Genomic DNA, 57,388 nt, shown 5'->3' with positions numbered 1-57,388 from the left:
CGCGGCCACGCCCGAGGAGGCCTCCGGGCTGCTCGACTCCGCGTTGAGGTTATGGCGCGGGCCCGCCCTGGCCGGGCTGGACGACTCGCCGCTGGCGGGGGAGGCCGTACGGCTGGAACAACTGCGGCTGACCGCCACCGAGGAACGTATCGCCGCCGGCCTGGCGCTGGGCCGGCACGGCCGGCTGGTGGCGGAACTGGCCGCGCTGGTCGGGCGCCATCCGCTCAACGAGCGGCTGCGCGGCCAGTACATGACCGTGCTGTACCGGCTCGGCCGGCAGTCCGACGCGCTGGCCGCGTTCCGGGAGGGCCGCCGGATCCTGGCCGAGGACCTCGGGGTTGACCCGGGGCCAGAACTGACCGCCCTCCACCACGCCATCCTGCGCGGCGACCCCTCACTGCTGGCGCCGCCGTCCGGGGAGACGGTCCGCCTCGCCGTACCCGCCCAGTTGCCGTTGGCGCCGGCGGACTTCACCGGCCGTTCCGCGCAGAGCGCGGCCCTGGTGACGGCGCTGACCTCGGGAGAAGCCCCGATGATCCAGGTCGTCGCGGGTCGTGCCGGCAGCGGCAAGTCGGCCCTGGCGATCCACGTCGCCCATCAGGTCGCGGACGCCTTCCCCGACGGCAGGCTGTACGCCGAGCTGCGCGGGATGAGCGATGCTCCCGCCGATCCGGGCGAGGTGCTGGGGAGGTTCCTCAAGGCGCTCGGGGTGCGTCAGGACGCTCTTCCCTCCGCAACCGCCGAGCGGGCCGAGCTCTATCGGAGCCTGCTGGCCGGACGCCGGGTGCTGGTGGTGCTCGACGACGCCGCCGGGGAGCCGCAGGTACGCCCGCTGCTGCCGGGTGGCGCTGGCGGCGTACTGATCACCTCACGCAACCGGCTCGGAGCACTCAGCGGTGCGCGCCGTACGGACCTGGACGTCCTCGAACCGGTTGAGGCCGTCGAGTTGCTCGCCCGGATCGTGGGACCCGAGCGGGTGGCCGCCGAGGAGGCGGTGGCCCACGACATCGTCGACCTGTGCGGCCGGCTGCCGCTGGCGATCCGCATCGCCGGGGCCCGGCTGGCCACCAGGCAGCGATGGCCGCTGCGGCTGCTCGCCGACCGGCTGACCGACGAGCGGCGCAGGCTGGACGAGCTGGCGATCGCCGACCTGGAGGTGCGGGCCGGCTTCGAGCTGAGCTACCGGGGGCTGGACGACGACGAACGCCGGGCGCTGCGGCGGCTCGGTCACCTGGGGGTTCCGGAGTTCTCCCCGTGGATCGCCGCCTGGCTGTGCGACATCGACGACAAACTCGCGGAAGACATCGTGGAACGCCTGGTCGACGCCCAGATGGTGGACTTCAGCCGAGTCGACGACCTGGGCGCGCTCCGCTACCGGATCCACGACCTGGTGCGCATCTACGGACGCGAGCGTGCCGAGGCGGAGGAGCCGTCCGAACGGCTCACGGCGGCCGCGGGCCGGGTGCTCGGGGGCTGGCTCGCCCTGGCCGACCAGGTGGCGGCCGACGCCCCGCCTGATGAGATCGACTGGATGCACCCCGCCGCGACCGCCCCGGCGATCCCGGACGAGCTGACCGCGCGGGTGCTGGCGGCCCCGCACGACTGGTTCGAGATCGAACAGCCCGCGCTGGTCGTCGGTCTGGAGCGCGCCGCCGTGCTGGGCCTGCACGACATGGTCTGCCAATTCGCCTCCGCGCGACTCGGTCCGTCGTTCCTCGGCGTCAACAGGTTCGAGTCACGGGAGCGGATCAACGATGCGGCGCTGGCCGCGGCCCGCCGGGCGGGCGACCGGAACGGCGAGGCGACCATGCTGGCCGAGCTGGGCCACCTGCGCTATCTCCAGGACCGGTTCCCGGAGGCGCGCCGGCTTCTGGGCCACGCGCTCGCCGCCTTCCGGGAGATGGGTGACGCGCGCGGCCAGGCCGTGGCGCTGTCCGGGCTCGGCGTGACCTGCCGGGAGGCGAGCCGCCTGGTCGAGGCGCTGCACTTTCTGGACCAGGCCGACGTCCTCCTCACCGGCCTCGGCGACGATCTCGGTGTCACGTACCTGCGGCGGCTGGCCGCCTCGGTGCGACTGGAGCTTGGGGACTATCCGGCGGCCTGGTCCGGTCTGGAGGAGTCACTGGCCGGCTACCGCCGCCTCGGCAGCCGCCGCGGCGAGGCGGTGACCCTGCGCACCATGAGCCTGTTCCACCGGGCGGTCGGCGACTACGACGCGGCCATCCGGACCGCCGAAGCCGCGACGGAGATCTTCGTCCAGCTCGGCGATCGGTTGCTGGAGGCGTATTCCGTCCGTGCGTGCGCGAAGGCCCGGTTCCGCCTGGGCCAGACGCGGCAGGTCCTGGCCCCACTCGAAGGCGCGCTGTCCACCTGCCAGGCGATGGGAGACCGGTGGGGGCTCGGCATCGCCCTGCGGACCCTGGGCGAGCTGCACCTCGCCGACGGCAACCTGACGGACTCGGCCGCGTGCCTGACCTCCGCCATCGGGGTGTGGGAGGGCATGGAGGCTCCGCTCTGGCAGGCACGTACGGAGCACACGCTGGCCCTCCTGCACGAGGCGAGGGGTGACGTCGAGACGGCGGCGGCGATCCGGGCGCGGGTGCTGACGGTCTTCCGCGACCACGGCGCCCGCGAGTACGGCGAGCTCACCGGCGCCTCCGCTCCCTGAAACGCCCGCTGCTAACCGCTGAAAACCATCCTCCACGGAGTTTCACCGTATTTTCAGCGCCTTGCTCGAGTCTTCCGGTGCAAGAGGACGAACACCACCTCTCCACCGGAAGGCCCCATGAAACTCAACCGCCTTATCGCGGGCACGCTCAGCATGGTGGCGGCGGCTTCCCTCGGCTTCGCGGGAGCCGCGGTGACCAGCCTCACCACCGCCACGCCGGCCGCGGCCGCCTCCGTCGCCGACGGCCAGATCACCCGCTCCGAGGTGCTCGCCCGCGCCCAGAACTGGGTCGACCGCGAGGTCAAGTACAACCAGAGCCGCAGCCCGAGCAGCCTCTACACCGACGTGGACGGAGGGCACAAGTACGGCCCCGACTGTTCCGGCCTGGTCTCCATGGCGTGGCACATCACCGCGAACTCCGGCAAGGGCGGCAACAGCACCTACGACTTCGCGTCCTGGAGCGGAAAGGAGTATCTGGGCAGCCTGCACGATCTGAAGCCCGGAGACGCGATCCTCAAATCGAGCCACATGGAACTGTTCGCCCGGTGGAAGGACTCCGCCGACCACACCAAGGGCGCGTGGACCTACTCCCTCAACGGCACGGGCAGTCCCGACGGCAACGGCTGGGAGCAGGACTGGGCCAAGGGGCCGACGGCGAACTCCCACGGCCAGGTGGGCGACGAGTCGTGGTCGAGCATGCAGAACTTCCGCCCGATCCGTTACAAGAACATCGTCGACGACACGCAGTCGCCGCCTCCGGCACCCCAGTACCAGACGCTCGGTGACTTCGACGGTGACGGGAGGAAGGACATCGCGGGGGTCGCGGGCAGTGATCTGTGGATTCACCGGAACACGAGTTCGCCGGGTGACGTCTCCACCGCCGGTGTGTTCGTGTCGTCCGGGTGGCGTACGGTGTCGAAGTTCATGGCGGGGGACTTCGACGGTGACGGCAAGGACGACATCATCGGTTTCAACGGTGGTGACGAGTTGTTGATCTGGCGGAGTACGAGTACCGCGACCGCGTTCGGTTTCGCCCCGTACAAGAGCCTGGGTACGGGCTGGGGGATTTTCACGCAGCTTCTTCCGCTGGCCGACTACGACGGTGACGGGAAGAAGGACATCGCGGGGATCGCGGGCAGCGATCTGTGGATTCACCGCAACACGAGCACGCCGGGCGACTTCTCCACCGCGGGCGTGTTCATCTCCACCGGGTGGCGTACGGTGTCGAAGTTCATGGCGGGGGACTTCGACGGTGACGGCAAGGACGACATCATCGGGTTCAACGGTGGTGACGAGTTGTTGATCTGGCGGAGTACGAGTACCGCGACCGCGTTCGGTTTCGCCCCGTACAAGAGCCTGGGTACGGGCTGGGGGATTTTCACGCAGCTTCTTCCGCTGGCTGATTATGACGGTGACGGGAAGAAGGACATCGCGGGGGTCGCGGGCAGTGATCTGTGGATTCACCGCAACACGAGCACGCCGGGCGACTTCTCCACCGCTGGTGTGTTCGTGTCGTCCGGGTGGCGCACGGTGAGCAAGTTCCTCGGCGCCGATTTCGACAAGGACGGCAAGAGCGACATCATCGGTTTCAACGGTGGTGACGAGCTGATGGTCTGGCGGAGTACGAGCACCGCGACCGCGTTCGGTTTCGCGCCGTACAAGAGCCTGGGCACCGGCTGGGGCATCTTCGGCAACAAGCTCCTCACCTCCGCCCCCACCGACTGACCACCGGCACCATCAGCGCCGGTGACCGGCGGCACACGCCGGCCACCGGCGCCCACTTCACACCGCATCAGGGCGAACGCCGGCGGTTCCACGAAGTTCACGACTTCGGATCGGTCATGACTCGACTTCTCTCATCAGGTGGAGCAGATATGTCTGCGACAGCAGCACGGCCCGGGCGAGGATCGAGGTGGGTGCGCCGCCTTGTCACCGCGGCCATCGCCATCGGACTCGCCGGGGCACTGGCACAGCCGGCCGGCGCGAACGCCAGCCCGCCCGCGGGGACGTACCCCGTCAGGGGCGTGGACGTCACCGAGTACCAGCATCCCAACGGGGCGGCGGTGAACTGGTCCCAGATCCGCCAGTCGGGCATCACGTTCGCGACGCTGAAGGTGACCCGGGGGACCAACAAGACCAACTCCTACTTCAGGGGCGACCTGGCCGCCTCCCTGGCCCAGGGCATCGCCACCGCCCCCTACCACTACCTGACCGGCACCAGCTCCAACGCCGCCGCCCAGGCGGACTTCTTCATCGACACCGCCCGCGCGGCGGGCTACACCGGGCACCGGACCGGGGAGCTGCCGCCGATCCTGGACCTGGAGTGGACCGACGACGGCACCAGTTCCTGCCCGCCCTACACCACTGTCTCGTTCGCGAAGACCTGGCTGGACAAGGTGGAGGCGGCGTTCGGCGTCAGGCCGTGGATCTACACGGCCAGGGGCTTCATGACCGGTTGCATGGGCAGCACCACCGCCCTCTCGTCGTACGGGCTCCAGGTCGCCGACTACACCAGCGGTCACACCACTCCGGCGGTTCCCCCCGGCTGGAGCACCTGGATCATGTGGCAGTACGCCGACACCGGCAACGTCCCCGGCGTCCCCACGACGAACGTGACGCTGAACGTCTTCAACGGCACGCAGGCGCAGCTCGACGCCCTCGCCAAGCGCGGCTCCCCCGCGTCGCCCCTCTTACAGACGCTCGGTGACTTCGACGGTGACGGGAGGAAGGACATCGCGGGGGTCGCGGGCAGTGATCTGTGGATCCACCGGAACACGAGTTCGCCGGGTGACGTCTCCACCGCCGGTGTGTTCGTGTCGTCCGGGTGGCGTACGGTGTCGAAGTTCATGGCGGGGGACTTCGACGGTGACGGCAAGGACGACATCATCGGGTTCAACGGTGGTGACGAGTTGTTGATCTGGCGGAGTACGAGTACCGCGACTGCTTTCAGTTTCGCTCCGTACAAGAGCCTGGGTACGGGCTGGGGGATTTTCACGCAGCTTCTTCCGCTGGCCGACTTCGACGGTGACGGGAAGAAGGACATCGCGGGGATCGCGGGCAGCGATCTGTGGATTCACCGCAACACGAGCACGCCGGGCGACTTCTCCACCGCGGGCGTGTTCATCTCCACCGGGTGGCGCACGGTCTCGAAGTTCATGGCGGGGGACTTCGACGGTGACGGCAAGGACGACATCATCGGGTTCAACGGTGGTGACGAGTTGTTGATCTGGCGGAGTACGAGTACCGCGACCGCGTTCGGTTTCGCCCCGTACAAGAGCCTGGGTACGGGCTGGGGGATTTTCACGCAGCTTCTTCCGCTGGCTGATTATGACGGTGACGGGAAGAAGGACATCGCGGGGGTCGCGGGCAGTGATCTGTGGATTCACCGCAACACGAGCACGCCGGGCGACTTCTCCACCGCTGGTGTGTTCGTGTCGTCCGGGTGGCGCACGGTGAGCAAGTTCCTCGGCGCCGATTTCGACAAGGACGGCAAGAGCGACATCATCGGTTTCAACGGTGGTGACGAGCTGATGGTCTGGCGGAGCACGAGTACCGCGACCGCTTTCAGTTTCGCGCCGTACAAGAGTCTGGGCACCGGCTGGGGCATCTTCGGCAACAAGCTCCTCACCTCCGCCCCCACCGACTGACCGTCGCCCGCGGACGTCGCACAGGTTCCACGGGCCGCCCGATCCGTTGATCGGGCGGCCTCGGGGCCTTCTCCATCCATCGGAAGGACGACGAGATGATCCTGCTCTCCGATCCCGCGATCGGCCGGATACCCGTGGACGAGTGCGGAGAGGCACTGCTCGACCTGCGTACCGTTCAGGCGCTTCGCCTCGACGAACGCCTGGCCGACCCGGAAGGCGCCTACGCCCACCTTCGCCTCGGTGTGGTGGACCGCCTCGTCACCGCCCAGACCCTGCTGCGGCCCGGGCTGCGCTTCCTGATCGTCGAGGGCTTCCGGCCGGTCGCACTGCAGACCCGGTACTTCAACCGGCACGTCGACCGTCTCCGGGCGGCCCACCCCGGTCACGACGAGGACTGGTACCACCGGCGGGCCGGCCGCTACATCTCCCCGCCGGAGGTGGCGCCCCACGTGGCCGGAGCCGCCGTCGACCTGACCCTGTGCGAGACGGACGGGCGCGAACTGTGGCTGGGGACGGAGGTGAACGACACCGACACCGGCGCCTGCCACACCGCCAGCACGGCGATCTCCGCGGAGGCCCGGGGACGGCGCCGCATTCTCGGTGAGGTGCTGGCAACGGTCGGTATGGTCAACTACCCCAGCGAGTGGTGGCACTGGTCCTACGGCGACCGTTACTGGGCCTACACGACCAAGGCCCCGGCCGCACGCTACGGACCCGTGACCCCGGCCGGCCTCTGACCCGCCCCGGCCGTGACCCCACCCGGCGGAGAGCGGAGACAGCACGCCGATAGGCTCCCCAGGCATGAGAGTCGGGATCATCGGCCTGGGAGACATCGCGCGGAAGGCCTACCTGCCGGTGCTGGCGGCCACGCCGGGGATCGAGCCGCTGCTCTGCACCCGCGACCGGGCGGTCCTCGACCGGCTCGGCGACGCGTACCGGATCGCGGCCCGCTTCGCCTCGCTGGACGGCCTGATCGAGGCGGGGATCGACGCGGCGTTCGTGCACGCGGCGACCGAGGCGCACGTCCCCGTCGTGACGGCCCTGCTGGAGGCCGGCGTGCACGTCTACGTGGACAAGCCGCTGGCGTACGACGCCGCGGCGAGCGCCGGGCTCGTACGGCTGGCACGAGAGCGGGGCAGGTCGCTGATGGTGGGGTTCAACCGCAGGCACGCCCCCGGGTACGCCGCCCTGCGCGACCTGCCGCGCGACGTGATCGTGATGCAGAAGAACCGCCGCGGCCTGCCCGGCGACCCCCGTACGGTGATCTTCGACGACTTCGTCCACGTGGCCGACACGCTGCGCTTCCTGGCGCCGGGGGAGATCACCGACACCGCGGTCAGGACCCGGGTGCGGGACGGCCTGCTGGAACACGTGGTGCTGACGCTCGGCGGCGACGGCTTCACCGCGATCGGCGTGATGAGCCGCACCAGCGGCGCGGCCGAGGAGACCTGTGAGGTGATGGGCGGCGGCGGGAAGCGGCGGGTGGTGAACCTCGGCGACGTGGTGGACCTCGACGGCGGCGAGACCCTCGCGAGGCGGGCGGACTGGGTCCCGGTGGCCCGGCAGCGGGGGATCGAGCAGGCCGTCGCCGAGTTCCTCGGCGCGGTCGGCGAGGGGCGGGTCCTCACGGCCGAGGACGCGCAGGTCACACACGAGTTGTGCGAGGAGATCGTGCGACGGACGAACGAGCACGAGTCGCGCATTACCACCCTTTTGCAGTAGGAAGGTACTCGTGTCAGAACTTGTGCTGGGCCCGCTGCTGCGCCACGTGGACGGGTCCGCCGCGACCGTGTGGGTGGAGACGTCCGAGCCCTGCACGGTCCGCGTGCGGGCCGGGGACGCCTCCTCTGAGGAGCACACCTTCACCGTGCACGGCCACCACTACGCCCTGGTGGACGTCGGCATCGACGGGCCGGTGGCCTACGAGGTGGACCTCGACGACCGGCGGGTGTGGCCGGGGGACGACGGCCTGCCGCCGAGTGTGATCCACCCCGTCACCGCCCTCAACCGGTTGATCTTCGGCTCCTGCCGGACGAGCGTGCCGCACGAGGAGCCGTACGTGCGGACCCACGGCCCGGACGTCCTGCGGGCGTACGGCCTGCGCCTGATGGAGTCGCCGGACGACCGGCCCGACCTCATCCTGCTCCTCGGCGACCAGGTGTACGCCGACGAGCTCACCCCGGACATGAAGGACTTCATCGCCGGGCGCAGGGCCGAGGGCCCGCAGGAGGTCGTCGACTTCGAGGAGTACGCCGAGCTGTACCGCCAGGCGTGGTCCGATCCGGCGGTCCGCTGGCTGCTGTCCACGGTCCCGACCCTGATGATCTTCGATGACCACGACGTCAGGGACGACTGGAACACCTCGTCGGCGTGGCGCGAGCAGATGGCGCAGGTGCCGTGGTGGCACCGGCGCATCGTCTCCGCTCTGGGGTCCTACTACGTCTACCAGCACCTGGGCAACATCCCGCCGGCCGAGCGGGAGTCCGATCCCGTGCTCGCCGCGCTGCGGGCGGGCGCCGGCGAGGAGACGCTCGACGAGTTCGCCCGGCGGGCCGACGCGGAGCCCGACTCGGTCCGCTGGAGCTATCACCGGGACCTCGGCGACACCCGTCTCGTCATCCTGGACAGCCGCAGCGCCCGGACGCTCGAACCGGGACGCCGCCGGATGATCGACGCGGAGGAGTGGAGCTGGTTCGAGAAGCAGGCGACCGGCGACTTCGGCCACCTCGTCGTCGGGTCGTCGCTGCCGGTCCTGCTGCCGTCCGGGATCCACCACGTCGAGGGCTGGAACGAGGCGGTCTGCGACGGCATCTGGGGCCGCCGGGCGGCGCGGTGGGGCGAACGGGTGCGGCAGTTCCTCGACCTGGAGCACTGGGGGGCCTTCCGCCGCTCGTTCGAGGACCTCGCGCGGGTGCTGGTCGAGGTCGCCTCGGGTCAGCGGGGACGGACGCCCGCGACCGTCCTGCTGCTCTCGGGCGACGTCCACTACTCCTACATGGCCTCCGTACGGCGGAAGGGCGGAGGACGCATCCACCAGATCGTCTGCTCGCCGATCCGCAACCCACTGAGCCGCTCGCTGCGCTTCGCCAACATCGTGGCGTCGTTCGGGCTGGCGGGCCTGCTCGGCGGGCTGCTGGCCCGGGCCGGCGGCCTGCCCCGGCCGTCGCTGCGCTGGCGCATCAGCAAGGGACCCTGGTTCCCCAACATGATGACCGCCGTCGACTTCGCGCCCGGGGAGGCCGTGGTCACGTGGTTCACCGACACGGGCGACCACGACACGGTGACGATCAGGCCCGAGCCTCCCGCAGCACCGCGCTGAGCCGGTCCGTCGCCCAGGCCAGGTCGTCCCGCGAGACGACGAGGGGCGGCGCGAGGCGGATCGTCGAGCCGTGGGTGTCCTTGACGAGCACGCCGCGGCGCATGAGCGCCTCGCTGATCTCCCGTCCGGTGCCGAGCGACGGATCGATGTCGACGCCCGCCCACAGCCCGCGCCCGCGTACGGCGACCACCCCGGGGCCGAGGTCCGCGAGGCGCTCGTGCAGGAACGCGCCGAGGTCGCGCGCCCTGGCCTGGTACTCGCCGGTGCGCAGCAGCCCGACGACCGCGTCGCCGACGGCGCAGGCCAGCGGGTTGCCGCCGAACGTGGAGCCGTGCTGGCCCGGACGGATCACGCCCAGCACGTCCTCGTTCGCGACGACCGCGCTCACCGGGACCACCCCGCCGCCGAGGGCCTTGCCCAGGACGTACAGGTCGGGCACGATGCCCTCGTGGTCGCAGGCGAACGTCTCGCCGGTGCGGCCGAGGCCCGACTGGATCTCGTCGGCGATGAACAGCACGTTCGCGTCGTCGCAGATCTCCCTGACGGCGGCCAGATAGCCGTCTGGCGGGACCAGCACGCCGGCCTCGCCCTGGATCGGCTCCAGCAGCACCGCCACAGTGTTCTCGTCGATCGCCTCCCTGACCGCCTCCGCCGAGCCGTACTTCACGATCCGGAAGCCGGGGGCGAACGGGCCGAAGCCGCCGCGCGCGTCGGGGTCGGTGGAGAAGCCCACGATGGTCGTGGTGCGGCCGTGGAAGTTGTCCTCCATCACGACGATGTTGGCCTGGCCGGGGGCGACGCCCTTGACCTCGTAGCCCCACTTGCGGGCCACCTTGATCGCGGTCTCGACGGCCTCGGCGCCGGTGTTCATCGGCAGGACCATGTCCTTGCCGCACAGCTCGGCCAGACCGGTCACGAAACCGGCGAACCGGTCGTGGAAGAACGCGCGGCTGGTCAGCGTCAGCCGGTCCAGCTGCTCGCGGGCGGCCGCGAGGACGACCGGGTTGCCGTGGCCGAAGTTCAGCGAGGAGTAGCCCGCCAGGCAGTCGAGATACCGCCTGCCCTCGACGTCGGTGACCCACGCGCCCTCCGCCGACCGGACGACGACCGGCAGCGGGTGGTAGTTGTGCGCGCCGTGGCTCTCGCCGAGCCTGATGTGGTCCTCGCTTCTCATCGAATCTCCCCGCTCACCCTGATCTCCCCGCTCACCCTGATCTCCCCACCTGTCCTGATCTCCCCACCTGTCCTGATCTCTCCCGTCCTGATTTCCAATGTGCAGCACTTGGGGCCGCCGCCGGCCTTGCGAAGCTCGCTCAGGTCGACCGGGACGACCTCGAAACCGCGGCGTTTGAGCTCCAGGACCAGCCCGGTCGCCTCCGCGTTGACGACGACGTTGCGGCCGTCGCTCACCGCGTTGAGGCCCAGCACCTCCGCGTCCGCGGACGTCGCGATCACGGCGTCGGGGAACAGCCGCCGCAGCACCCTCCTGCTGCCCTCGCTGAACGCCTCCGGATAGTACGCCACGTTGCGGCCGTCCAGCGGGAACAGGGCGGTGTCGAGGTGGTAGTACCTCGGGTCGACCAGGCGCAGCGTGACGACCGGGCGGCCGAGGAACTCCTGGGCCTCCATGTGCGCCGCCACGTCGGTGCGGAAGCCCGTCCCGGCCAGGATCATCTCGTCGAGCGTCAGGTAGTCGCCCTCGCCCTCGTTGGTGAAGGACGCCTCCAGTGTCTCGTATCCCTGTTCGACGAACCACCGCAGGTACGCGGGCCCTTCGGCCGCCCGCTCCGGGTGGGCGAACCTCGCGCCGTAGACCCGCCCGTCCACGACGAGGGCGCCGTTGGCGGCGAACACCATGTCCGGCAGGCCCTCCACCGGGTCGATGAGGCTGACGCGGTGGCCCAGGCTCTCGTACGCCTGCCGCAGGCTCTCCCACTGCCGCAGCGCCGTGGCCGTGTCGGCGCCCTTCTCGGGCCGCATCCAGGGGTTGATGGAGTACGAGACCGTGAAGAACTCGGGCCGGCACATCAGGAAGTGCCTGACCGTGCCCGTACGACCACTTTCCGTGGCCGCGGACTCTGGCGCGATTGTCATCGTCGACTCCAAGCGGGAAACCGGTGAACGGGACTTCAGCGTAGGAATCGGCGGACGGCAATCCAATGCGCCCACGTTGCGATCACCTGGGGATCGGTTGCGTCCTTCACCCCGATTGCGGCGATCCGTTAATCAGCCGGGAGAGCACGATGGAGCTCTTGGTCCGCACCACGAACGGCTCGGCCGCCAGGCGCTCGATCACCCGCTCGACGTGCCGCACGTCGGTCGCGCGGATGTGCAGCAGGGCGTCGGCCTCACCGGTGACCGTGCAGGCCGAGACGACCTCCGGATGCCGGGAGACGGCCAGCCCGATCTCGGCGGGGGAGGTCTTGCCCCGGCAGTAGAGCTCGACGTACGCCTCGGTCGTCCAGCCCAGGGCCGACGGCTCGACCCGGGCGCTGAAACCGGTGATCGCGCCGGTGGCGACCAGCCGGTCGACCCGCCGCTTCACGGCCGGAGCCGACAACCCCACTTGAGTGCCTATTTCGGCGTATGTCGCACGGGCATCCTCGACGAGGGCCCGGATGATGGCGCGATCGAGCTCGTCCAACCTCACGTGGACCTGTATACAGCCGCCGCCTCACCCGCGCGGCTTCGCGGACGCGGACGCCCCCGCAGGGTCCGCGCCCCTCCGCGTTCTCCCGCCGATCGGACGGCGCCGCGCCCGTTCTCTCCTGCTGCCCGTGCTCTCCTGCGGCCCGTCCGCTCAGGCGAGCTGGACGAGCACGGAACCGGCGATGAGCAGGGCGAGGCCGGCCAGGCGCGCCGCGGTGAGCGGGCGCCGGGGCAACCGCAGCAGGCCGTGGTGGTCGATCACGGCGGAGGCGAGCTGCTGGCCGGTCACGGTGAGCGCGACGGTGGCCGCGGCGCCGATCTCGGGGATCAGCGTGAAGGTCGCGGTGACGTACACCGCTGCGCAGCCGCCGCCGAGCCATCCCCACCAGGGCATCGTGCGCAGCCCGCCGAGCCGCGGCCGGGGGGTGCGGCCCAGTGCGAGCAGCGCGGCCAGGACGACGGCGATGGTGATCGTGGCCACGACGAAGCTGATCACGGCGGTGGCCACCGGCTGGTGGATCTCCCTGCGCAGCAGGGCGTTGACCGCGCCCTGCACGGGCAGGACCGCGCCGGCGACGACGCCGAGCAGGATCCAGCCGCTCCGGCCGAGACCGCCCGGCCGAGGGGCCGTCCCGGCGGTCGCCGCCGGGGCGCCGGCGCCGGTGCTCCCACCGTGCCCGGAGACACCGCCGCCGAGGGTGCCGGAGGCCGCCCGAGCCGGTGTTGGGGCCGGGGCCGGTGTCTGGGCCGGTGTCCGCATCAGGCTCTGGCCGCGGATGACGACGGTGATGCCGGCCAGGACGGCGAGCGCGCCCAGCGCGATGCCGGCGCTGAGCGGCTTGGGCGCGACGCCGAGCAGGCCGAACAGGTCCAGTCCCAGCGAGGCGAACATCTGCCCGGTCACGAACAGCCCCGCCGCGGCCAGGGCGCCGAGGCGGGGGAAGAGCAGGATTCCGCTGGTGATGTAGAGCGGACTGGCCAGGCCGCCGAGCAGGTGCCAGAACGGGATGCCGGGCGGCAGGTGGAGCGCGCCGATCGCGCCCACGGTGACCGCGAGCAGCGCCAGCACGGCCGTGGCCACGCCCAGCTGCAGGGTCGAGGCGCCGTACGGGGTGCCGACGGCCTTGTTGAGCTGGAGGTTCACCGACGCCTGCACGGCCAGCAGACAGCCGGCCAGCAGCGCCGCGGCGAGGAACAGGGAGTGCATCGCCATCCTCTCGGCAGGGGAACTCAGATAAGTGGACACTGTGTCCACATGAGCCTAGGCGACAACCGGACGCGATGTCCACATGGTTGGGCCGTCGGTCTACGATGAGGCCATGAGCGACGGGGTGAGGGAACCCGGGGTGAACCGGTCGAACGGCGGCGTGCCATCGCCGGACGCGTCCGGGACCGGCCGCGAACCGCTCGTGCTCGATCTCCAGCCGGTCCGGCCGGCCCCGGTGCGGGAACGGGCGGACGCCGCGCGCAACCGCGTGCGCGTGCTCGCGGCGGCCGAGCGGCTCTTCGCCGCCGGGGACGCCCGGAACGTCACCATGGACGAGATCGCCAAGGAGGCGGGCGTGGGGCGGGCGACGCTGTACCGCCGTTACCCGGACGTCGCGGCGATCGCCACGGCGCTGCTGGACGAGCACGAGCGGCGGCTGCAGGAGCACATCCTGAGCGGGCCGCCGCCGCTCGGCCCGGGGGCCTCACCGGCCGAGCGGCTCGCCGCGTTCTGCGTCGCCATGGTCGACCTGCTGGAGCGTCACCTGCACCTCGTCCTGGGGGCCGAGACCGGCAGCGCCAGATTCGGCACCGGCGCGTACGGCTTCTGGCGCGCGCACGTCCGGATGCTGCTGACCGAGTCGGGGGCGCCGGATCCGGACGGCATGGCCGACGGCGTGCTGGCGCCGTTCGCGCCCGAGGTGTACCTGTTCCAGCGGCGGACCCTGGGCCTCTCGCAGCACCGCGTCACCGAGGCGCTGGTGTGGTCCGCTCACCGGCTGGCGGGAGGGGGCCCGGGCCGCAGGCAGTAGTCGCCGACCCCGCGCTCCAGCAGGTCGAAGGCGCGCTCGGCGTGCGCGCGGAGGTCCGCGACGATGCCCGAGCCCTCCTCGCCGGCGAGCCGCCGCATCGCGAAATGCCGGGTGAGCGCCTCGACCGCCGCGCGGATCTGGGCCGCAACCAGGGACGGGGTCATGTCGTCGGGATCGGCCTCGGTCTCGTCGGCGAGCACGGCGGCGAGCCGCTCCTCGCGGTGCCGGCTCATCATCTCGATCCGGGCCTGCAGCGCCGGGCTCTCCCGGATCCGCTGGACGAAGACGTCCGCGCCCTCGTTGATCCCGTAGCGCCAGTCGCCGGAGTCCAGGGCCGCGAGGAAGTCGCGCCGCACCGCCTCGACCGCCGTCTCGCCGGGCCGGCGCTCGCGGACCACTCGCGCCAGCACGTCCATGCTCTCCTCGCCGCGGTCGAGGAACAGGTCCTCCTTCGTGCGGAAGTAGTTGAACACGGTGTTGACCGACACGTCGGCCGCCCGCGCGACCTCGGCCACGGTGACGTTGTCGAACCCCCGCACCAGGAACAGCCCCGTCGCGATGTCGGAGATCCGCTGCCGGGTCTCCCGCTTCTTCCGCTCCCGCAGGCCCTCTTCCATGTCCCGATTCTAAGGACGAACACAAACTTTAAGTGACTCCAAATTTGGTGTTACTCTACCGAGCATGATTCACGTCAGAGGGCTCACCAAGACGTTCGGGACGGCCGAGGCCGTCCGGGGGATCGACGTCGACGTCTCCGCGGGAGAGATCGTCGGCTTCCTCGGCCCGAACGGCGCGGGCAAGACCACCACCCTGCGCATGCTGACCACGCTGCTGCGTCCGACGTCCGGCACCGCCACGGTCGCGGGCGCCGACCTCTTCGCCGACCCGGTGGCCGTACGCCGGCGCATCGGCTACGTCGCCCAGGGCGGCGCGTTCGGGCCGTTCACCCCGGTCGGGGACGAACTCGTGCTCCAGGCCCGCCTGCACGGCCTGAGCCGGGCCGAGGCCCGCGCCCGGGTGACCTCCCTGCTCGCCGCCCTGGACCTCGCCGGGGTCGAGGAGCGGACGACGGTCATGCTGTCGGGCGGCCAGAAGCGCAGGCTCGACATCGCGATGGGCCTGCTCCACCGGCCCGGGCTGCTCTTCCTCGACGAGCCCACCACCGGGCTCGACCCGCAGAGCCGAGCCAACCTGTGGGACCACATCCGGCGGCTGCGCGAGCACGACGGCGTGACGGTCTTCCTCACCACCCACTACCTGGAGGAGGCCGACGCGCTCTGCGACCGGATCCTGATCATCGACCACGGCCGGATCGTCGCCGAGGGCACCCCGGACCGGCTGAAGGCCGAGCACGGCGCGCGCACGCTCGACGAGGTCTTCCTCGCGGTCACCGGCCGCGAGCTGCGCGAGGGAGCCGCCGCGTGACCGCTCTCGCCGTCCTGACCGGCCACTACCTGCGCGCCTCCTTCGGCAGCAAGGTCAGCCTCGCCTTCGGCGCCGTGCAGCCGTTCCTCTTCCTCGTGCTGTTCGGCCCGCTGTTCGCCCGCAGCGGCGTCGGGTCGTGGGCCGTCCTCGTGCCCGGCCTGCTGGTGCAGCTCGCGCTGACCAGCGCGGGGATGGCGGGCTTCGGCATCGTCTTCGACCAGCGGTTCGGCGTGCTCGAACGGCTCCGTGTCGCCCCGGTGAGCCCGGTCACGCTGCTGCTCGGCCGGGTGCTCAGGGACAGCCTGGTGCTGCTGGTGCAGGCCGTCGCGATCATCGTGGCGGGCTACGCGCTCGGGCTGCGGGCCCCGCTCCCGGGGGTGCTGGCGGCCCTGCTCCTGATGACCGTGCTGTCCGTCGGCATGGCGTCGCTGTCGTACGCGGCGGCGCTCACGATGCGGCAGGAACTGTTCGCGCCCGTGATGTCCACCGTGGTGGTCCCGCTGATGCTGCTGTCGGGCGCGCTGCTGCCGATGTCGCTCGCCCCCGCCTGGCTCGACGTGGCGTCGCGGCTCACGCCGTTCCGGTACGCGGTCGAGGGACTGCGGGCGTTGTTCTCCGGTTCCTACGGCGCGTCGGCCGTTTTGTGGGGGGTGGTCGTGTCCCTGGCCCTCGCGATCGGGGGGCTCGCGCTGGGCGCGAATCGTTTCCGTTGGGAAAAGGCCTGATCAGGGGCCGGAAAAGGCATTCGAAGTTGATACCGGATCGCGGGCGCCAGCGGGCCCGGAGACGGTCACAATGGGTGGCGTGGCGGACGCCAACTTCACTCTCGTCCAGCTGCGTTACTTCGTAACCGCGGCCGAGCTCGGCAGTATGACCGCGGCCAGCAGAGAGCTCATGGTCGCGCAGTCGGCTATCTCGGCCGCGATCGCCCAGGTCGAGCGGGAGCTCGGGGTTCAGCTCCTGATCCGCCACCACGCCCGCGGCCTGTCGCTGACCCGCGCGGGCGAGCGCTTCCTCGTCGAGGCGCGGGAGTTCCTCGCCCACGCGGCGGCCCTCGCCCAGTCGGCGCGCGGCCTCGCGGGCTCGCTCACCGGCGAGCTCGCGGTCGGCTGCCTGACGACCCTCGCGCCGTTCTACCTCTCGCGCCTGCTGCGCGAGTTCGCCGGGCGTTATCCGGGGGTAAGGGTCAGCGTCGCCGAGGGCGAGCTGTCCGCGATGGAGGCGGCGCTGCTGGACGGCAGGTGCGAGGTCGCCCTGGTCTACGCCATCGACCTCGCCCTCGATCTCGACATCCGGCCGCTCACCCAGGCCAGGCCGTACGCGCTGCTTCCCCTGGGGCATCCGCTGGCGGAGGCGGAGGCGGTGTCGCTGGCGGACCTGGCCACCGAGCCGATGATCCTGCTCGACCTGCCGCGCAGCCGCGACTACTTCCGGGCGATCTATCCGACGGAGCCGCGCGTGCGCTTCCGGACGTCGAGCTACGAGACCGCCCGCGCGCTCGTGGCCGGCGGGCACGGCTACTCGATACTGAACCAGCGGGCCGACAGCGACCACACCTACGACGGCGGGCGGGTGGCGTGCGTGCCGATCAGCGACGACGTCCCGGCGCTCGACGTCGTGCTCGCCTCGGTGCGCGGTGTGCGGCCCACCGCCCGGGCGGTCGCCTTCGCCGAGACCTGCCAGGCGTTCTTCTCCGGCCGGCGGCCCGGCCAGGCGTCCGGCGGGTGAGCGCGGCCGTCCCGGACGCCGTCCCGCGGGTCACCGGTAGGCGGCCAGCAGCTCCTCCAGCAGGGCGGTCGTCCGCTCGGCCGAGTGGGCCTCCACGCAGATCGCGTTCAGCACCTGCGTGTACGCCTCGGTGTCCTCCGGCTTGTCCAGGTAGAGGGCGCTGGTGAGCTGCTCCAGATAGACGACGTCGGGCAGTTCGGGCGCGTCGAAGCGCAGGACCGAGAACGGCCCGCCCACGGTGAACTGCCCGCCGCGGTCGAAGGGCACGACCTGCAGCGTGACGTTCGACCGCCTGGTCACCTCGATCAGATGCTCCAGCTGGGCCCGCATCACCTCCGGGCCGCCGACCGGGCGGCGCAGCACCCCCTCGTCCACCACGGCCCACAGCGTCGCGGCGTCCGGCCCGGTCAGCCGCTTCTGGCGGCGCAGCCGCAGGTCCACGTGCCGGTCGATCTCGTCGGCGGACCGTCCCGAGTTGGCCACCCGTACGGTGGCCCGCGCGTACTCGGGGGTCTGCAGCAGGCTGGGGACGAACTGCAGCTCGTAGCAGCGGATCAGGCACGCCGCCTCTTCCAGCCCGACGTAGAACTCGAACCAGCCCGGCAGCACGTCGCTGTACTTGTGCCACCAGCCGGGGAGGTTGGCCTGCCGGGCCAGGTCCAGCAGCACCGCCCGTTCGTCCGGGTCGGTCAGGCCGTACAACGTGAGCAGGTCGGCGACGTCCCGCTCCTTGAAGCCGACCCGGCCGAGCTCCAACCGGCTGATCTTGGCGTGGGACGCGCGGATGGTGTGCGCGGCCGTCTCCGGAGTGATGCCGCTCTCCCGGCGGAGCCGCCTGAGCTGCGCGCCGAGCACCAGCCGCAGGGCGGTCGGGCCGCTTCGGGCGAGCCCGAACGGTAACGAGGGGGCGTTTTCCGCCTGCGCGTTCACGTGGTCTCCATTGGCGACGCTCCGGGTGATTGCCTCGTGAAACCGGGTGTCCGAGGGGCGAAACAGGTCGGACGTAGGAGTATTCGGTTGATCATCCTACCGGATGGGGTCCGAGGCGGGGTTTTCTGGGGACTTCCACGAAAAGTCGATGGCATCCGACATTTGCACGTGCACGCGCGCTTGCACCCGCAAGGCGCAGGGCAAGATACACGACGGCAGGGAAATTCACATCATGTAATGGTGAGACCTGAGGGACCCGCGATGACAGCAGACCTGGCAGGCCCGGGAGCCGCGACCGCGCCTTCGTGGCTGACCGCGATGTTCGAAGGGGACGACGTCGCCGGGCTGTCCCTGCCCGCGTCGGCGATGTGTGACATCCACGGGCGCACCACCTCGCCCGCAGCCGCCAGGGACTTCACCGCCCGGACGCTGAGCGGCTGGGACGCCGGCGACCTGGTGCCCGACGCGCAGATCGTCGTGTCGGAACTGGTGACCAACGCGCTCCGGCACGCGCCCGCCGAGCCCGCCGGCGCCCCGCCGATCCGACTGAGGCTGGTGAGGCACCGTTTTCATATCGGCTGTGGCGTGAGCGACGCCAGTGCGCGGGTGCCCGCGCTGTCTCCCTGGAACGATCTGTCGGAGTCCGGCCGCGGGCTGCACCTGGTCGACGCGCTGTGCGCGGCCTGGGGGTGGATCCTCACCCGGGGCGGCGGGAAGGTGGTCTGGGCGCTGTTCGACGCGCGATCCTCCTACTGACCGCCCGCCGCCCGACGAGCCGCGTCCCGCCCGCCGCCGGGCCGTCCCTCTTCCCGCCGTCTTCCCGCACGCCGTTCCCGGGCCGCGCCGGCTCCGGGTCGAGCCCTGGTCAGGCCTGCTTCAGCCCTGGTCGGCGTCGCCGGTGGCCTGCTCGGCGGCGTCCTCGGGCGACTGCTCCAGGTCCTGGTCGGCCTGGGCCTGCGCGGACGCCTTGTCCAGGCGCACCCAGCTGATGATGCTCTCGACCGAGAACAGCACGAGCAGGTACGCCGTGAGGACGGCGGCGACGGGGGTCAGCCACCCGGCCGCAGCGCCCGCCCCCAGGATCAGCAGGCGGACCTCCCAGCCGAGCCCCGCCCGGTAGAGCCACGCCGGGGGCCAGATGCCCTGCCGGGTGCGGTAGACCGTGTCGTACGTGTGGTAGCCGATCACGTAGATGAGCACGAACAGCAGCCACTTGGGCGTGCTCTCGGCCAGCCCGAGCAGGATGATCGTCAGGAACTCGGCGGCCCGCAGCAGCGGGGGAGTGAGCCAGTCGAAGCGGCCCAGGTGGTCGCGGCCGGCGGTCGGCAGCACCAGCACGAGCAGCACGGCCACCGGGAGGAGCAGGACCGGGCCGTCGGTGAGGATCCCGGCGACGGCCGCCGCCACGATCGCGAGCAGCGCCACCGCCGTCGCGGGCACCGGCGGCAGCAGCCGGCCCAGGGTGCCCTTCAGCGCGGTCGCGAGCGGGCCGTCGTCGCGGTAGGCGAGCAGGCGCGCGGTCTGGACGCGGCGGCGCTCCTCGTCCGGGTCGGGGAGCGGGGTGATGGCCTGCGGCTGGGTGATCATGCGAGTGACCTCAGGAGACGTCCGGTGAGGGTGTAGGTGGCCGCGACGCCGCCCCAGATGATCAGCGTGAGGAACGTGACCCGGGGGTCGAAGAACGCGGCGGTGATCGCGATGGCGGCGAAGCGCTCGCCGATGGGGAACACGATCATCTTGCGGGCCCAGTGGACCGGGCGGAACTTCCCGGCCTTCGTCCAGAGCCGCAGCAGACCGCGCACTCCGGTGCTCCGGCTCGCCCTGCGCTCCTCCAGCGCCTCCCGCAGCGGGCGGTCGTCGGCGACCGTGAGGTCCAGCGTGGGCAGCGGCACCGGCGCCTTGCGCCGGTTGGCCGCGCCGAACGAGAAGTCGAGCAGGTGCTTGACCGACTGGAGGGCCAGCGCGACCAGCGCCAGCGTCCAGACGCCCTCGCCGTCGCCGAACTGCCCGGACACCGTCGCACCGACCGCCAGGCCGACGAAGACGGCGTACTCCTTGAACCGGTCGAACGTGGCGTCCAGCCAGGCGCCGAGCACGCCGAACTTGCGGGCGTACCGCGCGACCTGCCCGTCGACGCAGTCGAAGACGAACGCGAAGTAGATGAGCACCCCTCCGGCGATCGCCCCCCAGCGGGTGCCGGTGGCGAACGCGCCGGCCGACAGCAGGCCGAGGGCGATCGAGATCAGCGTCACCTGGTTGGGGGTGAGCCCCCGGCGGGCCGCCCAGCGGGCGATGAAGCGCGAGTAGGTGCTGACGAAGAACGTGGTGAAGAAGCCGTCGGCGCCCTTCACCGCGTTGTCGAGCCGGGCCCGGTCCTCGTCGTAGCCGGCCATCTCCGCCTGCGCCTCGTCGGCCTCGGCCTGGCTCCGGACGCGGCGGAAGAACAGGTCGCGGCGGCCCCGCCGGCCGACCGAGACGCCGCGCCGGACCAGCCCGAGCACGAGAAGCTCGGTCAGGTCGTCCTCGGGGCCGAACAGGTGGGCCATCTCCGCGAGGTCGCGGGCGGCCTCGGCGAGGGTCGGCAGGTGCCGCTGGTGCAGGTGGAGCGGTCCGAGCAGTGCCGCGTTCGGCCGGGTCACCGCGTGGTAGGCGGTGCCGACCGAGATGATCCGGCCGCGGCCCGCGCGGGTGCGCTGGGGCAGTCCCTCGATGAACTGCGAGCCGATCTCGGGCACGGCCTCCTCGATCGGCACCATTTCCTCGATCGGCGCGTTCTCGTCCCGCTCCGGGCGGACGATCAGCGCGAGGGCGCCCCGCTTGGCCTTGGTGATCTGGTAGATCAGCTCGTCGTGCACCAGCGAGTCGGCCGGCAGGATCAGCAGGTTGTCCTCGGCGGCCTCGGCCACGTCGGCCAGCGCGCGCAGGTCTCCGGCGACGTCCCGGCTCTCCGCCACGCGGCCGTACGGCCGGGCGTAGGCCGCCGCGTCGCCGGGCCGGGCGATCGTCGTCGGCTCGGGGTCCAGCGCGGCGGCCTGCGCGAGCAGCCTGTCGTACGCGGAGGGCGCCCCGGGAAGCGAGGTCAGCGTGATGGCCGCGGGCAGGGCGGGCCGGCCGCCGGGCGGCGGGAAAGCGATCGGGCCGGGCGGCGCGCCCAGCAGGACCACGCGGGTCATGGCAACCTTTCACGCAACGGGGGAGTCAGGCCCTTGGGGCTTGACCGGCGCGGGGAAGTCCGCCGGAGGCCAAAGCTTAGTGACCTTTCCGCTCGGACGTGGCACCCCAGGTTTACCGTACGGCCGATAGATGTACAGCTTCGTCCGGGTTTGCCACTCGCCATCGTCGCCGGATCATTACCGAATTTTCACCATTCATGCGCTGGAGTGGGGTGAAAAGCCTCGTATGGGGCCCGAGGGGGCGCCCGCCACCGGGCGGACCCTACGATGACGGAGTGAGCCTCTACCGCGACGAGGGCGTCGTGCTGCGCACCCAGAAGCTGGGCGAGGCCGACCGCATCATCACCCTCCTCACCCGGCGCACCGGCAAGGTCCGGGGCGTGGCCAAGGGCGTACGCAGGACCATGTCGCGGTTCGGCGCGCGGCTGGAGCCGTTCTCACACGTGGACCTGCAGCTTCACGGCGGCAGGTCGCTCGACGTGATCACGCAGGTCGAGACCCTGCACCCGTACGGCGAGGCGATCGTCGCCGACTACCCGAGATACACGGCGGGCACGGCGATGCTGGAGACGGCCGACCGGCTGACCGTGGGGGAGAAGGAGCCGGCGCTGCGCCAGTTCCTGCTGCTGGTCGGCGGCCTCCGCACGCTCGCCCAGGGCGGCCACGAGGCCCGGCTGGTGCTCGACGCGTTCTTCCTGCGCTCGCTGGCGGTGGCGGGCTACGCCCCCGCGCTGTCGGAGTGCGCGCGGTGCGGCGCCGAGGCGGCGCGCGCCTTCGCGATCGTGGCGGGCGGGGTGGTCTGCGGCGCGTGCCGCCCGCCCGGCGCGGCCGTTCCCGCGGCCGAGACGATCGCGCTGATGATCGCTCTGCTGCGGGGCGACTGGGCCGCCGCGGACTCCTCCGAGCCGCGGCACCGCACCGAGTGCAGCGGCCTGGTGGCGGCCTACCTGCAGTGGCACCTGGAGCACGGCATCCGTTCGCTGCGCCACGTCGAGCGGGAGTGGCCGGGCGCCGGAGATGCCGAACCTGCACCGGATCCGCACGTCTTCCGCACCTGAGGACCGCTCCGGACGCAATACGCTCGCTACATGGTTCGTCCTCCCACTCCACACCCGTCCGGGGCCACTCCACCCGACATCCCGCGCGCCCTGCTGCCGCGTCACGTGGCGATCGTCATGGACGGCAACGGCCGCTGGGCCAAGGCCCGCGGGCTGCCGAGGACCGAAGGGCACAAGATGGGCGAGGCGTCGCTGTTCGACGTCATCGAGGGCGCCATCGAGATCGGCATCCCCTACCTGTCCGCGTACGCCTTCTCGACCGAGAACTGGAAGCGCTCGCCCGACGAGGTGCGCTTCCTCATGGGCTTCAACCGCGACGTCATCCGGCGCAGGCGCGACGAGCTCGACGCCATGGGCGTACGGGTCCGCTGGGCCGGGCGGCCCGGCCGGCTCTGGCGAAGTGTGATCAAGGAGCTGGAGGACGCCGAGCGCAGGACGGTCGGCAACAGCACGCTGACCCTGCAGTTCTGCGTGAACTACGGCGGCCGCGCGGAGATCGTGGACGCGGCCGTGCGGCTCGCCCGCGACATCGCCGACGGCCGGGTCAAGCCCGACAAGGTCTCGGAGAAGGTCTTCGCCCGCTACCTCGACGAGCCGGAGATCCCGGACGTCGACCTGTTCCTGCGGTCCTCGGGCGAGCAGCGCACCTCGAACTTCCTGCTCTGGCAGTCCGCCTACGCCGAGATGGTGTTCCTCAACCAGCTCTGGCCCGACTTCGACCGCCGTGACCTGTGGCAGGCGTGCGAGATCTACGCCAAGCGCGACCGCAGGTACGGCGGCGCGCTGCCGAACGAGGCCGCCCCCGCCTCCGCGCGGTAGCCGGACCCGCGACGGGAGATGTCAGGAGGCGTCGCGGCGGCGGGCGCGTGCGCGGTAGGCGGCCACGTGCATGCGGTTGCCGCAGGTGCGGCTGTCGCAGTAGACCCGGGACCGGTTCCGCGACTCGTCCACGAAGACGTGTGAGCAGTCGGGCGCGGCGCACGTGCGCAGACGCTCCCGCTCGTTCTCCACGAGCACGTGGGCGAGCGCGACGCCGCAGTCGGCGGCCAGATGCTCGGCGACCGACGCGTCCGGCGCGAAGTAGTGGACGTGGAGCGGGTGGCCGTCGTGCTCGGTCAGGCTGGGCGTGATGCGGGTGCGGCCCAGCAGCGTGTTGAGCACCCTGACCGCCGTCGTCTGGTCGGGCGCGGTGAACACGGCGTGGAACGCCTCGCGCAGGGCCCGCACCTCGGCGAGGTCCCGCCGGGTCAGCGTCCGCACCCCGCTGACCTCCCGCCTGCCGACGAACTCCGCCAGGTCGGCGACCTCGGCCAGCCCGTCGCGCTCGCCGGCGCCGGTGTTGACGAGGTCCACCACCGTCGCCAGCGAGTACACCATGTCATGGCTGAACGGCACGCCATCTCCTTCTGTCGCGGCGGGCTTGGCGCGGCGCAGGAAGCGTACTCCCCGCGAGGCCCGCGCGGGGCGGGGTCAGCCCTTCCCGGCGGCCTTTCCCACCGTCTTCGCGGGCGTCGCCGAAGGGGTGGCCGCGCCGCGTGACGCGGCGCACGAGGAGCAGGTGCCGAAGACCTCGACGGTGTGGGTGACGTCGATGAAGCCGTGCTCGGCCCCGACGACCTCGGCCCACCGCTCCACGTCCGGCCCGGCCACCTCGACCGTGCGCCCGCACAGCCGGCACACGAGGTGGTGGTGGTGCGTGTCGCTCTGGCAGGCCCGGTAGACCGACTCGCCCTCGTCGGTGCGCAGCACGTCGACCCGGCCCGCGTCGGACAGCGACTGGAGCGCCCGGTAGACGGTCGTGAGGCCGATCTTAGAGCCGTCCGCGCGCATCTCGGCGAACACGTCCTGCGCGCTGCGGAACCCGCCGCTCTGGCGGAGGATCTCGTGGACGGCGTCGCGGCTCTTGGTCATCAAGGACTCCCGGGTACGGCGGCGCCCTACGCACTGCGCCCTACGAAGTACAGACTAGGTCGTGTCCGGCAGGTCGAGCGGCGCCGTCCAACCGGCGGCACCCGCGAGGACCTGGGGACGGCTCGCGTCAGAAGAGCCCGAAGCGGGTCGCGACGAGGAGAATCAGGAAGGTCCCGACCGCCACGCGGAGCAACCGGCCCATCGGCCGCAGCGACGGCCACGACAGGTAGGCCAGCCAGGCGATGAACGCCAGCACCGGGAGCACGGCCACGCCGCCGCGCCAGTCCGGCACGACCAGCCCGGCGATGAGCAGCGCCACCAGGACCACCGGGGCAAGCCACCGGGGCATCTGGAACAGGAAGACCAGCAGCGGGGCGCTCTTCGTCTCGACCGTCCGGCGCGCCCCGGTGGCGCCCGGCGTGAAGAAGTGCTCGCCGGCGGGCAGCGGACGCACCGGGCGCGGCGATCGCCCCTGGGCTCCTCCCGCCCGTGCTCCCCGCGCCTGCGTCTCCCCGGCGGGCCTGCGCGCCAGGGGGTGCGCGGGGACCTGGCGGGCCGGCGGTTCCGTTTCGCTTCCCACGCCTGAGAGCCTAGCCCCGCCCGCGCCTCCCGCGCCCCTTCGCCCGCCCCTCGCGGCGGGCCGTACGGGAGAGGGTGGCATGCTGGGCGGCATGCTCGCCGTGATCCGCTACTCGGTGCCGGGCGCCCGCACCGAGGAGTTCGCCACCCAGGCCCGCGCCATCCTGGACCTGCTGGCCGCGCAGCCGGGCTACCTCCGCGGACGGCTCGGCAGGGCGGTGGACGAGCCCGCGCTGTGGGCGCTGGTCAGCGAGTGGGAGGGGGCGGGCCACTACCGGCGCGCCCTGTCGGCGGCGCGGATGGAGATGTATCCGCTGATGACCCTCATGATCAACGAGCCGGGGGCCTTCGAGGACGTCTACGCGCCTCCGGGCGCCGGTGTGAACGCGGGGACCACGGGCAAGCCGTGAGCGCGGGGCCGCCGGATTCCCCTAAGCTTGGGCACGGATCCGGGCAGGTGGCCGGACGTCGCCGCCGCCGCGGGCAGGCGGCCGGGCCGAGCCCGGCCGCTTGAGCGGGCCGCCGGCGCACCGCCGACCTCGATCTGAACCTGATCTCGATCCGCACCGACCCGATCTCAACGCCGACACCCAGCCGGATGGAGTCCCACTGATGGCACGTCGCACCGACGTCCTGGAAACGATCGTCAGCCTCGCCAAGCGCCGCGGGCTCGTCTTCCCGTCGAGCGAGATCTACGGAGGCCTGCGGGCGTCCTGGGACTACGGACCCCTGGGTGTCGAGCTCAAGAACAACGTCAAGCGCGAGTGGTGGAAGGCCATGGTGCAGGGCCGCGACGACGTCGTCGGCCTCGACTCGTGCGTCATCCTCGCCCGCGAGGTCTGGCAGGCCAGCGGTCACGTCGAGACGTTCACCGACCCGCTCACCGAGTGCCAGTCGTGCCACAAGCGGTACCGCGCCGACCATCTGCTCGAGGCGTACGAGGCCAAGCACGGCAGCGAGCCCGCGGGCGGCCTGGCCGACATCACCTGCCCCAACTGCGGCAACAAGGGCGCCTTCACCCAGCCCAGGCAGTTCAGCGGCCTGCTGAAGACGTTCCTCGGCCCGGTCGAGGACGAGTCGGGCCTGGCGTACCTGCGGCCGGAGACCGCCCAGGGCATCTTCATCAACTACCTGAACGTGCAGCAGTCGGCCCGCCGGAAGATCCCGTTCGGCATCGGGCAGGTCGGCAAGTCGTTCCGCAACGAGATCACCCCGGGCAACTTCATCTTCCGCACCCGCGAGTTCGAGCAGATGGAGATGGAGTTCTTCGTCAAGCCCGGCACCGACGAGGAGTGGCACCAGTACTGGATCGACGAGCGCCTGCGCTGGTACGTCGACCTCGGCATCAACAAGGACAACCTGCGGCTCTACGAGCACCCGAAGGAGAAGCTGTCCCACTACTCCAAGCGGACGGTGGACATCGAGTACCGCTTCAACTTCGCCGGCGGCGAGTGGGGTGAGCTGGAGGGCATCGCCAACCGCACCGACTTCGACCTCACCGCGCACGGGAAGGCGTCGGGGACCGACCTGTCGTTCTTCGAGCAGGAGTCGGGCGAGCGTTACGTGCCGTACGTCATCGAGCCGGCGGCCGGTGTGGACCGCGCGACGCTGACCTTCCTCCTCGACGCCTACACGGTCGACGAGGCGCCCAACGCCAAGGGCGTGATGGAGGAGCGGACCGTGATGCGCCTCGACCACCGCCTGGCCCCGGTCAAGGTCGCGGTGCTGCCGCTGTCGCGCAACGCCGACCTGTCGCCGAAGGCCCGCGACCTGGCCGCGCGGCTGCGCCGCCGGTGGAACGTGGACTTCGACGACGCGGGCGCGATCGGCCGCCGCTACCGCCGCCAGGACGAGATCGGCACGCCGTTCGCGATCACGGTCGACTTCGACACCCTGGAGGACCAGGCCGTGACGATCCGCGAGCGCGACACGATGGCCCAGCAGCGGGTCGCGCTCGACCAGGTCGAGTCCTACCTGCGTCAGCACCTGAACGACTGATCGGCGCACCGAAGGCCCCGCCCGGGAGATCTCCCGGGCGGGGCCTTCCGCGTCACCGATGGGCCGGGGACGGGCCGCGCGGATCGTGGGGGCGCTGCGGATCAGGTGCAGCGCGTGTTCTTCGCCGGCACCCGCCCCTCCAGCAGGTAGGCGTTGACGCGGTCGTCGATGCAGCCGCTCTGGCCGTACGCGCCGTGGCCCTCGCCGTCCAGGGTCAGCAGCACCCCGGTGCGCAGCTGACCGGCGAGCCGCGGCGCCCACTGGAACGGCGTGGCCGGGTCGTTGGTCACGCCGACCACCAGGATGGGCCCCGAGCCGCTCGCGTCGACCCGCCGGGCGCCGTCGTCTCCCGGCACCGGCCACACGCTGCAGGACCCGGCGCTGGCCGCGGTCGGCGCGAAGACCGGCGTCCGCGCTCGGAGTCGCCGGGCCAGCTTCTCGGCCTCCTCGACCGACGGCCGGTCGGTGGTGTCGGCGCACAGGATCGCGGGCAGCGAGAACTGCAGGGTCGAGTAGCTGCCGTCGGGCCGCCGCCCGGCGTACTGGTCGGCGAGCGTGAGCAGGCCGCTGTAGTCGCCCTTCCCGCCCTCCTTCAGCGCCTCGGTGAGCAGCGGCCAGGTGAGCCTGCTGTAGAGGGCCTGCGTGATGCCGGCCCTGGCGATGTTCTGGGTGATCTCGCGGTTGCCCTGCTTCTGCGGCCTGCGGTTCAGGTAGTCGAGCAGCTTCAGCACGTCGGCCTTCACGGCGGCGGGGTCGGCGCCGAGCGGGCAGCTCGTCCGCGTCCTGGCGCAGTCGGCCACGTAGTCCTCGTAGGCCTTCTGGAAGCCGAGGGCCTGGGTCTTGGACATGTCGAGCAGGGTGACCGAGGGGTCGACGGCCGAGTCGAGCACCATCCTGCCGACCTTGCCGGGGAACTGGGTGGCGTAGACCGCGCCGAGGTGGGTGCCGTAGGAGAACCCGAGGTAGTTGAGGCGGGAGTCGCCGAGCGCCGCCCGCAGCGCCTCCATGTCGCGCGCCGCGTTGACCGTGCCGACGTACGGCAGGATCCAGCCCGCTTCGCGTTCGCACCCCTGGGTGAACTCGGCGACGAGGCTCTTCTCCGACCGGGCGTCGCCACTGGGCTCGTGGGCGAGGAAGTAGTCCATCCGCGGGCCGCTGAGGCACCGGATGCCGCTGCTGCGCTCGACTCCGCGCGGGTCGAAGCTGACGAGGTCGTAACGGCCGCCCAGGGTGGAGAACGCGTGCGCCGCCTGCATGAGCGTCGTGACGCCGGAACCGCCTGGGCCGCCGAAGTTGAAGACGAGCGAGCCGAGCCGCCGGCCGGGCTCGGTGGCGCGCAGCCGGACCAGGGCGATGCCGATCTTCCTGCCGGACGGCGCGGCGTAGTCGAGCGGCACCCGGAGCGTCGCGCACTCGAAGCCGGACGACGACGCCGTCTCCTCGCACGGCTTCCAGGCCAGGCCCGGCGCGCCCGACACGCTCTGCTCCGGGGTGACCCGCGCGCCCTCGCACCCGGTGGCCGCCACCAGCGCGGCCAGTCCGGCGGCCACAGCGGCCGTCACCGGCCAGAGCCTCCGCGCCGGCACCCCCCGCGCCGATGCCTTCGGTGCCGACGCCTGCCGCGCCGGCGTCCCGCGTGCCGGCACCATTCGCGACACCGCTCGCGACACAGGAAACCCTCCCCTTGGCTGTGGTCGGAGGGTGGCTCGTTTATATCGCACCCGAGCGGCTCCGTACGGCCGACTCACCGGTACGCGGCCTTACCGGTCACGTGGTCTAAACCATTTCGGCGCTTTCGAACACCCGCCCGCCTCGACCCGGCGGCGAATTGGTATGAACCATTGCCACGGTCCCGTAAAAATCAATTGGATTAGACCTCTGCGGACTCGTCTACCTGGGTAAACGGTATGTGAGGCAGAGGGTGACGGTTGAGGATGATTTTCCCCGGTACAGTCCAGTTGCAGGCCGCTTCGATGGCTTTTGCGGCAGTTCGGAAGGGAGCGTCGGATGCCGAAGTATGTTTACGGATTCACCGAGGGCAACAAGGACCTCAAGGACCTGCTCGGCGGCAAGGGCGCCAATCTGGCGGAAATGACCAACATCGGCCTGCCCGTGCCTCCCGGCTTCACCATCACCACCGAGGCGTGCCGCCACTACCTGCGGCACGGCGACATGCCCGGCGGGCTGGAGGAGGAGGTCGGCGAGTACCTCGCCGCCCTGGAGGCGCGCATGGGCAAGCGTCTCGGCCAGGCGGACGACCCCCTGCTCGTCAGCGTCAGGTCGGGGGCCAGGTTCTCGATGCCCGGCATGATGGAGACGGTCCTCAACATCGGCCTGAACGACGACTCGGTCCTCGGGCTGGCCAAGCAGTCGGGCAACGACCGCTTCGCCTGGGACTCCTACCGCCGGCTGATCCAGATGTTCGGCAGGACCGTGCTGGGCATCGACGGCGAGTCGTTCGAGGACGCGATGGACGACCTCAAGGGCGACCGGGACGACACCGAACTCGAGGCGGCCGACCTGCAACGGCTGGTCGAGACCTTCAAGGGGATCGTCCGCGCCCGGGCCGGCCGGGAGTTCCCCGCCGACCCCCGTGAGCAGATGGACCTCGCCGTACGGGCGGTCTTCGAATCGTGGAACGCGCCCCGCGCGGTCCTCTACCGCCGTCAGGAGCGCATCCCCGCCGGCCTCGGCACCGCCGTCAACGTCGTCGCCATGGTGTTCGGCAACATGGGCCCCGACTCGGGCACCGGGGTCGCCTTCACCCGCGACCCGGGTTCGGGACGCCGGGGGGTCTACGGCGACTACCTGCGCGACGCCCAGGGCGAGGACGTCGTCGCCGGCATCCGCAACACCGTTCCCCTGCAGGAGCTGGAGACGATCAACCCGGAGGCGTACCACGAGCTTCTCGGCATCATGGCGACGCTGGAGCGGCACTACCGCGACCTGTGCGACATCGAGTTCACGATCGAGCGCGGCAGGCTGTGGATGCTGCAGACGCGGGTCGGCAAGCGCACGGCCGAGGCCGCCTTCCGCATCGCCACCCAGCTCGTCGACGAGGGCCTCATCGACATGGACGAGGCGGTCACCCGGGTCACCGGAGACCAGCTCGCCCACCTCATGTTCCCCCGGTTCGCCGCCACGGGCGGCGGTCACCGGCTGACCACCGGAATGAACGCCTCGCCCGGGGCCGCCGCGGGCCGGGCCGTCTTCAGCTCCGAGCGGGCCGTCGAGGTGGCCGGGCGGGGCGAGGCGGTCATCCTCGTGCGGCGCGAGACCAACCCCGACGACCTGGCCGGGATGATCGCGGCGCACGGCGTGCTCACCTCCCGGGGCGGCAAGACCTCGCACGCCGCCGTGGTCGCCCGCGGCATGGGCAAGACCTGCGTGTGCGGGGCCGAGGAGCTGGAGGTCGACCCGCACGCCCGCCGTTTCACCGCGCCCGGCGGGGTCGTCGTGAACGAGGGCGACCTGATCTCGATCGACGGGAGCACCGGCGCCGTCTACCTCGGGGAGGTGCCGGTGACCGCCTCGCCAGTGGCCCGCTACTTCGAGGGCGGGCGGGTCGAGGACGAACTGGTCCGGGCCGTCGACCGCGTCATGACCCACGCCGACGCCGTACGCCGGCTGGAGGTGCGGGCCAACGCCGACACCGCCGAGGACGCCGCCCGCGCCCGCCGCTTCGGCGCGCTCGGCGTAGGGCTCTGCCGTACGGAGCACATGTTCCTCGGGGAGCGGCGGCGGCTCGTGGAGGACCTGATCCTGGCGCCGGGCGACAAGGAGCGGCAGGTCGCGCTGGACGCGCTCGAACCGCTCCAGACGGCCGACTTCGCCGGCATCTTCGAGGCCATGCGCGGCCTTCCGGTGACGATCCGGCTGATCGACCCGCCGCTGCACGAGTTCCTGCCCGACCTCACCGACCTCGCCGTCCGGGTCGCCGTGGCGGGCGAGCGGGCCGGCGACCGCGACCGCAGGCTGCTGGTGGCGGTCCGGCGCCTGCACGAGCAGAACCCGATGCTCGGCCTGCGCGGCGTCCGGCTGGGCCTCGCGATCCCCGGACTGTTCGCCATGCAGGTGCGGGCCATCGCCGCAGCGGCCCGGCAGGTCGAGGGCGCGCGGGCGGAGATCATGATCCCGCTGGTCGGCGCCGTGCAGGAGCTGGAGATCGTACGGGAGGAGGCGACGGGAATCCTCGCCGAGGCGGGCGTGGAGGCGGCGATCGGCACCATGATCGAGGTGCCCCGGGCGGCGCTGACGGCCGGGCAGATCGCCGGGGCCGCCGACTTCTTCTCGTTCGGCACCAACGACCTCACCCAGATGACCTGGGGGTTCTCGCGCGACGACGTGGAGAGCGCCTTCTTCGGCAGATATCTCGACCTCGGGGTCTTCGGCGTCTCGCCGTTCGAGTCGATCGACCGGGACGGCGTCGGCCGGCTGATGCGGATCGCGGCCGAGGAGGGCAGGCGGGCCCGGCCCGGCCTGAAGCTCGGCATCTGCGGCGAGCACGGCGGCGACCCCGACTCGGTCCACTTCTGCCACGAGATCGGGCTCGACTACGTCTCCTGCTCCCCGTTCCGCGTCCCGGTGGCCCGGCTGGAGGCGGGCCGCGCCGCGCTGGCCCGCACGGGTTCCGACAGCCGATGAGTTGAAATTCCACAGAACATCCGGACTGGTTGTGGAACTTCCAGTTCATGATGCGGGTGGTTCACCGGGCCGCGCGACACGGCCCGGTGGACGTTGATCCCGGCGGCCTGACTGATCACTCTACGTACCTACCGCAAGGGAGGGCGTGGAGTGAGAAGACGTCTGTACCCGCCGGCGCTGGGGATCGCGGCCGTGCTGCTCGGTGTGATCCCCGCCGTGCTCGGCGCCGCCGCTCCGCCGGACGCCTCGGCGGCCGGACCGGCCGGATCGGCGAGGGTCGCCCCGGCGGTGCGGGCCGTCGATCCGGCGCCGTCGAGGCAGTACCAGGTGGACGGCCCCGCCGACGTCGCCCAGCGCAGCGCCGTCGCCCGTACGGGCGCCGCCATCGACGAGGTCCACGGCCGGAGCCTGGTCGTCACCGCGACGCCCCGGGAGGTCGCGGCCATCCGGGCGCTCGGGTTCAGGGTCACCGAGCTCGCCCCGCCCGCCGACGAGAGCGGGCCGCAGACCTTCGACTTCCCCTCGGGCGACTCCGGCTACCACAACTACGCCGAGCTCAGCACGCTGGTGGACCAGGTCGTCGCCGCCCATCCCACGATCGCCCGCAGGTTCAGTTACGGCCGGTCGTACGAGGGCCGCGACATGATCGGCGTCAAGATCAGCGACAACGTGGCCACCGACGAGAGCGAGCCGGAGGTGCTGTTCACCGCGCACCAGCACGCGCGCGAGCACCTCACCGTCGAGATGGCGATCTACCTGCTGCGCCTGTTCACCGACGGGTACGGCAGCGACGCCCAGATCACCGACCTGGTGAACACCCGGGAGATCTGGATCCTGCCCGACCTCAACCCCGACGGCGGGGAGTACGACATCGCCACCGGCTCCTACCGGTCGTGGCGCAAGAACCGCCAGCCCAACTCCGGCACCTCCAGCGTCGGCACCGACCTCAACCGCAACTGGGCCTACCGGTGGGGCTGCTGCGGCGGGTCCTCCGGCACCGCGTCCAGCGAGACCTACCGCGGCGCGGCGGCCGAGTCCGCGCCGGAGGTCAAGGCGGCCGCCGACTTCGTGCGCGGCAGGGTGGTCGGCGGCGTCCAGCAGATCAAGGCGGCCATCGACTGGCACACCTACAGCGAACTCGTCCTGTGGCCGTACGGGTACACGACGGCCGACACCGGCCCCGGCATGACGCAGGACGACCGGGACGCGCACGCCGCGCTCGGCCGCAGCATGGCGGCCACCAACGGCTACACCCCCGAGCAGGCCAGCGACCTCTACATCACGGACGGCTCCATCGACGACTGGATGTGGGGCACCTACAAGATCTTCACGTACACCTTCGAGATGTATCCCACCGGGAGCAGCCCCGGCTTCTACCCGCCCGACGAGGTCATCGACAGGGAGACCTCGCGCAACCGGGCCGCGGCGCTGCTGCTCACGCAGAACGCCGACTGCGTCTACCGGGTCATCGGCAAGGAGTCCACGTACTGCGGCACCGGCACCCCGTCGACGACCGTCTACTCCGACGACTTCGAGACCGCGACCGGCTGGACGGTGAACGCGGCGGGCACCGACACCGCGGCCTCCGGCGCCTGGGAGCGGGGCCGCCCCGCCGCGACGTCGTCGAGCGGGGCCAAGCAGCTCGGCACGCCGGTCAGCGGGAGCTACGACCTGGTCACCGGCGCGGCGGCGGGCGCGAGCGCCGGGGACTACGACATCGACGGGGGAGCGACGACGATCAGGTCGCCCGCGATCACGCTGCCGTCGTCGGGGACGCTCACGCTGTCGTTCTCCTGGTATCTCGCCCACGGGTCGAACGCCTCGCCGGACGACTACTTCCGGGTGAGGGTGATCGGCGGCACGACGAGCACGGTCTTCGAGCAGCTGGGCGCGGCCGCGAACCGGAACGGCTCGTGGAGCGTCGCCACCGCGTCGCTGACCGCCTTCGCCGGCCAGACCGTACGGATCCAGATCGAGGCGGCCGACCTGTCGGCGGCCAGCCTGGTGGAGGCCGCCGTCGACGACGTGAAGATCACGAAGAGTTAACGCCATTCCCAGCGGACGCCGCGGACGCCCGGCCGGGCGGCGGTGTCCACGACGTGGGCGGTCCCGAACGCGTCGACGCGCAGCTCACCGGCGTCCCCGGGCGGCGCCGACGCGTCCGGGGACCAGGTGTGGAAGCACCGCACCGGCAGCCGCCCGCCCGCGAACCGCACCTGCGTCAGGAACTGCTCGACCGGGTCCCGCAGGTGCAGGTCGTAGCGGTCGGCCGTCGCGGGGAACGCGGTGACGTACTCGACGACGCGGGTCTCGCCGGTGGTCAGGGGATGCGGGAAGATCAGCTCCGTCAGCGTGCCGGGGCCCGCGTCGTCGCTGCGGCCGGGGCGGCAGGACTCGGCCCGCAGCAGCCGGGCGCCGGGGGGATGGGCGACCACGTACCGGTCCACGCCCGGCGCCGCGGCCCGCAGCACGACCCGGGCACTGGCCCGGTTCCGGCGCCGGTCGGCGCCGACGACGACCTGTTCGTGGTGGCTGAGCACGGCGACCGTCTCCGGCCGCCGGCCCCGGGGACGGGGCGGCCCGAGCAGGCCGATCAGCGCGTACTCGGGCAGCGACAGGATCGTCTCCAGCTCCCGGACGGCCGCCAGGGAGGCGGCGCGCTCCGGCCGGGACCGGCCGCGCTGCCAGTAGCTGAGGCTGGACAGGCTGATGGCGACGCCACGCTCGCGCAGCCGTGAGTGCAGGCGGTCGAGGCTCAGCCCCCGGGCGCGGATCGCCGTCCGCAGGGCCCGCTCGAAGGGTCCCGATCTGAGGACCTCCGCGAGCTCGTTGTCCACCACCTGGGCTCCTCCTCGGCAGCGAAGCCGAGTATCACCCGGCGTCGCGAATCACGGCAAGAGCGGCAATCTTCCTTCGTACTACCGGATCTGTCGTGAAACCCGACCTTCGGGGGTACGCTCCATTCCCCGCCGGATGGGGGCCGGACGCGGCCGGGACACGGCCGGGGCACGGCGGCCAGGCGAGGGCGACAGGGAGGAGGACGCATGGCCCGCTACGACGAGCACGACCAGGCACGATGGGTGCCGGAGCCGCCCGGGAACCCCGAGCGGAGCCCGTTCGAGCGCGACCGGGCACGCGTGCTCCACAGCGCCTCGCTGCGCAGGCTCGCCGCCAAGACGCAGGTGGTGGCCCCCGCCGACTACACCGGCCTGCACAGTCCCCGTACGCGGCTGACCCACTCGCTGGAGTGCGCGCAGATCGGCCGGGAAATGGGCAGGGTCCTCGGCTGCGACCCCGACCTGGTGGAGACCGCCTGCCTCGCCCACGACCTCGGTCATCCCCCCTTCGGCCACAACGGGGAGGCCGCGCTCGACGAGCTGGCGACGCCGTGCGGGGGGTTCCAGGGCAACGCCCAGAACCTGCGCCTGCTGACGCGGCTGGAGGCCAAGGTCATCACCGAGGACGGCCGCAGCGCCGGGCTCAACCTCACCCGCGCCGCGCTCGACTCGGTCTGCAAGTATCCCTGGGCCGGGTCCGCCTGCCGCGTCCCCGGCGTCCCGCTCGCCGGCGAGGGCGGGCCGTACTGCGTCTACCCCGACGACCTCGCGGTCTTCCGGTGGGTGCGGCAGGGGGCGCCCGACTACGCGATCCGCTTCGAGGCGCAGGTCATGGACTGGGCCGACGACGTGGCCTACTCGGTGCACGACCTGGAGGACGCGCTGGCCTGCGGCCACGTCACGACGGCGGAGCTGCGTGACCCGGAGGAGCGGCTGGAGGTGTGCCGCCTGACCCGGGAGTGGTACGCCCCCGACGCCGACGTGGACGAACTGGCCGAGACATTCGCGCGGCTGCTCGCCGAGCCGCTGTGGCCGGCCGACTTCGACGCCGGGCTCGCCGACCTCGCCGCGCTAAAACGGCTCACCAGCACGCTCATCGGCCGCCTCTGCCGCTCGGCCCAGGACGCCACCCGCGAGGCGTACGGCTGCCGCCCCGGACCCGGGGGGAGAGGGGCGTGCCTGCGCTACGACGCGAACCTGGAGGTGCCGAGGGCCGCCCGGCTGGAGTGCGCGCTGCTCAAGGGCGTGACGGCCCGCTACGTGATGTCGCGGGAGTCGCACCACGCCGTGCAGGCCCGGCAGCGCGAGCTCATCGCCGAGCTGGGCGACCTCGTCATGCGGGGCGCCCCCGCGACGCTGGAGCCGGCCCTGCGCCCGCAGTTCGAGCAGGCGGCCGACGACGCGGGGCGGCTGCGCGCGGTGGTCGACCAGATCGCCTCGCTCACCGACGCGTCGGCGATGGGCTGGCACCGCCGCCTGTCGGCCTCCCGCCGTCTCGTCGGCTGATCCCGGCCCACCGGTCCTCCGCCACGTGGGCCGGTAGGCCCGCCGGGGTGGTCTGGGCCGTTCGTTTGGTTTACCCGGTCTGCGGCGCGGGTTCTTGTGCGGGGTCCGCCGTCCGGGTCGCCTGCGCGGCGTGTGCGTTCTCCACGGCCGGGGCCGGCCGGGCTGTCCGCGCCGCTTCCGCGGCGGACCGCACGAACGCGGCCAGCGCCCGCGACCTGCTGCCCTCCGGCCAGGCGAGCACGAGAGTCGTCGGCGGCGCGTCGGCCACGGGCACGCCGACGAGGTCGTGCCGCAGGTTCGCCCGCACCGACTCGGGGACGACCGCCACCGCCCGGCCGAGCGCGATGAGATGCATCAGATGGCCGCTCTCGGCCATCCGGTAGGTGCCGTCGGGGGCGGCCCGCGGCCACCGCGGCAGCGGCTCGCGGTCCAGGTCGGCCATCGACAGCACGGCCCGGGCGGCCAGCGGGTGCCGCCGGGGCAGCACGGCCACCTGCGCCTCCGTCAGGAGGTCCTCGAAGGCGAGGCCGGTCAGGTCCTCGCGCGGGGCGTGCATCAGGGCGGCGTCGGCCCGGCCGTCCCGCACCATCGCGCCGCGCTCCCGGGAGCTGAAGACGATGTCGACGGGCAGCGCGTCCGGCGTGGCCGCGTACGCCGTGAGGATCACGGGCAGCAGGTCGGCGTCTGCGTCCGGTTTGGCGGCCAGGACGAGGGACGGCTCGCTCCGCCCGGCCCGCCGGGTGCGGCGCACGGCCGCCGACACCGCCGCGAGCGCGGCGCGGCCCTCCCGCAGCAGCGTCTCGCCCGCCTCGGTCAGGGTGACCGTACGGCTGTCGCGATCCAGCAGCCGCGTGCCGAGGCGGCGTTCGAGCCGCTGGATCGCCCGCGACAGGGGCGGCTGCGCGATGCCGAGGCGGCGGGCCGCCCGCCCGAAGTGCAACTCCTCGGCCACCGCCACGAAGTAGGCCAGCTCCCGCGTCTCGACGCCGTCGTCACCAGCGTTCATACCGCGAGGGTATCGCCGGTGACCGAGTCGGTGTTGGGCCCCGCGCGAGGCGGGATGGTGGGCTGGGCCCATGAACGGCACCGACACCGTCGCCCTGGTCACGGGCGCGAACAAGGGAATCGGATACGAGGCCGCCAGGCAGCTGGGCGCCCTCGGCATGACCGTGCTGCTCGGGGCGCGCGATCCGGAGCGCCGCGACGCGGCGGTCGCCGCGCTGCGGGCGGAGAGTCTGGAGGTCCATCCGCTGACGCTCGACGTCGCCGACGACGAGAGCGTGCGCGCGGCCGCGGAGCGGGTGGGCGACCGCTTCGGCCGGCTCGACGTGCTCGTCAACAACGCGGGGATCTCCGGCGGCGCCCGGCAGCCGCCCGGCGCGGCCGACCTCGGTGGCGTGCGCGCGGTGTTCGAGACCAACCTCTTCGGGGTCGTCCGGGTCACCGACGCCATGCTGCCGTTCCTGGCGAAGTCGGCGGCCGGACGCGTCGTGAACGTCTCCAGCGGCACGGCGTCCATGACGCACATGAACGACCCGGACCACCACTTCACCGGCATGCCGGGCAACGTGGCCTATCCCGTGTCGAAGACCGCGCTCAACGCGCTGACCGTGCAGTACGCCAAGCACCTGCGCCCGCTCGGCGTCCTCGTCAACGCCGTCGCTCCCGGCGCCTGCGACACCGACTTCGCCAGGGACCTCGGCCTGGCCTTTCCCCGTACGGCGGCGCAGGGCGCGGCGGTCGTGGTGCGGCTCGCGACGCTCGGAGCGGACGGGCCGACGGGCGGCTTCTTCGACGAGAACGGCCCGGTCCCCTGGTGAACGGTGCCCTGGTGAACGGTGCCCTGGTGAACGGTGCCCTGGTGAACGGCCGGGGCCGAAGGGCTCAGAGGGGGACGACCACCCTGGTGTCCTCGTCGTTGTCCTTCTTCTTGGGCGGCCGGGACTCCTCCGGGGGCGGCGAGGACTGCTGCTGCTTGGAGGCGCACAACTGGGTGCAGGGCGGCGTCGCGCCCAGTCTCTTGCGCAGCGTCAGCATGGCCTTGCGCGGGGAGACCGTGCGGTTGCCGTCGTCCCAGGCGTCGAGGTAGGGCCACGGCGGCACGATGCCCCGGCGGATCCACCAGTTCTGCGGCGCGGTCGGCCAGGAGATGGCGAAGTAGAGGTTGCTCGCGGTGTCGCGGGCGTTGCCGGAGTTGCCCACCCTGCCGAGGAGCTGCCCGGCCTTGACCTTGGCGCCCGCCTTGAGGTCCTCGTCGACCGAGTCGAGGTGGCCGCCGAGGTACAGCACGCCGTCCTCGCCCTTGACGGTGACATACCGGCCCTCCCGGTCGGCGCCGCGGTCGGTCGAGGGCGCCCACTGGTTCTTGACGTTGACCTCCTGGACCACTCCGTCGACCGGCGACACGAACGCGCACCCCTTCTCCGCCCAGATGGTGGTCTTGGGGAGCACGAGCAGCTTGCGGGAGTACGACACCTTGCATCCCTTGACCGGGAAGGCGTACGTGTAGGGGGACATCTTCGGCGGCGGCATCCGCACGGGCTCGTCGCCCGCGGGGGGAACGGCCTGTCCGGGGTCGGAGGGAGCGGTCGCGGCCGTGATCCCGTTCGCCGGCGGCGTCGCCGGCGGCAGCGTGCTCACACCGGCGACGCCCCCGGGCGCGCCGCAGGACGCCGCGAAGAACGCGGCGCCGGTGAGGGCGGCCAGTCTCCCCGATCGCATGATCTCCACCTGGTCGACGTTACCGAACCTTTCCTTTCTAACGGACCAAGCCGGATATCACGACCGGTTCGGGAAAGTCGTGACATGTCGGCATGCCCGGACGAGGGGCGGCCCGGCCTGTCGGAGGCCGGCACTAGACTCGCCAGCGTGGCAGGGCGAAGTGGGCGGATCAGTGACGAGGACATCGCGCTCGTACGGGAGCGCTCACCGATCGCCGACGTCGTCGGCGAGCACATCCAGCTCCGCAACGCGGGCGGGGGCAACCTGAAGGGGCTGTGCCCGTTCCACGACGAGAAGTCGCCCTCCTTCAACGTGACCCCGGCCCGGGGCTACTACTACTGCTTCGGCTGCGCCGAGGGCGGCGACGTCATCACGTTCGTCCGCAAGATGGACAATCTCACGTTCGCCGAGGCCGTCGAGCGGCTCGCGCAGCGCGCCGGCATCCAGCTGCGCTACGAGCAGGGCGGCTACGTGCCGGGCCGTGAGCAGGGCGAGCGGGTGCGGCTGATCGAGGCGCACCGCGCGGCCGCCGAGTTCTACGCCGAGCGGCTGTCCGGCCCGGAGGCGGGGCCCGGGCGGCGCTTCCTGTCCGAGCGCGGCTTCGAACGGGCCGACGCCGAGCACTTCGGCGTCGGCTACGCGCCGAACGAGTGGGAGGCGCTGTCGCGGCACCTGATGGGCCGCGGGTTCACCTCACAGGAACTGATCAAGGGCGGGCTCGCCCGTGAGGGCAGGCGCGGGCCGGTCGACCGGTTCCGCGGCCGCCTCGTCTGGCCCATCCGCGACATCACCGGCGACGTCATCGGCTTCGGGGCGCGCAAGCTGCTCGACTCCGACGACGGCCCCAAATACCTGAACACCCCCGAGAGCCCGATCTACCACAAGAGCTCGGTGCTGTACGGCGTCGACCTCGCCAAGCGGGAGATCGCGCGGCGGTCCCAGGCCGTGATCGTCGAGGGGTACACCGACGTCATGGCCTGCCACCTGGCCGGTGTGCCGACCGCGGTGGCCACCTGCGGCACCTCCTTCGGAGAGGAGCACATCAAGGTGCTGCGCCGCCTGCTGCTCGACCAGGCCGAGTTCCGCGGCGAGGTCATCTTCACGTTCGACGGCGACTCCGCCGGGCAGAAGGCCGCCCTGCGCGCCTTCCAGGACGAGCAGAAGTTCGTCACGCAGACCTTCGTCGCCGTGCAGCCCGATGGTCTCGACCCCTGCGACCTGCGGGTCAAGCAGGGCGACGCGGCCGTGCGGGACCTGATCGCCGGTCGTGAGCCGTTGTTCGCCTTCGCGGTGCGCAGCGTCCTGTCCCGCTACGACCTCGACACCAACGAGGGCCGGCTGGCCGCGCTCGACGCCGCCGCGCCCATCGTGGCCTCCATCAAGGACCCCGGGCTGCGCAAGGCGTACACGGTCGACCTCGACCGCTGGCTCGGCTTCATGGACGAGGGCTTCGTCATCCGGCGCGTGCAGCAGACGGCCGGCCGGGCGCAGGAGGGCGCACGTACCCCCGGCGGGCGCGCCCAGAGCGGGCAGGGCGGGCGTGCCGCGGCCGGGCAGCAGGCGGGCCCGGGACCGGCCGCGAGACCGGGCGCGGCGGGGCCCGATCCGATGGATCCCGCCGTACGGCTGGAGGCCGAGGCGCTCAAGCTCGCCGTGCAGCGGCCCGCTCTGCTCGGGCCCGAGTTCGACGCGCTCGAGCCCGACACGTTCACGCTGCCCGAGCACGTCGCGTTGTTCGGCGTCGTCGCGGCGGCCGGTGGGACCGCCGCCGGCGGCCCGGGCGGGCGCGAGTGGGTGGACCGGCTCCTGGAGCAGACGGAACCCGGGGCCGCGGGCGCGGTGCCCGGCCTCGACCTGAGGTCGCTCGTCACCCGGTTCGCGGTCGAGGCCGTGCGCGCGGACGTGAACGTCGAGGAGCGGTACGGCGCGGCCGTCCTGGCCAAGATCCAGGAGATCTCGGTCGGCAGGGCGGTCGCGCGGGTGAAGTCGCGGTTGCAGCGGCTCAACCCGGTCGACGAGCAGCAGGAGTACAACCGGCTGTTCGGCGAACTGGTGGCGCTGGAACAGCAGCGACGGGTGTTGCGGGAACGCGCGAGCGGAGCCTGAATAAGCGTCCCTTTCCAGACCGCACAGCCGCCAAACATATACTTTGATCTCGATTCGGTATTGACTTTGGCCTTACCTTGGGTGACAAAAATAGGCCTGCCGTTTAGTGGCGCCTTTCCTGCACACTGTGTTGCGTGGGTGCATCGGTGCTGCCAAGCAGGCCGCCATCGGTAGATCAGGTGGCGGACCTCGTCGCGAAGGGAAGAGAACGCGGGAGCGTCACGGTTGACGACGTGGCCGCCGCGCTCGACCGATCCGAGTTGCCGGCCGACGCGCTGGAGCGCGTCGTGCGGATGCTCGCCGAGAACGGGGTTGAGGTCCTCGAACCGCAAGGGGATGAGGAGCCCAGCAAGCCGGACGAGGAGGACGTCGGCAAACGGGCTCCGACGAGTGACCTGGTCAGGATCTACCTGCGGGAGATCGGCAGGGTCCCCCTGCTCACCGCCGAGGAGGAGGTGGAACTGGCCAAGGCCATCGAGGCCGGGCTGTTCGCGGAGGACAAGCTCTGCGAGAGCCTCGCCGCGAGGTTCGCCCGGCCGGAGCTGGAGGACCTCGTCTGGGAGGGCGTGCGCGCCAAGCAGCGGCTCATCGAGGCCAACCTCAGGCTCGTGGTCTCGATCGCCAAGCGATACGTGGGCCGCGGAATGCTGTTCCTGGATCTGATCCAGGAAGGCAATCTCGGATTGATCCGCGCGGTGGAGAAATTCGATTACACCAAGGGTTACAAGTTCTCCACGTACGCGACATGGTGGATTCGCCAGGCGATCACCCGGGCGATCGCGGATCAGGCGAGAACGATCCGCATTCCCGTCCACATGGTGGAGACGATCAACAAACTGGTCCGCGTGCAGCGTCAGCTTCACCAGGACCTCGGCCGGGAGCCGGCCCCCGAGGAGATCGCCGCCGAGATGGACCTGCCCATCGACCGGGTGGTGGAGATCCAGCGCATCGCGCAGGAGCCGGTCTCGCTCCAGGCGCCGATCGGTGAGGAGGACTCCGACCTCGGCGACTTCATCGAGGACGCCGACGCCGTGGTGCCGATGGAGGCGGCCGCCTTCATCATGCTGCAGGACCAGCTCGACGACATCCTGGCCACGCTGTCGGAGCGCGAGCAGCGGATCATCCAGCTCCGGTTCGGCCTCGCCGACGGCCACCCCCGCACGCTGGAGGAGGTCGGCCGCGAGTTCGGCGTGACCCGGGAGCGCATCCGCCAGATCGAGTCCAAGACGCTGGCCAAGCTGCGTCACCCCACCCGGGCGCAGATGCTCAAGGACTACCTGGACTGACGCCGTCGTCACGCGGACGAGCGCCCTCCGGTCCCGGCGGTTCGGGGCCGAGGAGGGCGCTCGTCCGCGTCATGCCCCTTGTGTGTAACCGCTCCGGACTCGCTCCCGGCCCCGCGACCGGACGGGGTTCACCCGCCGGATCGGGTCGCTCCCGGCCCTGCGACCGGGACGGGTCCGGCCGCCGGATAGCCTGCGGGTGGTAACGGTCGTCGTCCGCTGGCGGTGTTCCCTTGACTGCATCCAGGCCCTCCCTGTCCCGCCTGTTCGGCTCCCGCCTGCCTCGTGAGGTCCGTACGGCGCTCGCGCTCGAAGGCGGCGAGCGCCCCATCAGCCACGCGCTTACGGCGGAGGGCGGATACGCGGTCGCCACCACCCGGGCGATGCACCTGCCCGGCGGGCCGCGGCTGCCCTGGCACCTGATGGACAAGGCCGTGTGGGACGAGGAGGGGGTCACGGTCACGATGACCGACGGAGCCGCCCACCGGGTCGTCCTGCCCGAGCCCGGGCGGCTGCCGGAGGCGATCCGCGAGCGGGTCACCTCGACGGTCGTCGCGAGCCGCCACGTGACCATCGACGGCCGCGGGGGAGTGCGCCTGGTCGCCCGCCGCGTCCCCGGCTACGACACTCCGCGCTGGGAGTTCATCTTCGATCCCGGGCTCGACGCCACGGATCCGGGCCTGCGCGCTCACGCCGAGCAGGCGCTCGAAGAGATGCGGCGCAGCCTCGGCGTCTGAGGCCCTTGTCTGGGGCTCTTGTCTGAGGCCCTGCGCAGTACGAGAGAGCGGCGGCCTCCCGGCAGGTGCCGGGCGGCCGCCGCTCGCGTCCGATACCGCCCCGCCGATGGGCGGCCGGTTCCGGGGATCACCCGGGGGAATCCTCGGTGGACTCAGTCGGTGCCGGGCCCCGGCCAGCCGGTCGCCGCGCCCACCCTGTCGGGCCTGTCGGACTCCCAGGTGTCCGTCCTCTTCAGGAACGGCACCTTGTCACCCGCCAGATCCTTGGCCTTGCCCGCCACCTTCGAGGCCTGTGCGCCGACCAGTCCCGCCGCCTCCTGCACCGTGGGGCTGTCCGCGAACCGCTGCGTGAAACGCTTGATCTGCTCGTAGCGTTCGCGCCCGGCCCGCGTGCCGAGGACGTAGCCGACGGCCAGCCCGGTGGCGAACATCGCCTTGTATCGCATCTTCCACCTCCGCGCTCGTGTTCCACGCCCCTCTACCCCGAGGGCCTGTCTCTATCCAACAGCAGAGGTCCCGGCCCCGCTCCAGTGGGCCCCACGGCCCGGCCCCGCACTCTTTGCCGTACGACGATCAGGAGCGGGGGACACGTGGACGTATTCGATGTGACAGGCACCCCCCAGAGTGCGCTAATCTAGTTCCGCGCCGCAAGGAAGGCCGAAAGGCCGGAACGAGCGGAGCAGAGTTTCGATCCCGTGTAGCTCAATCGGCAGAGCAGCCGGCTGTTAACCGGCAGGTTATAGGTTCGAGTCCTATCGCGGGAGCTCATCACTCCGGAGGCCGGTGATCACAGATCACCGGCCTCCGGTGGTTTTCCGCACCCGTCGTACGGAACGGCGGAGCGCTTGTGGGGCAGGAGCTTGGGCTCGTGCGCCTCGATCAGATCCTTTGGCGCGGTCAGCAGCCACGCCTCGGTGACGAGTTCGAAGAGCTCATCTGGGAATGCGTTGGGCGGCCGCGCTCGCGGTTGCCGAGGCGCCCGCTCGCGCGCATCGTCTTGGAGATCCGGTTTGGTGTCGCTCCTGGCTCGGGGTGGCCGTGACCGGGAGTGTCAGGCGAGGAACTTCTCGATCGTCATGATGAGCTCGTCCGGCTTCTCCATCGCCGCTGCGTGGCCGCAATCCAGTTCCACGTAGTCGCTGCCTGGGATCGCGTCGCGGAACTCGCGGGCGTACCGTACGGGAACCAGCTGGTCCTGCCGCATGCCGAGGACCAGCGTGGGACACTCGATCTTCCGCACGTAGTCGCTGATGTCCAGCCGGTTGATGAGCTCGAGCAGGGCGATCAGTCCCTCGGACGGCATCAGCCCGGAACGCAGCCGGAGCCGCTCGCTCGCGCTCATCGAGTCGATGAACGTGTCCGAGACCACGTGCAGGAGTGTGAACTCGGCGAAGGCGTCCGGGTCCAGTTCGGCCAGGCGCAGCCAGGTGCGCATGAGCAGGCGCTGCCACGGCCGGCGGTAGTGCACGAACCCGCCGAGGACGACCATGCGGCGCACGAGATCCGGTCGCTTGCCGGCCAGGGCGGCGGCGACGACGGCGCCCGTGGAGATTCCGAAGAGGTCCACCGGGCCGTGCGCGGCGGCCTCTACCACACCCGCCACCTGATCGACCAGCATGTCGACGTCCATCTCGCCCTCGGGGAGCGGGGTGAGGCTGCTGCCCGAGTAGCCCGGTACGATCGCGCTGCGGTGCTGCGTGAAGTGCTCGAGCAGGGTGGCGAAGCTGGTCTCCGGGTGTCCGGTGCCGCCGTGGATGAGGACGAGCTCCGGCCCCGGTCCCTCTCCCGCGACGTGGTAGCCGACGGGGATGCCGGAGACGTCGATACTTCGCTGCGTCGTCGTGGTCAACATGCGCTTTCCATCCCGTTCTCTCGACAGGCGGTCACTTCGCGGTGGTCGCCACCATGCCGGTCTCACCGGCGGCCTGCTCGCCGCCCTCCCGGCCCGCCCGGGACAGCCACCAGGTGAGCAACGCCGCCAGCGCGGCGAAGCCCGCGGCGACCGGCAGGAGGACGGCGGAGCCGGTCGCGGTGAGCAGGCCCGCTCCGATGACGCTGGACAGGAACTGGCCGAGGTATCCGGTGGAGGTGTTCAGCGAGGTCACCAGCGATGTGCCCCCAGGTGGCGCGTACGCGATGATGCGGTGCTGCTGCGGCCCGATGACCGAGTAGGACACGACGCCGCTGAGCGCCTCGGCGATCACCACGAGGACGAAGACGTCCCGGATCGGCAGCATGATCAGGAACACCGCGGCGACGCCCAGCGTGGCGCCGATGACGACGCGGCGCGGGCCGTACCGGTCGGCCAGCGAGCCGGCCGTCAGGTTGCCGGCCGTGGCGGCGATGCCGAACACCAGCAGCAGGAGCGCGAGGCCGGATTCGTGCCCATGGAGCGCCGGCGCGAAGACCGCGCTCATGTACGTGAAGGGCAGGAAGATACCGATGAACGCCAGCAGGGTGACGATCAGGATCCGCAGCACCCGCCAGTCAGTCAGCGGTGTGATGCGTTGCCGCAGCGTTGCCTTCTGATCGAGTTTGATCGGCGGGAGCAGCACGGTGAGGACGATCGCGACGACGGCGGCGACCACGGCGACGAACCAGATCGCCTTCTGCCAGCCCCACGCTCCGCCGATGAGGGTGCCCAGCGGGGCGCCGAGCACCAGCGACAGCGTCGCCCCGGCGGTCACCATTGAGATGGCCCGGCCCCGCTGCTGGTCGCCGGCGAGATGCGCGGCCGTGGCCACGGCGCTCGCCACGAACAGCGCCGCGCCGCACCCGGCCAGCACGCGGGATGCGAGGACCAGACCGTAGACGTGCGCCGACGCGGTCACGGCGTTGCCGACGGCCAGCAGCGCGACGCCGGTCACGAGGACCCGGCGCCGGGGCCACAGGCCGGTGAGCGTGGCGAGGATCGGGCCCAGCAGCGCGTAGGAGAAAGCGAAGACGCTGACCAGCTGACCGGCCGCGGCGGTACTGACGTGCAGCGTTTGCTGGATCTTCGGAAGGAGACCCACGATGATGAATCCGTCAGTTCCGACGACGAATGTCCCGAGTGTCAGAACCGCAGTCCGCGCCCGCCAGGGAAACTCTCCTGAGGTCTTTCCGGTCTCGGTCATCGCGTTATCACACCCAGCGCGGCCAATGGCTTTCCTCGTATCACGATCAAACCTTCGTGGACGGTCTTGATGAATCTTACGGTGAATCCTCTTCAAGGGGCGGCCGATTGATTCCGCGAGGCGCGGAATTCCTCGGCGCCTGGGGTGGTCACGTCAGTACGGTGGCCATCTCGGGCGGTTAAGGCCGATCCGCCGTGACGGCACTGATCAGCCAGCTCCGCGGCACGCCACGCGCCTCGCGGGGAGGCACGGCGTACGGCCAGCGGCGCTCGCCGGCGCCCGGCTCGCCCGGCTGCCGGAGATCCTCGACGGCCCACCCGTGTGCGGTCAGGAATCCCTCCGGGTCGTCGGTGCCGAACCGCCACGGCGTGCCGTCCTCGTGCAGGCGCCGCAGGAACGACTGCGTCATCGGGTGGCGCAGCAGGGCCGCGCTGGTCATGTCGACGACCAACCGGCTTTCCGACGGACAGGCGCCGGCCACCGTCTCGAGCAGCCGTCCGGCCTGCTCTTCAGTGAGGAAGAACAGCAGGCCCTCGGCGATCCACAGGGTGCGCTCGGCTGGGTCGAACCCGCCCGACTTCAGCGCCTCCAGCCAGTCCCCGGCCAGGTCGGCTCTGATCGGCACCACCGGTACCCGTGGCTCGGCCGCGAGCGCAGCCAGGCGCGCCTGCTTCTCGTCCAGCAACGGGCCGTGGTCGACCTCGTAGACGGTCGTGCCGGCGGGCCAGTCGAGGCGGTGGGTGCGTACGTCCATGCCGTTGGCGAGCAGCACGACCTGCCGGATGCCGGTCTCGCCGAGGATGCGCGTCAAGGCGTCGTCCATGTACCGGGTGCGCACGGCGACGAAGTCGGACACGCCGGCGCCCCGGTATCGGTCGAGCAGTTCGAACCCACGTGGTTCGGCCAGGCACCGAGCGTACTCGTCGCGGAACAGGCCGTCGGAGCGTTCGGTCTCCAGCGCACGGACGGCCGCGGTCCATTGGGCGGTGTAGGAGATGTCATCCACGCGATTGCCTTTCTCCACTCGCGTCGATCAGGTGGGCAGAAAGTGTTTCTCGATGGCGGCGAGCGTGCGAATGTCGCTGATGTTCAAAGTGTCCATGTCGATCTCGACACCGCTCACTTCCTGGATGAGGAACACGAACTCGACGAAGGAGAGCGAGTCGACCAGGCGGCTGTCGATCAGATCCTCGTCGACTCCGACGTCGGTGCGATTCTTGTGCTTGGCGAGGATCCATTCCTTGATCTGATCGATTCGCGCCGTTGTCTGCTGCTGGGCCATCTCAGGAATCCCTCAACTTCTGATCATGGTCGCCGCGACGGCCACGGCGTACGCGCCGTCGTGTGTGACGCTGACTGATATCTCCGACTCCACCCCGGCGGCCTGGGCTAGCTCCGCGGACATCCCGTCGAGCCGGACGACCGGCCACCGGCCCGCTCCGCCGTCGACCTGCAGGCTCTGCCATGGCACCGGCCGGTTCCGCTGGTGAAAGAGCTTGAACACCGCCTCCTTGATGGCCAGGAAGCCGGCCACCGCGCTGGGGTCGAGACGGCCCTGCCTGGTGCAGGCCGCGATCTCCTCCGGCCGGAGCATGTGCGACAGCACCGGCCGGCGCTCCGGCCGCACCAGGTCCTCGGCCCGGGAGATCAGCACGATGTCCACTCCGACCCGCGGCATGCTAGACGAGCTGCCGCTCACGGAGCGCCTGCTCGACCTTCTCGTGGGCGCGCCCGGCCGAGCCGTACCGGCCGGCCAGCACGCTTACCCACCGCTCCAATCCGAAGGCGACGCAACCGGTGAAGGCGGTGCCGCCGTCGGGCTCGAGGCCGATGCGGCACCGCTCGCCAAAGAAGTTGCGATGCGTGTTGACCGAGGCGATGGCGAGGCCGTCGACCTGGAACTCGTACTTCACCGGCTGCATCCGCTGCAGGAGGGCGCGCGCACCGTCCCGCTGGAAGAACGGGTCGGACGCGGCCTCCACGGTGACGTCGAGCGACAACGCGCCGAGAAGCTCCTCGATCTGGGTCCGGTATCGGGCGATCACGTCCTGTGTGTGCTCGTAAGACCCGATCGCCACAATCTCGCGCATCTGGAAGGTGAGCAGCCGGCGCAGCCCGTCGAAGTGGCTCTCTCCGCGAAAGCAGCGGTTGACCAGTGTCACCAGGGTGTCCGCGGGCACCGTCCGATCCCGGTAGTAGAGGTACGCGCCGAAGCAGGTCGCCGTGGGCAGGCCAAGGTGGGGACCGGCGATCTGCTCCGGTGAGAACCGGCCGCCGGCCGGGCCGGCGACCGGCGCCCGCAGGTCGCCGGCGACGAGCGCGAGATGGGGGAAGTTGACGTAGACGTCGAAGTTCGCCAGCTCGTCCACCGGATAGATCGGCGGGGCGCAGATCTCGCCGCCGCCCTCCTCAACGGCCCACCTGCGGAACGTGTCGTCGAGCAGGCGGAGCAACGCGGTCTCCTCAGGCCCCAGAATGGCGAGGCCGCCGGCAATCCGGCTACCGCTCAGGCCGGTCATCGAACACCCTCGGGCGCCGCCGCCTCGGCCTGGATGAGGCCGTGCTTGGTCAGGAACGAGTGCGTCTTGCGGAACACCTGCGCCTCGAACTCCGGCCTGCGCGGTCCGGTGAGCAGCCGCCGGCGCACCTCCAGCGGGTTCGGGATGCCGGCGTCCTTGTAGACCTGCGGGCTGAACAGCGACTCGAAACTGTAGGCCATGTACCGCTTCAGGTAGTCGCTGACCTGGGTGAGATCTTCCGGCGTGGCGTGCTCGCGGAAGCCTTCGAACAGGATGCGGACAAGTTCCCGCCCGAACGCGATGTGCCGGGACTCGTCCTGATGGTGGATCCGGTTGATCTTCCGGATCGTGTCGTCGAGCCGCTCGTCCAGCGCCATCGTGGAGTTGAAGTGGTCCACCAGCTCCTCGAAGATCAGGATGCGGGCGAAGACCAGCAGGCTCGCCGCGTTGTTCGGCGGGATGGTCTCGGCACCGCCGCGCGGCTGCTTGTAGATCTTCCCGCCGTAGCGCAGGCAGAACTGGGCGAAGAACCACATGTGCTCGTTCTCCTCACCGATGAAGTGGTGGAAGAACTCCGACGGCGTGGCGAACTCGTCGGTGTGTATGCGCCCGGTGACCTCGATGAGCAGCTCGCGGATGCCGTGCACGTTGAGGCTGTAGAAGTTGATGCTCTCGTACTTGGACAGCCGGTAGAGCTGCTCCTGGCTCAGCTCCGCCGCGATCTCGGTGCCGTGCGCCGTGGTCAGCTCGGGGCTCATCCACCACATGTCCTGCGGCAGCGAGTCCGGCCAGTCGAACATCTGGTACGGGTTGTAGTAGTCCTCGATGGACATGGAGCTCAGCCGGTCCAGGATCTCCCGGAGCCGCTTACTGGTGTCGATGAGTGCTGTCGTCATGACGGGCAAACCCTCCTGAGTTCCGCTTGTGCCCGAGCCGGGGCCAGCCGGCGTGCCGACTCGACGGCCAGCCGGCCCAGCCGGTCCGCACGGTCATCGGTACTCGTGTACTGGTCCAGCCGGCGGTTCAGCTGCGTCGTCGTGTAGGCGAAGGCCAGGTCGTCGCCCGGGACGGCGAAGACCAGGGCGCAGTCCTGCCCGTAGTGGCCGAACGAGTCGACCGCCAGTCCCGCCTGGGGCAGGTTGTGGTCGGGCAGCATGAAGCCGAGCGAGTAGGCTCGCTCGCGGACGAAGACCCGGTCGGTTCCGCGCCTCTGCAGCCGGGATGCGCGCAGCAGCGTCTCCTCGCTCCAGAGGCGTGTGCCGTCGACGGGGCCGATGGTCGCGGCGAAGATCCTGGCCAGGACCCGGGCGGAGGAGACGGCGTTGCATCCCGGGACCTCCGCGCCCAGGTACCGCAGGGAGTTCTCCACCCCCATCAGGTTCGGGTTTCGCTGGGACCGGCTCAGGAACGAGGAGTTGTCACCCAGCAGGTGCAGGATGTCCGCGGCCGTACCGGTGCCTGCCGGACGCGTCTGGCGGAACGGCGCGAAGCGCGCCAGGTCGTCGATGCCGATCCGAACCTCGGCGCCGAGCGGCTCGCGGAATTCCTCCCGGAACAGCTCGTCCACCGACTTGCCGGTCGCGCGCCGCAGGAACTCGCCCACGCCCCAGCCGAAGGTCAGGTCGTGATAGCCGTGGTCGGTTCCCGGTTCCCAGTATGGGCGTTGGGCGGCGAGCGCCTCGACCGCCGGGTCCCATTCGAGCACGTCGTCGACGGAGAGCCGGCGGTCGACGCCGATCAGCCCGGCCTGGTGGCTGAGGAAGACGGCCAGGGTGAGCGACGCCTTGCCGGCGGCGGCGAACTCCGGCCAGACCTCGGCGATTGGGCGGTCGATGTCGATTACGCCCCGTTCGTGCAGGGCGTGCGTGACGACCGACAGCAGGGCCTTGCTGACCGACCGCACGTTCTGCAGCTGGTCGGGCAGCCGCCCCGCGGACCGCAGCCGGACCCGTTCCTCGCCTCCGACGTAGACGCAGAGTTCGGCGTTGGAATCCTGCCCTTCCCGGTGGATCCGGTCGAACTCCGCCACCAGCGGGAGGAACTCCTCCGAGTAGGTGCCGATGACGTGCTCGGAGTACGCGGCCTCGTTTTCCATGTCAGGCCCGCACCTTCCGCATCCGCTGCGCGATGTCGTCGGCGAGCTCGTCGATGGTCGGCTTTTCGAAGCAGATCGACGCCGGCAGCGGCACCGACAGGCGTCGTTGCAGCTTGTTCCGGATGGTGAGCGCGTTCAGCGAGTCCATGCCGGCCTTCGTCAGGTTCAGCCCGAGTAGCTCGTCGCCGTCGAAGCCCAGTTCGCGGGCGACGACCTCCTGGCAGCAGGCAAGGACGTCCTCGGAGGTCACCGACGCCGCCGGGGGCGGATCGGCGGCCGTGGGCGCCGAATCGGCGCCGGTCAGCTCAGCGACCAGAGGATTGGATGCGAGGTGGTGGTCCGGGTCGAGGTCCTTCCAGCGGACGGGCAGCAGTCCGACCTGACCCGAGGGCCGGCCCTCGATCGCGGCGCGCAGGGCCGGACGGCCCGCGGCACTGGAGATCGTACCGATGCCCTGCTCCTCGAGCTGGCGGAGGAAGTCCTCGTTGCCTGCCAGGTAGCCGACGTCCGACCAGGAACCCAGGTTCACCGACAGGCCGGCCAGCCCGACGGCCCGGCGGTGGCCGGCCAGCGCGTCCAGGAACGCGCAGGCCGCGGCGTGGCCGGCCTGCCCGGGATTGCCGAACAACCCGGTGAAGGAGGAGGTCATCACGAACAGGTCGAGGTCGGGCGCGTACTCGGCGGCGCTGCGGTGGAGGTTCCACGCGCCCTGCGCCTTCGGCGCCAGCACCCGCGCGATCCGGCTCCAGTCCGTCCGGTCGATGATGCCGTCGTCGATGACGCCCGCGGCATGGACGACGCCGCGTACGACGGCGTCCCCGGCGCAGTAGCGGGCGAACAGCCGATCGACCTGCCGCGGCGACGAGACGTCAACGGTCTCCGTCCGGATGTCCGCTCCGAACTCCCGGCTCAGCCGCCGCAGCCGCTCGGCGCGCTCCGGACCGGGAGCGGACCGGCCGCACAGGACCAGCCGCCTGGCGCCCAGCTCCAGCAGCGCGTGCGCGCACTCCAGGCCGACGCCGGCCGATCCGCCGATGACCAGGTACCAGGCCGCCGGATCGATGTGGACCCGCCCGGCTCCGGGCGGCACCCGGCCGGGGCGCAGGCGGGGCAGCAGCACGCGGTCGCCACGCAGGGCCAGCTCGGCGTCGCCGGCCGGGAGCGAGCCGATGGCTGCGGCCAGCCGGGGCACCGCCGCAGCGGACCACCGCTGCTTGGTGGCGGCCGCGTCCAGGTCGATGAGGACGTGCCGGACGGTCGAAAACTCCGTGCGCGCGGTACGGGCGATGCCGACGATCGCGCCCTGGGCGGGGATCACGTCGTCCGACGTCAGGATGCGGTGCGCCCCCGACGTCACCGTGCAGACGACGAGGTCGGGCAGGTTCGCCGCGGACACCGCCTGGAAGAGCTGCAGGCCGGCCGCTCCCCCGGCGGCGACGATGTCATCGGAGGCCGACCCCGTGACGAGCGGAGGTCCGCCGAGGTCGGCCTGGCGCTTGCGTAGGACGGGTACGGCGTTGACGACCGTGTCCGGCCGGTAGTCGGTCAGCACCCGCGCGGCGTCCGTCACCGCGTCGTCCGTGAGCACGTGGACCAGCACCTCGGCGCCGAGGCGCTCCAGCTCCAGCTTCAGGTCGGCCGCCGACCCCGTCGAAGGGGCGATGAGCAGGATTCGCCGGTTGGCCGCCTGAGCCGCGGCGGCCGGCGGCGCGTCGATCCAGGTGACCGTGTACTGCGCGGGGGCGCCCGAATCCGCCGGGTCCGCCACGTCGGCGTCGGGGGCTCCTCTGAAGTCGCCGTCGATGCGGCCCGCCGCCGCGTCACCGCTCTCCGGGGTCGGCTCGATCCAATGCCGCCGGCGTTGGAAGGGATAGGTGGGCAGGGTGACCGTACAACCACCGCGCGACACGGCCGCCCAGTCCACCGCTACGCCGGCCGTGTACGCCCCGGCCAGCGCCAACCGGGTGGAGGCGATGTCGTTGCGCTCCCAGCGCAGTGTCTCCAGGCACGTCGGCTCGCAGCCCGGATCGTCGCTCAGAGCCAGCTGGGTCAGACCGGCGAGTGTGTTGGCGAGGCCGATCTCCAGGAACACGGCGGGCTCTCCGGAGGCGGCCGCGCGGATCGCGTCGAGGAACCGGACCGGCTGCCGCAGCTGGCGCAGCCAGTACCCGGGCGTCGCGATCTCCTCGGCGACCGGGGCCCCGGTGAGGGTGGAGACGATCGTGTGCGCCGGCGGGTGCAGCTCGACGGACTTCAGAACGGCGGAGTAGTCGTCGAGGATGGCATCGATCTGCGAGGAGTGCCCGGCCCGGCCGATCCGCAGCGGCTTGCAGGTGATGCCGCGCCGCTCGGCCTCCGCGATGACGGCGCGTACGGCGGCTCCGTCGCCGGAGATCACGGTGCGGTTGGGCGCGTTGATCGCCGCGACACCGACCTGTTCGTTGCCCGCCAGCAGCTCACGAACCTGCTGTTCGCCGGTGAAGACGGCGGCCATGGCGCCGGACTCGGGCAGGGTGCTGAACAGCCGGGCGCGTTCGGACACCAGGTAGAGCCCGGTCTCGAAGTCGAACACGCCCGCGCCGTACGCCGCCGCGTACTCGCCGAGGCTGTGGCCTGCGTAGGCGTCCGGCGTGACCCCCCAGCTACGCCACAGGGTCAGCAGCGCCGCCTGCAGCGTGTAGACGACCGGCTGGGCCAGCCGAAAGTCGGCGATGGGCATGCCCCGGCGGGCATCGTCCTGGTAGAGGAACTCCGAGAGGCGGTGGCCGATGTGCTGCCGGTAGAGCGGATCGGCGCGGTCGATGAACTCCCGGAACACCGGCTCGGACAGGTAGAGGTCACGGCACGCCTCCAGGTACTCGGCCCCGTGGCCGGAGAAGAGCGTGGTCAGGCGGGGCGGCGCCCCCCGGACCAGCCCGTACGAGAGGCCGATCTCTCCGTCGAACCCGTCGGACGCCTCCGCCTCGCCGTTCGCCACGGCGTCCAGCAGCATGGCGAGCGTCTTGCAGTCCGACCCGACGACCGCCGCCCGGTGGGCGAAGTGCCGGCGTCCGGCGCCGAGGGTGAAGGCCACGTCGATGGCCTCCGGCGCCGCCTCCTCCAGCAGAGCAGCGCCGATCCGGGACGCCAGCTCGCGGAGCGCGGGCTCGGTGTCGCCGGAGATCGGAAGCACCTGCATGCCGGGCTCCGCGGCGGCATCGGGGTCGTTCCGCCTGCCAGGGGGGGCCGGCGCCTCCTCCAGGATCGCGTGGGCGTTCGTGCCGCCGACCCCGAAGGCGCTGACCCCGGCTCGGCGTGGGCCGTCCCCGCGCGGCCAGTCCGCGGTCTCGGACTGCACGAAGAACGGCGAGCCGGCGAAGTCGATGGCCGGGTTGGGCTCGTGGAAGTGCAGGGAGGCCGGCAGCCTCCGGTGCCACAGGGCGAGCGCGGCTTTGATCAGCCCGGCGATGCCCGCGGCCCAGCTCAGGTGCCCGATGTTCGTCTTGACCGAGCCCAGGGCACATGAACCGGGAGCGACCCCGGCGAACGCGTCCGTCAGCGCCGCGATTTCGATGGGGTCGCCGGTCGGCGTCGCGGTGCCGTGCGCCTCGACGTAGGAGACCGAGTCGGCCTCGACGTCCGCGGCGGCGAGCGCCTGGCGGATCACCGCGGCCTGGCCGGCCACGCTCGGGGAGCTGAAGCCAGGCTTGCTCGCACCGTCGTTGTTGACCGCGGTACCCCGGACGACCGCGTACACGCGGTCACCGTCGGCCAGCGCACGGTCCAGCGGCTTGAGAAGGACCGCGCCGACGCCGCTGCCGAAGACCGTTCCCGTGGCTCCAGCGTCGAAGGCGCGGCAGTGCCCGTCCTGGGACAGCACCAGCCCCGGCTCCGGCTGATATCGGTCGATCTGCGGCACCGGCACGTGTGCCGCCCCGGCCAGCGCCAGGTCACACTCGCCGGCCAGTAGCGCCTGGCATGCCAGGTGCAGCGCGTACAGGCCGGTGGCGCACGCCGCCTGGACGCTTACGCTGGGGCCGTCGAGATCGAGCTTGTACGACACCCGGCTGGTCAGGAAGTCGCGTTCGGCGGCCATGGTCAGCTGCAGGTCCTGGGCAGTGTCTAGGAAGTTCGGCAGGGGCCTGCTCGCCTGGCCGCCGAGGTTGTGCATCAGGTACAGGCTGGTTCCACAGCCGCCGTACACCCCGACGTCCGGGGTGCGCTGCTGGCCGGCCGCGCCGCCGTCCTCGAGCGCCTCCCAGCAGACCTCGAGGAACAGCCGGTGCTGCGGGTCGAGCAGGGCGGCCTCGCGGGGGTTGTAGCCGAAGAATCCGGCGTCGAACCGGTCGATGCCCTCCAGGGTCGCAGAGGCGCGCACCCACCCGGCCGGACCGTCGTCCGGGCCGTCCGCGACGGTGATCGACTCCCGGCCGCCGACCAGGTTCGCCCAGAACCGCGCCGGCGTGTCCGCGTCCGGGAACCGGCAGGCCATTCCGATGATCGCCACGCCCTGTGAGGCGTCCCGGTACTCGTCAGGGGCCTCGCGCGGCAGGTCTTCCGATCCGTCGTGCTGATAGCTCACTCGCCGAGTCCTTAATGTCGGTGATGCTGTCAGGTACCGGCTACTTCGCTCGCCGGGCCAGCCGCCGGCGGTCGGCCGCGCTCAGCCGCGCGCCCGGCCGGGCCCGGCCGGCAGCCGGTGACCTGGGCGGAACTGGTGCTCGCAGCCGTGCCGCCATCGCGGATATCGTCGGATGCCGATACAGGTCGATCAGCTGCAGGTTCGCCTCCGGGAACGCGGTGCGCAGCCGGGTGAGGACCAAGCCGAGCAGGGCAGAGTTCCCGCCCGCGTCGAAGAACCTCTCGTCGTCGGCGAACGCCTTTTCCACACCGAGGACCGAGCTCCAGATCCCGGCGACGATCTGCTCGTAGCTCTGCTCCGCCAGCCGGGAGGGAGCCGTATCGGGGCCCGGGACCGGCGCGAGTGCCAGGAGCCGACGCTCCAGCGCCTTCCGATCGAGCTTGCCGCTCACGGCGAGCGGCAGCTCCGGCAGGACCCGGACGGTGTGCGGCACGGCGTACCACGGCAGGACCTGGCCGATCCGGGCGGTGATCGCGTCACCGGTGACGCCGTCCGCCGTGGATTTCGCCGCCGCGATCAACCCGGTCACCTGGGCGGCGGAGTCCCGGACGGGGAACACCGCGGCCTCCTCCACCCCGGGTACCGCGCGGATCGCCGCCTCGATCTCGCCCAGCTCGACCCGGAAGCCCCGGACTTTCACCTGGCCGTCAATGCGGCCGTGATACCGGAGGGTCGAGTCGGCGTCGATGCTGACCAGGTCGCCACTGCGGTACCAGCGCCGCCGGTCCTCCCCGTCGCCCAGCACGGGGAACTTGCGGGCGGTGAGCTCCTCGTCGTTGACGTACCCCCGGGCGAGTCCGTGCCCGGCGATCAGCAGCTCGCCGGGCACGCCGAGCGGGCAGTCCCCGCCGTCCTCGTCGACGACCCGAACGTCCAGGCCGCGCAGGGCCCGTCCGATCGGCACATACTCCACGTCCCGGTCGGAGCACTCGTGCACCGTCGTGGCCACGGTGGCTTCGGTGGGCCCGTACGCGTTGTAGATGTGCGGCACCGGCCGGAGCCGGCCGATCAGCTCGGGCTGCACGATCTCGCCGCCCAGGATCAGCACCCGCAGCCCGCGGATCGCGGCGGCGAGGGTGTGATCCTGCAGCATCAGCTGGATCAGGGACGGCGTCACGAAGAAGTGGGTGACCCGTCCGCCCGCCAACACGCCGGTCAGGAATTCGGCGCCGTCACTGGACTTCCCGGCCAGGGAGTCCAAGGCGGCAAGCACGATGGGAATCCCCCGGGTCAGCGGCCAGAACAATTCAACGACGGACAGGTCGAAGCAGACGCTGGCCGCGGCCAGCCAGCATTCGTCCGGCCGTTCTTGCGGGGCGGGCAGCACCGCGTCCAGAGCCGCGAACAGATTCGCCACACCGCCGTGTTCGATCGCGACGCCCTTCGGGTCACCCGTCGATCCGGAGGTGTAGATGATGTAAGCGAGATCAGAGCCGCCCGGCTCGATCACCGCGGGGCCTGTCAGGTCCGCCGCGCGTTCGGAGGCGCTCACGAGCCGGTAGGGCATCGACGCGAAACGCTCCGCGGTGACCTCGTCGACGAGCACCCCGTCCGCCGCGGACGAGTCGACGATCGAGCGGATTCGGCCGTCGGGGTAACCGGGGTCGATCGGGATGTAGGGCGAGCCGATTCCCATGATCGCGAGCATCGACGCCAGCCGGGTGACCGTCGGCGACATGCACAGACCGATCGGCTGACCGGGCCGGCACCCACGGGCGCGCAGCAGCCGGGCCACCGTCTCCGTTCGGTGCCAGAGCTCCGCGTACGAGACGCGTTCCGTGGCGTCCGAGGCCGCCACCGAGTCGGGCGAGCTCATCGCCCGCCAGCGGAATTGTTCGACTATCGACTGGCGTTTCACGTCCGCCGACATTGAAGGCACAGCATAGATCCTCTGCTACCGAGAACGATCGAATCACTACCTGAGACTCAGCGCAGGATTAGCAGCGAAACGGTTTCGGGGAGCACGTTGAGACGTAAGCATTCACGTCCTGCGCATTTCGGGTTCTGTTGATTGCGCTGTGTGATCGTCTCAAGGTGTGCGTCAGTACGCCTGCTGCCGGAGGATCAGGCCGTGGCGGGATCGGGCGGCATCCAGAGTCT

The 57,388-nt window shown here is 71.3% G+C and carries 48 protein-coding genes and 1 tRNA gene (1 of these 49 cut by a window edge); 23 read left to right on the top strand and 26 right to left on the bottom strand.

Annotated features, from left to right (window positions below; all coding sequences use genetic code 11):
• The 6 genes from HHX33_RS12445 to HHX33_RS12420 form a co-directional block, all read left to right on the top strand.
• Positions 1-2,668 carry the 3' portion of an AfsR/SARP family transcriptional regulator gene (locus HHX33_RS12445; protein WP_310741340.1) on the top strand. 335 nt of this gene lie to the left of the window's left edge, so only the last 2,668 of its 3,003 coding nucleotides appear in the window; its start codon lies beyond the left edge, outside the window; the stop codon is at positions 2,666-2,668.
• A gap of 117 nt (positions 2,669-2,785) precedes the next feature.
• Positions 2,786-4,393, top strand: coding sequence for an FG-GAP repeat domain-containing protein (locus HHX33_RS12440; protein ID WP_182874722.1), 1,608 nt, complete (start codon positions 2,786-2,788; stop codon positions 4,391-4,393).
• Positions 4,394-4,584: 191 nt separating this feature from the next.
• Positions 4,585-6,315 carry a GH25 family lysozyme gene (locus HHX33_RS12435; RefSeq protein WP_182874721.1) on the top strand — a complete coding sequence of 577 codons (1,731 nt, stop codon included), beginning with the start codon at positions 4,585-4,587 and terminating at the stop codon, positions 6,313-6,315.
• Between the two features lie 95 nt (positions 6,316-6,410).
• A complete protein-coding gene (locus tag HHX33_RS12430; protein ID WP_182874720.1) occupies positions 6,411-7,052 on the top strand; it encodes a M15 family metallopeptidase in 642 nt (213 codons plus the stop codon).
• A 64-nt stretch (positions 7,053-7,116) separates the two neighbouring features.
• Positions 7,117-8,037, top strand: a complete 921-nt coding sequence (locus HHX33_RS12425) for a Gfo/Idh/MocA family protein (protein WP_182874719.1) — start codon at positions 7,117-7,119, stop codon at positions 8,035-8,037.
• Between the two features lie 10 nt (positions 8,038-8,047).
• Entirely contained in the window at positions 8,048-9,634 is a 1,587-nt protein-coding gene (locus HHX33_RS12420) for an alkaline phosphatase D family protein (RefSeq protein WP_310741339.1), read from the top strand.
• On the opposite strand, the gene rocD is transcribed toward HHX33_RS12420, so the two are convergent.
• The 4 genes from rocD to HHX33_RS12400 form a co-directional block, all read right to left on the bottom strand.
• Positions 9,603-10,808 (bottom strand): ornithine--oxo-acid transaminase, encoded by a 1,206-nt coding sequence (rocD, locus tag HHX33_RS12415; protein WP_182874718.1) that lies wholly within the window; start codon positions 10,806-10,808, stop codon positions 9,603-9,605. The two genes, HHX33_RS12420 and rocD, sit on opposite strands and share 32 nt — an antisense overlap.
• Entirely contained in the window at positions 10,805-11,728 is a 924-nt protein-coding gene (gene ddaH, locus HHX33_RS12410) for a dimethylargininase (protein WP_182874717.1), read from the bottom strand. Before ddaH ends, rocD begins: the two co-directional genes overlap by 4 nt.
• A gap of 106 nt (positions 11,729-11,834) precedes the next feature.
• Complete coding sequence (locus HHX33_RS12405; RefSeq protein ID WP_111700813.1) at positions 11,835-12,284, bottom strand: Lrp/AsnC family transcriptional regulator; 450 nt, start codon at positions 12,282-12,284, stop codon at positions 11,835-11,837.
• A 150-nt stretch (positions 12,285-12,434) separates the two neighbouring features.
• Positions 12,435-13,490, bottom strand: coding sequence for a DMT family transporter (locus tag HHX33_RS12400; RefSeq protein WP_182874716.1), 1,056 nt, complete (start codon positions 13,488-13,490; stop codon positions 12,435-12,437).
• 112 nt (positions 13,491-13,602) lie between these two features.
• Here HHX33_RS12400 and HHX33_RS12395 point away from each other — a divergent pair, with 112 nt between their 5' ends.
• Positions 13,603-14,301 carry a TetR/AcrR family transcriptional regulator gene (locus tag HHX33_RS12395; RefSeq protein WP_182874715.1) on the top strand — a complete coding sequence of 233 codons (699 nt, stop codon included), beginning with the start codon at positions 13,603-13,605 and terminating at the stop codon, positions 14,299-14,301.
• Here the strand turns inward: HHX33_RS12395 and HHX33_RS12390 are convergent.
• Positions 14,262-14,918: a TetR/AcrR family transcriptional regulator gene (locus HHX33_RS12390; RefSeq protein ID WP_182874714.1), complete on the bottom strand. Its 657-nt coding sequence runs from the start codon at positions 14,916-14,918 to the stop codon at positions 14,262-14,264. The two genes, HHX33_RS12395 and HHX33_RS12390, sit on opposite strands and share 40 nt — an antisense overlap.
• 64 nt (positions 14,919-14,982) lie before the next feature.
• Here HHX33_RS12390 and HHX33_RS12385 point away from each other — a divergent pair, with 64 nt between their 5' ends.
• From HHX33_RS12385 to HHX33_RS12375, 3 genes are all read left to right on the top strand, one after another.
• Positions 14,983-15,726: an ABC transporter ATP-binding protein gene (locus HHX33_RS12385; protein WP_182874713.1), complete on the top strand. Its 744-nt coding sequence runs from the start codon at positions 14,983-14,985 to the stop codon at positions 15,724-15,726.
• Entirely contained in the window at positions 15,723-16,451 is a 729-nt protein-coding gene (locus HHX33_RS12380; protein ID WP_182874712.1) for an ABC transporter permease, read from the top strand. Before HHX33_RS12385 ends, HHX33_RS12380 begins: the two co-directional genes overlap by 4 nt.
• Before the next feature lie 70 nt (positions 16,452-16,521).
• Positions 16,522-17,454, top strand: a complete 933-nt coding sequence (locus HHX33_RS12375; RefSeq protein WP_111700818.1) for a LysR substrate-binding domain-containing protein — start codon at positions 16,522-16,524, stop codon at positions 17,452-17,454.
• A 30-nt stretch (positions 17,455-17,484) separates the two neighbouring features.
• On the opposite strand, the gene HHX33_RS12370 is transcribed toward HHX33_RS12375, so the two are convergent.
• Entirely contained in the window at positions 17,485-18,384 is a 900-nt protein-coding gene (locus HHX33_RS12370) for a helix-turn-helix domain-containing protein (protein WP_182874711.1), read from the bottom strand.
• Positions 18,385-18,645: 261 nt separating this feature from the next.
• Between HHX33_RS12370 and HHX33_RS12365 the strand changes: the two genes are divergently transcribed.
• Positions 18,646-19,140 carry an ATP-binding protein gene (locus tag HHX33_RS12365; RefSeq protein ID WP_220501753.1) on the top strand — a complete coding sequence of 165 codons (495 nt, stop codon included), beginning with the start codon at positions 18,646-18,648 and terminating at the stop codon, positions 19,138-19,140.
• Positions 19,141-19,260: 120 nt separating this feature from the next.
• On the opposite strand, the gene HHX33_RS12360 is transcribed toward HHX33_RS12365, so the two are convergent.
• Positions 19,261-19,971, bottom strand: coding sequence for a DUF5941 domain-containing protein (locus HHX33_RS12360; protein WP_182874710.1), 711 nt, complete (start codon positions 19,969-19,971; stop codon positions 19,261-19,263).
• Positions 19,968-21,557 (bottom strand): CDP-alcohol phosphatidyltransferase family protein, encoded by a 1,590-nt coding sequence (locus HHX33_RS12355; protein WP_182874709.1) that lies wholly within the window; start codon positions 21,555-21,557, stop codon positions 19,968-19,970. The genes HHX33_RS12360 and HHX33_RS12355 overlap by 4 nt, the downstream gene beginning before the upstream one ends.
• Before the next feature lie 275 nt (positions 21,558-21,832).
• Here HHX33_RS12355 and recO point away from each other — a divergent pair, with 275 nt between their 5' ends.
• A complete protein-coding gene (gene recO / locus HHX33_RS12350) occupies positions 21,833-22,615 on the top strand; it encodes a DNA repair protein RecO (protein ID WP_111700823.1) in 783 nt (260 codons plus the stop codon).
• 30 nt (positions 22,616-22,645) lie between these two features.
• Positions 22,646-23,434 (top strand): isoprenyl transferase, encoded by a 789-nt coding sequence (locus HHX33_RS12345; RefSeq protein ID WP_182874708.1) that lies wholly within the window; start codon positions 22,646-22,648, stop codon positions 23,432-23,434.
• Positions 23,435-23,455: 21 nt separating this feature from the next.
• Here the strand turns inward: HHX33_RS12345 and HHX33_RS12340 are convergent, their stop codons facing one another.
• The 3 genes from HHX33_RS12340 to HHX33_RS12330 form a co-directional block, all read right to left on the bottom strand.
• Positions 23,456-24,010: a CGNR zinc finger domain-containing protein gene (locus tag HHX33_RS12340; RefSeq protein ID WP_225312076.1), complete on the bottom strand. Its 555-nt coding sequence runs from the start codon at positions 24,008-24,010 to the stop codon at positions 23,456-23,458.
• Between the two features lie 75 nt (positions 24,011-24,085).
• Complete coding sequence (locus HHX33_RS12335; protein WP_111700825.1) at positions 24,086-24,526, bottom strand: Fur family transcriptional regulator; 441 nt, start codon at positions 24,524-24,526, stop codon at positions 24,086-24,088.
• 127 nt (positions 24,527-24,653) lie between these two features.
• Complete coding sequence (locus HHX33_RS12330; RefSeq protein WP_310741338.1) at positions 24,654-25,106, bottom strand: DUF6703 family protein; 453 nt, start codon at positions 25,104-25,106, stop codon at positions 24,654-24,656.
• Between the two features lie 91 nt (positions 25,107-25,197).
• On the opposite strand from HHX33_RS12330, the gene HHX33_RS12325 reads away from it, so the two are divergent.
• Positions 25,198-25,515, top strand: a complete 318-nt coding sequence (locus HHX33_RS12325; protein WP_182874707.1) for an antibiotic biosynthesis monooxygenase family protein — start codon at positions 25,198-25,200, stop codon at positions 25,513-25,515.
• Positions 25,516-25,717: 202 nt separating this feature from the next.
• On the top strand, positions 25,718-27,103 hold the full coding sequence (locus HHX33_RS12320) for a glycine--tRNA ligase (RefSeq protein WP_182874706.1): 1,386 nt from the start codon (positions 25,718-25,720) through the stop codon (positions 27,101-27,103).
• A gap of 101 nt (positions 27,104-27,204) precedes the next feature.
• Here the strand turns inward: HHX33_RS12320 and HHX33_RS12315 are convergent, their stop codons facing one another.
• Complete coding sequence (locus tag HHX33_RS12315; RefSeq protein WP_310741337.1) at positions 27,205-28,665, bottom strand: alpha/beta hydrolase; 1,461 nt, start codon at positions 28,663-28,665, stop codon at positions 27,205-27,207.
• Positions 28,666-29,110: 445 nt separating this feature from the next.
• Here HHX33_RS12315 and ppdK point away from each other — a divergent pair, with 445 nt between their 5' ends.
• Together ppdK and HHX33_RS12305 are read left to right on the top strand one after the other, a co-directional pair.
• Positions 29,111-31,747, top strand: a complete 2,637-nt coding sequence (gene ppdK, locus HHX33_RS12310) for a pyruvate, phosphate dikinase (protein ID WP_182874704.1) — start codon at positions 29,111-29,113, stop codon at positions 31,745-31,747.
• A 150-nt stretch (positions 31,748-31,897) separates the two neighbouring features.
• Positions 31,898-33,793, top strand: coding sequence for a M14 family zinc carboxypeptidase (locus tag HHX33_RS12305; RefSeq protein ID WP_310741336.1), 1,896 nt, complete (start codon positions 31,898-31,900; stop codon positions 33,791-33,793).
• Here HHX33_RS12305 and HHX33_RS12300 read toward each other — a convergent pair.
• Positions 33,790-34,587, bottom strand: a complete 798-nt coding sequence (locus tag HHX33_RS12300) for a hypothetical protein (protein WP_138461348.1) — start codon at positions 34,585-34,587, stop codon at positions 33,790-33,792. The two genes, HHX33_RS12305 and HHX33_RS12300, sit on opposite strands and share 4 nt — an antisense overlap.
• A gap of 204 nt (positions 34,588-34,791) precedes the next feature.
• Between HHX33_RS12300 and HHX33_RS12295 the strand changes: the two genes are divergently transcribed.
• Positions 34,792-36,090, top strand: a complete 1,299-nt coding sequence (locus HHX33_RS12295; protein ID WP_182874703.1) for a deoxyguanosinetriphosphate triphosphohydrolase — start codon at positions 34,792-34,794, stop codon at positions 36,088-36,090.
• Positions 36,091-36,160: 70 nt separating this feature from the next.
• On the opposite strand, the gene HHX33_RS12290 is transcribed toward HHX33_RS12295, so the two are convergent.
• The gene (locus HHX33_RS12290) at positions 36,161-37,096 is read right to left on the bottom strand and encodes a LysR family transcriptional regulator (protein ID WP_182874702.1); all 936 of its coding nucleotides are present in this window, start codon (positions 37,094-37,096) and stop codon (positions 36,161-36,163) included.
• Positions 37,097-37,166: 70 nt separating this feature from the next.
• On the opposite strand from HHX33_RS12290, the gene HHX33_RS12285 reads away from it, so the two are divergent.
• Positions 37,167-37,910: an SDR family oxidoreductase gene (locus HHX33_RS12285; RefSeq protein WP_182874701.1), complete on the top strand. Its 744-nt coding sequence runs from the start codon at positions 37,167-37,169 to the stop codon at positions 37,908-37,910.
• Positions 37,911-37,974: 64 nt separating this feature from the next.
• Here the strand turns inward: HHX33_RS12285 and HHX33_RS12280 are convergent, their stop codons facing one another.
• Positions 37,975-38,811, bottom strand: coding sequence for a M23 family metallopeptidase (locus tag HHX33_RS12280; RefSeq protein WP_182874700.1), 837 nt, complete (start codon positions 38,809-38,811; stop codon positions 37,975-37,977).
• An 84-nt stretch (positions 38,812-38,895) separates the two neighbouring features.
• Between HHX33_RS12280 and dnaG the strand changes: the two genes are divergently transcribed.
• The 3 genes from dnaG to HHX33_RS12265 all read left to right on the top strand — a co-directional run bounded on the left by dnaG (position 38,896) and on the right by HHX33_RS12265 (position 42,937).
• Positions 38,896-40,917, top strand: a complete 2,022-nt coding sequence (dnaG, locus tag HHX33_RS12275) for a DNA primase (protein WP_182874699.1) — start codon at positions 38,896-38,898, stop codon at positions 40,915-40,917.
• 146 nt (positions 40,918-41,063) lie between these two features.
• On the top strand, positions 41,064-42,203 hold the full coding sequence (gene rpoD, locus HHX33_RS12270; RefSeq protein WP_204283337.1) for an RNA polymerase sigma factor RpoD: 1,140 nt from the start codon (positions 41,064-41,066) through the stop codon (positions 42,201-42,203).
• A gap of 230 nt (positions 42,204-42,433) precedes the next feature.
• Positions 42,434-42,937, top strand: coding sequence for a hypothetical protein (locus HHX33_RS12265; protein WP_259402397.1), 504 nt, complete (start codon positions 42,434-42,436; stop codon positions 42,935-42,937).
• A 152-nt stretch (positions 42,938-43,089) separates the two neighbouring features.
• Here HHX33_RS12265 and HHX33_RS12260 read toward each other — a convergent pair whose 3' ends face one another.
• The gene (locus HHX33_RS12260) at positions 43,090-43,383 is read right to left on the bottom strand and encodes a YtxH domain-containing protein (protein ID WP_117410106.1); all 294 of its coding nucleotides are present in this window, start codon (positions 43,381-43,383) and stop codon (positions 43,090-43,092) included.
• Positions 43,384-43,628: 245 nt separating this feature from the next.
• Between HHX33_RS12260 and HHX33_RS12255 the strand changes: the two genes are divergently transcribed.
• Positions 43,629-43,701: transfer RNA gene (locus HHX33_RS12255), tRNA-Asn, on the top strand.
• 287 nt (positions 43,702-43,988) lie between these two features.
• Here the strand turns inward: HHX33_RS12255 and HHX33_RS12250 are convergent.
• The 10 genes from HHX33_RS12250 to HHX33_RS12205 all read right to left on the bottom strand — a co-directional run bounded on the left by HHX33_RS12250 (position 43,989) and on the right by HHX33_RS12205 (position 57,158).
• The gene (locus tag HHX33_RS12250; protein WP_182874698.1) at positions 43,989-44,789 is read right to left on the bottom strand and encodes an alpha/beta fold hydrolase; all 801 of its coding nucleotides are present in this window, start codon (positions 44,787-44,789) and stop codon (positions 43,989-43,991) included.
• 31 nt (positions 44,790-44,820) lie between these two features.
• On the bottom strand, positions 44,821-46,053 hold the full coding sequence (locus HHX33_RS12245; RefSeq protein ID WP_182874697.1) for an MFS transporter: 1,233 nt from the start codon (positions 46,051-46,053) through the stop codon (positions 44,821-44,823).
• A gap of 178 nt (positions 46,054-46,231) precedes the next feature.
• Positions 46,232-47,059: a class I SAM-dependent methyltransferase gene (locus HHX33_RS12240; protein ID WP_182874696.1), complete on the bottom strand. Its 828-nt coding sequence runs from the start codon at positions 47,057-47,059 to the stop codon at positions 46,232-46,234.
• A gap of 27 nt (positions 47,060-47,086) precedes the next feature.
• Positions 47,087-47,335, bottom strand: a complete 249-nt coding sequence (locus HHX33_RS12235) for a phosphopantetheine-binding protein (protein WP_182874695.1) — start codon at positions 47,333-47,335, stop codon at positions 47,087-47,089.
• 12 nt (positions 47,336-47,347) lie between these two features.
• Positions 47,348-47,731 (bottom strand): holo-ACP synthase, encoded by a 384-nt coding sequence (locus tag HHX33_RS12230; RefSeq protein WP_182874694.1) that lies wholly within the window; start codon positions 47,729-47,731, stop codon positions 47,348-47,350.
• A gap of 1 nt (position 47,732) precedes the next feature.
• Positions 47,733-48,506 carry a hypothetical protein gene (locus tag HHX33_RS12225; protein ID WP_259402396.1) on the bottom strand — a complete coding sequence of 258 codons (774 nt, stop codon included), beginning with the start codon at positions 48,504-48,506 and terminating at the stop codon, positions 47,733-47,735.
• A 62-nt stretch (positions 48,507-48,568) separates the two neighbouring features.
• Positions 48,569-49,468, bottom strand: coding sequence for a diiron oxygenase (locus HHX33_RS12220; RefSeq protein WP_182874692.1), 900 nt, complete (start codon positions 49,466-49,468; stop codon positions 48,569-48,571).
• Positions 49,465-50,667, bottom strand: a complete 1,203-nt coding sequence (locus HHX33_RS12215) for a serine hydrolase domain-containing protein (protein ID WP_117410115.1) — start codon at positions 50,665-50,667, stop codon at positions 49,465-49,467. The genes HHX33_RS12220 and HHX33_RS12215 overlap by 4 nt, the downstream gene beginning before the upstream one ends.
• Before the next feature lies 1 nt (position 50,668).
• Positions 50,669-55,228 (bottom strand): type I polyketide synthase, encoded by a 4,560-nt coding sequence (locus HHX33_RS12210; protein ID WP_182874691.1) that lies wholly within the window; start codon positions 55,226-55,228, stop codon positions 50,669-50,671.
• 40 nt (positions 55,229-55,268) lie between these two features.
• Positions 55,269-57,158 (bottom strand): non-ribosomal peptide synthetase, encoded by a 1,890-nt coding sequence (locus HHX33_RS12205; RefSeq protein WP_259402395.1) that lies wholly within the window; start codon positions 57,156-57,158, stop codon positions 55,269-55,271.
• Positions 57,159-57,388: the final 230 nt, after the last annotated feature.

It is taken from the genome of Microbispora sp. H10670 (assembly GCF_014161385.1).
Classification (GTDB): domain Bacteria; phylum Actinomycetota; class Actinomycetes; order Streptosporangiales; family Streptosporangiaceae; genus Microbispora; species Microbispora triticiradicis.
This window is presented reverse-complemented; position numbering and strand designations above follow the sequence as displayed.

Excerpts from the sequence above, each read along its gene's own strand:
- HHX33_RS12295 (WP_182874703.1), top strand. The coding sequence starts at position 34,792 with ATGGCCCGCTACGACGAGCACGACCAGGCACGATGGGTGCCGGAGCCG.
- HHX33_RS12440 (WP_182874722.1), top strand. The coding sequence starts at position 2,786 with ATGAAACTCAACCGCCTTATCGCGGGCACGCTCAGCATGGTGGCGGCG.
- HHX33_RS12320 (WP_182874706.1), top strand. The coding sequence starts at position 25,718 with ATGGCACGTCGCACCGACGTCCTGGAAACGATCGTCAGCCTCGCCAAG.
- HHX33_RS12285 (WP_182874701.1), top strand. The coding sequence starts at position 37,167 with ATGAACGGCACCGACACCGTCGCCCTGGTCACGGGCGCGAACAAGGGA.
- HHX33_RS12375 (WP_111700818.1), top strand. The coding sequence starts at position 16,522 with ATGGGTGGCGTGGCGGACGCCAACTTCACTCTCGTCCAGCTGCGTTAC.
- dnaG (WP_182874699.1), top strand. The coding sequence starts at position 38,896 with ATGTCGGCATGCCCGGACGAGGGGCGGCCCGGCCTGTCGGAGGCCGGC.
- HHX33_RS12425 (WP_182874719.1), top strand. The coding sequence starts at position 7,117 with ATGAGAGTCGGGATCATCGGCCTGGGAGACATCGCGCGGAAGGCCTAC.
- ddaH (WP_182874717.1), bottom strand. The coding sequence starts at position 11,728 with ATGACAATCGCGCCAGAGTCCGCGGCCACGGAAAGTGGTCGTACGGGC.
- HHX33_RS12205 (WP_259402395.1), bottom strand. The coding sequence starts at position 57,158 with ATGTCGGCGGACGTGAAACGCCAGTCGATAGTCGAACAATTCCGCTGG.
- HHX33_RS12335 (WP_111700825.1), bottom strand. The coding sequence starts at position 24,526 with ATGACCAAGAGCCGCGACGCCGTCCACGAGATCCTCCGCCAGAGCGGC.
- HHX33_RS12235 (WP_182874695.1), bottom strand. The coding sequence starts at position 47,335 with ATGGCCCAGCAGCAGACAACGGCGCGAATCGATCAGATCAAGGAATGG.
- HHX33_RS12355 (WP_182874709.1), bottom strand. The coding sequence starts at position 21,557 with ATGACCCGCGTGGTCCTGCTGGGCGCGCCGCCCGGCCCGATCGCTTTC.
- HHX33_RS12245 (WP_182874697.1), bottom strand. The coding sequence starts at position 46,053 with ATGACCGAGACCGGAAAGACCTCAGGAGAGTTTCCCTGGCGGGCGCGG.
- HHX33_RS12325 (WP_182874707.1), top strand. The coding sequence starts at position 25,198 with ATGCTCGCCGTGATCCGCTACTCGGTGCCGGGCGCCCGCACCGAGGAG.
- HHX33_RS12360 (WP_182874710.1), bottom strand. The coding sequence starts at position 19,971 with ATGATCACCCAGCCGCAGGCCATCACCCCGCTCCCCGACCCGGACGAG.
- HHX33_RS12400 (WP_182874716.1), bottom strand. The coding sequence starts at position 13,490 with ATGCACTCCCTGTTCCTCGCCGCGGCGCTGCTGGCCGGCTGTCTGCTG.
- HHX33_RS12365 (WP_220501753.1), top strand. The coding sequence starts at position 18,646 with ATGACAGCAGACCTGGCAGGCCCGGGAGCCGCGACCGCGCCTTCGTGG.
- HHX33_RS12395 (WP_182874715.1), top strand. The coding sequence starts at position 13,603 with ATGAGCGACGGGGTGAGGGAACCCGGGGTGAACCGGTCGAACGGCGGC.
- HHX33_RS12250 (WP_182874698.1), bottom strand. The coding sequence starts at position 44,789 with ATGTTGACCACGACGACGCAGCGAAGTATCGACGTCTCCGGCATCCCC.
- ppdK (WP_182874704.1), top strand. The coding sequence starts at position 29,111 with ATGCCGAAGTATGTTTACGGATTCACCGAGGGCAACAAGGACCTCAAG.
- HHX33_RS12390 (WP_182874714.1), bottom strand. The coding sequence starts at position 14,918 with ATGGAAGAGGGCCTGCGGGAGCGGAAGAAGCGGGAGACCCGGCAGCGG.
- HHX33_RS12220 (WP_182874692.1), bottom strand. The coding sequence starts at position 49,468 with ATGACGACAGCACTCATCGACACCAGTAAGCGGCTCCGGGAGATCCTG.
- HHX33_RS12345 (WP_182874708.1), top strand. The coding sequence starts at position 22,646 with ATGGTTCGTCCTCCCACTCCACACCCGTCCGGGGCCACTCCACCCGAC.
- HHX33_RS12230 (WP_182874694.1), bottom strand. The coding sequence starts at position 47,731 with ATGCCGCGGGTCGGAGTGGACATCGTGCTGATCTCCCGGGCCGAGGAC.
- rocD (WP_182874718.1), bottom strand. The coding sequence starts at position 10,808 with ATGAGAAGCGAGGACCACATCAGGCTCGGCGAGAGCCACGGCGCGCAC.
- HHX33_RS12385 (WP_182874713.1), top strand. The coding sequence starts at position 14,983 with ATGATTCACGTCAGAGGGCTCACCAAGACGTTCGGGACGGCCGAGGCC.
- HHX33_RS12290 (WP_182874702.1), bottom strand. The coding sequence starts at position 37,096 with ATGAACGCTGGTGACGACGGCGTCGAGACGCGGGAGCTGGCCTACTTC.
- HHX33_RS12430 (WP_182874720.1), top strand. The coding sequence starts at position 6,411 with ATGATCCTGCTCTCCGATCCCGCGATCGGCCGGATACCCGTGGACGAG.
- HHX33_RS12280 (WP_182874700.1), bottom strand. The coding sequence starts at position 38,811 with ATGCGATCGGGGAGACTGGCCGCCCTCACCGGCGCCGCGTTCTTCGCG.
- HHX33_RS12260 (WP_117410106.1), bottom strand. The coding sequence starts at position 43,383 with ATGCGATACAAGGCGATGTTCGCCACCGGGCTGGCCGTCGGCTACGTC.
- HHX33_RS12215 (WP_117410115.1), bottom strand. The coding sequence starts at position 50,667 with ATGGAAAACGAGGCCGCGTACTCCGAGCACGTCATCGGCACCTACTCG.